This is a genomic window from Balneicella halophila (assembly GCF_003096835.1).
In the GTDB taxonomy this organism is placed as follows: domain Bacteria; phylum Bacteroidota; class Bacteroidia; order Bacteroidales; family Balneicellaceae; genus Balneicella; species Balneicella halophila.
The window spans coordinates 57672-115342 of the sequence record NZ_QENZ01000004.1 but is presented as its reverse complement, the minus strand read 5'-3'; the positions used below and the strand labels follow the sequence as shown (position 1 = coordinate 115342).

At 34.3% G+C, this 57671-nt stretch carries 60 protein-coding genes, 2 tRNA genes and 3 pseudogenes (2 of these 65 cut by a window edge); 20 read left to right on the top strand and 45 right to left on the bottom strand.

Features of this window, described 5'->3' with window-relative positions:
- Both C7377_RS05475 and dusB read right to left on the bottom strand, forming a co-directional pair.
- Positions 1 to 872, bottom strand: partial view of a ComEC/Rec2 family competence protein gene (locus C7377_RS05475; protein ID WP_116496343.1) — the start only. Its footprint begins 1186 nt before the window's first position; the window shows 872 of its 2058 coding nt (coding positions 1-872); it begins with the start codon at positions 870 to 872; the stop codon falls past the left edge of the window.
- A gap of 46 nt (positions 873 to 918) precedes the next feature.
- Entirely contained in the window at positions 919 to 1899 is a 981-nt protein-coding gene (gene dusB, locus C7377_RS05470; protein WP_116496342.1) for a tRNA dihydrouridine synthase DusB, read from the bottom strand.
- A 69-nt stretch (positions 1900 to 1968) separates the two neighbouring features.
- Here dusB and C7377_RS05465 point away from each other — a divergent pair, with 69 nt between their 5' ends.
- The gene (locus C7377_RS05465) at positions 1969 to 3198 is read left to right on the top strand and encodes a M16 family metallopeptidase (RefSeq protein ID WP_116496341.1); all 1230 of its coding nucleotides are present in this window, start codon (positions 1969 to 1971) and stop codon (positions 3196 to 3198) included.
- A gap of 4 nt (positions 3199 to 3202) precedes the next feature.
- Positions 3203 to 3610, top strand: coding sequence for a tetratricopeptide repeat protein (locus tag C7377_RS05460; RefSeq protein ID WP_165806858.1), 408 nt, complete (start codon positions 3203 to 3205; stop codon positions 3608 to 3610).
- Between the two features lie 2 nt (positions 3611 to 3612).
- On the opposite strand, the gene C7377_RS05455 is transcribed toward C7377_RS05460, so the two are convergent.
- Genes C7377_RS05455 through C7377_RS05430 form a run of 6 tightly spaced genes read right to left on the bottom strand, consistent with a single transcriptional unit; the run spans position 3613 to position 8546 of the window.
- A complete protein-coding gene (locus C7377_RS05455; RefSeq protein WP_116496339.1) occupies positions 3613 to 4632 on the bottom strand; it encodes a phosphotransferase enzyme family protein in 1020 nt (339 codons plus the stop codon).
- A 7-nt stretch (positions 4633 to 4639) separates the two neighbouring features.
- Positions 4640 to 5416 (bottom strand): 3'(2'),5'-bisphosphate nucleotidase CysQ, encoded by a 777-nt coding sequence (cysQ, locus tag C7377_RS05450; protein ID WP_116496338.1) that lies wholly within the window; start codon positions 5414 to 5416, stop codon positions 4640 to 4642.
- Complete coding sequence (locus tag C7377_RS05445) at positions 5413 to 6264, bottom strand: aminotransferase class IV (protein WP_116496337.1); 852 nt, start codon at positions 6262 to 6264, stop codon at positions 5413 to 5415. The genes cysQ and C7377_RS05445 overlap by 4 nt, the downstream gene beginning before the upstream one ends.
- Complete coding sequence (locus C7377_RS05440) at positions 6254 to 6751, bottom strand: D-glycero-alpha-D-manno-heptose-1,7-bisphosphate 7-phosphatase (RefSeq protein WP_116496336.1); 498 nt, start codon at positions 6749 to 6751, stop codon at positions 6254 to 6256. The genes C7377_RS05445 and C7377_RS05440 overlap by 11 nt, the downstream gene beginning before the upstream one ends.
- Positions 6752 to 6764: 13 nt before the next feature.
- Positions 6765 to 7769 (bottom strand): DNA polymerase III subunit delta, encoded by a 1005-nt coding sequence (holA, locus tag C7377_RS05435; RefSeq protein ID WP_116496335.1) that lies wholly within the window; start codon positions 7767 to 7769, stop codon positions 6765 to 6767.
- A gap of 3 nt (positions 7770 to 7772) precedes the next feature.
- Entirely contained in the window at positions 7773 to 8546 is a 774-nt protein-coding gene (locus C7377_RS05430) for an AMP nucleosidase (protein ID WP_116496334.1), read from the bottom strand.
- Positions 8547 to 8633: 87 nt separating this feature from the next.
- Between C7377_RS05430 and C7377_RS05425 the strand changes: the two genes are divergently transcribed.
- Positions 8634 to 9092 carry a type I restriction enzyme HsdR N-terminal domain-containing protein gene (locus C7377_RS05425; RefSeq protein ID WP_116496333.1) on the top strand — a complete coding sequence of 153 codons (459 nt, stop codon included), beginning with the start codon at positions 8634 to 8636 and terminating at the stop codon, positions 9090 to 9092.
- A gap of 136 nt (positions 9093 to 9228) precedes the next feature.
- On the opposite strand, the gene C7377_RS05420 is transcribed toward C7377_RS05425, so the two are convergent.
- The 7 genes from C7377_RS05420 to holB all read right to left on the bottom strand — a co-directional run bounded on the left by C7377_RS05420 (position 9229) and on the right by holB (position 14749).
- Positions 9229 to 9651, bottom strand: coding sequence for a DUF5606 family protein (locus tag C7377_RS05420; RefSeq protein ID WP_116496332.1), 423 nt, complete (start codon positions 9649 to 9651; stop codon positions 9229 to 9231).
- Positions 9652 to 9668: 17 nt separating this feature from the next.
- Positions 9669 to 10253, bottom strand: coding sequence for a dephospho-CoA kinase (coaE, locus tag C7377_RS05415; RefSeq protein WP_116496331.1), 585 nt, complete (start codon positions 10251 to 10253; stop codon positions 9669 to 9671).
- Positions 10254 to 10255: 2 nt separating this feature from the next.
- Positions 10256 to 11254 (bottom strand): CdaR family protein, encoded by a 999-nt coding sequence (locus tag C7377_RS05410; RefSeq protein ID WP_116496330.1) that lies wholly within the window; start codon positions 11252 to 11254, stop codon positions 10256 to 10258.
- Between the two features lie 63 nt (positions 11255 to 11317).
- Complete coding sequence (yajC, locus tag C7377_RS05405) at positions 11318 to 11611, bottom strand: preprotein translocase subunit YajC (RefSeq protein ID WP_116496329.1); 294 nt, start codon at positions 11609 to 11611, stop codon at positions 11318 to 11320.
- A 14-nt stretch (positions 11612 to 11625) separates the two neighbouring features.
- Positions 11626 to 12561, bottom strand: coding sequence for a transcription antitermination factor NusB (nusB, locus tag C7377_RS05400; protein ID WP_116496328.1), 936 nt, complete (start codon positions 12559 to 12561; stop codon positions 11626 to 11628).
- Positions 12562 to 12629: 68 nt separating this feature from the next.
- Positions 12630 to 13616 (bottom strand): CorA family divalent cation transporter, encoded by a 987-nt coding sequence (locus C7377_RS05395; RefSeq protein ID WP_116496327.1) that lies wholly within the window; start codon positions 13614 to 13616, stop codon positions 12630 to 12632.
- Between the two features lie 11 nt (positions 13617 to 13627).
- Entirely contained in the window at positions 13628 to 14749 is a 1122-nt protein-coding gene (holB, locus tag C7377_RS05390) for a DNA polymerase III subunit delta' (protein ID WP_133241465.1), read from the bottom strand.
- A 132-nt stretch (positions 14750 to 14881) separates the two neighbouring features.
- Here holB and C7377_RS05385 point away from each other — a divergent pair, with 132 nt between their 5' ends.
- Positions 14882 to 16069 (top strand): phosphoglycerate kinase, encoded by a 1188-nt coding sequence (locus tag C7377_RS05385; RefSeq protein WP_116496325.1) that lies wholly within the window; start codon positions 14882 to 14884, stop codon positions 16067 to 16069.
- Positions 16070 to 16246: 177 nt separating this feature from the next.
- A complete protein-coding gene (locus C7377_RS05380; RefSeq protein WP_116496324.1) occupies positions 16247 to 16444 on the top strand; it encodes a hypothetical protein in 198 nt (65 codons plus the stop codon).
- 53 nt (positions 16445 to 16497) lie between these two features.
- On the opposite strand, the pseudogene C7377_RS09785 reads toward C7377_RS05380, so the two are convergent.
- From C7377_RS09785 to lhgO, 25 genes and pseudogenes are all read right to left on the bottom strand, one after another.
- Positions 16498 to 17277, bottom strand: a pseudogene (locus C7377_RS09785) (MFS transporter); the annotation flags it as partial.
- 558 nt (positions 17278 to 17835) lie between these two features.
- Positions 17836 to 18372 (bottom strand): annotated as a pseudogene (locus C7377_RS09780) (MFS transporter); the annotation flags it as partial.
- A gap of 10 nt (positions 18373 to 18382) precedes the next feature.
- Positions 18383 to 19699 carry a SpoIID/LytB domain-containing protein gene (locus tag C7377_RS05370; RefSeq protein ID WP_116496322.1) on the bottom strand — a complete coding sequence of 439 codons (1317 nt, stop codon included), beginning with the start codon at positions 19697 to 19699 and terminating at the stop codon, positions 18383 to 18385.
- Positions 19696 to 20628, bottom strand: coding sequence for a DUF4922 domain-containing protein (locus tag C7377_RS05365; protein ID WP_116496321.1), 933 nt, complete (start codon positions 20626 to 20628; stop codon positions 19696 to 19698). The genes C7377_RS05370 and C7377_RS05365 overlap by 4 nt, the downstream gene beginning before the upstream one ends.
- A complete protein-coding gene (locus C7377_RS05360; protein ID WP_116496320.1) occupies positions 20618 to 21481 on the bottom strand; it encodes an N-acetylmuramoyl-L-alanine amidase-like domain-containing protein in 864 nt (287 codons plus the stop codon). Before C7377_RS05360 ends, C7377_RS05365 begins: the two co-directional genes overlap by 11 nt.
- Positions 21482 to 21523: 42 nt before the next feature.
- Entirely contained in the window at positions 21524 to 22534 is a 1011-nt protein-coding gene (locus tag C7377_RS05355; protein WP_116496319.1) for an alanine racemase, read from the bottom strand.
- A 10-nt stretch (positions 22535 to 22544) separates the two neighbouring features.
- Positions 22545 to 23873 (bottom strand): UDP-glucose dehydrogenase family protein, encoded by a 1329-nt coding sequence (locus C7377_RS05350; RefSeq protein ID WP_116496318.1) that lies wholly within the window; start codon positions 23871 to 23873, stop codon positions 22545 to 22547.
- Between the two features lie 5 nt (positions 23874 to 23878).
- On the bottom strand, positions 23879 to 24847 hold the full coding sequence (locus C7377_RS05345; RefSeq protein WP_116496317.1) for a GDP-mannose 4,6-dehydratase: 969 nt from the start codon (positions 24845 to 24847) through the stop codon (positions 23879 to 23881).
- A 42-nt stretch (positions 24848 to 24889) separates the two neighbouring features.
- Complete coding sequence (gene rfbB, locus C7377_RS05340; RefSeq protein ID WP_116496316.1) at positions 24890 to 25912, bottom strand: dTDP-glucose 4,6-dehydratase; 1023 nt, start codon at positions 25910 to 25912, stop codon at positions 24890 to 24892.
- Positions 25909 to 26766 (bottom strand): dTDP-4-dehydrorhamnose reductase, encoded by an 858-nt coding sequence (rfbD, locus tag C7377_RS05335; RefSeq protein ID WP_116496315.1) that lies wholly within the window; start codon positions 26764 to 26766, stop codon positions 25909 to 25911. The genes rfbB and rfbD overlap by 4 nt, the downstream gene beginning before the upstream one ends.
- A 12-nt stretch (positions 26767 to 26778) precedes the next feature.
- Complete coding sequence (gene rfbC / locus C7377_RS05330; RefSeq protein ID WP_116496314.1) at positions 26779 to 27321, bottom strand: dTDP-4-dehydrorhamnose 3,5-epimerase; 543 nt, start codon at positions 27319 to 27321, stop codon at positions 26779 to 26781.
- Between the two features lie 33 nt (positions 27322 to 27354).
- A complete protein-coding gene (gene rfbA / locus C7377_RS05325; RefSeq protein ID WP_116496313.1) occupies positions 27355 to 28224 on the bottom strand; it encodes a glucose-1-phosphate thymidylyltransferase RfbA in 870 nt (289 codons plus the stop codon).
- Positions 28225 to 28228: 4 nt separating this feature from the next.
- On the bottom strand, positions 28229 to 29977 hold the full coding sequence (locus tag C7377_RS05320; protein ID WP_207778431.1) for a polysaccharide biosynthesis protein: 1749 nt from the start codon (positions 29975 to 29977) through the stop codon (positions 28229 to 28231).
- Between the two features lie 243 nt (positions 29978 to 30220).
- Positions 30221 to 30772, bottom strand: a complete 552-nt coding sequence (locus tag C7377_RS05315) for a sugar transferase (RefSeq protein WP_116496311.1) — start codon at positions 30770 to 30772, stop codon at positions 30221 to 30223.
- A gap of 5 nt (positions 30773 to 30777) precedes the next feature.
- Positions 30778 to 31719: an NAD-dependent epimerase/dehydratase family protein gene (locus C7377_RS05310; RefSeq protein ID WP_116496310.1), complete on the bottom strand. Its 942-nt coding sequence runs from the start codon at positions 31717 to 31719 to the stop codon at positions 30778 to 30780.
- A gap of 74 nt (positions 31720 to 31793) precedes the next feature.
- The gene (locus C7377_RS05305) at positions 31794 to 32552 is read right to left on the bottom strand and encodes a glycosyltransferase family 2 protein (RefSeq protein ID WP_116496309.1); all 759 of its coding nucleotides are present in this window, start codon (positions 32550 to 32552) and stop codon (positions 31794 to 31796) included.
- A 54-nt stretch (positions 32553 to 32606) separates the two neighbouring features.
- A complete protein-coding gene (locus C7377_RS05300; protein ID WP_165806857.1) occupies positions 32607 to 33383 on the bottom strand; it encodes a glycosyltransferase family 2 protein in 777 nt (258 codons plus the stop codon).
- Positions 33384 to 33412: 29 nt separating this feature from the next.
- On the bottom strand, positions 33413 to 34474 hold the full coding sequence (locus tag C7377_RS05295) for an EpsG family protein (RefSeq protein WP_116496307.1): 1062 nt from the start codon (positions 34472 to 34474) through the stop codon (positions 33413 to 33415).
- A 34-nt stretch (positions 34475 to 34508) separates the two neighbouring features.
- Positions 34509 to 35366, bottom strand: coding sequence for a glycosyltransferase family 2 protein (locus tag C7377_RS05290; protein ID WP_116496306.1), 858 nt, complete (start codon positions 35364 to 35366; stop codon positions 34509 to 34511).
- A complete protein-coding gene (locus C7377_RS05285; protein WP_116496305.1) occupies positions 35367 to 36476 on the bottom strand; it encodes a polysaccharide pyruvyl transferase family protein in 1110 nt (369 codons plus the stop codon).
- A complete protein-coding gene (locus tag C7377_RS05280) occupies positions 36473 to 37513 on the bottom strand; it encodes a nitroreductase family protein (protein WP_116496304.1) in 1041 nt (346 codons plus the stop codon). Before C7377_RS05280 ends, C7377_RS05285 begins: the two co-directional genes overlap by 4 nt.
- Positions 37513 to 38787, bottom strand: coding sequence for a flippase (locus tag C7377_RS05275; protein WP_116496303.1), 1275 nt, complete (start codon positions 38785 to 38787; stop codon positions 37513 to 37515). Before C7377_RS05275 ends, C7377_RS05280 begins: the two co-directional genes overlap by 1 nt.
- 2 nt (positions 38788 to 38789) lie before the next feature.
- Entirely contained in the window at positions 38790 to 39965 is a 1176-nt protein-coding gene (locus tag C7377_RS05270) for a nucleotide sugar dehydrogenase (RefSeq protein WP_116496302.1), read from the bottom strand.
- A 28-nt stretch (positions 39966 to 39993) separates the two neighbouring features.
- Positions 39994 to 41085 (bottom strand): Wzz/FepE/Etk N-terminal domain-containing protein, encoded by a 1092-nt coding sequence (locus C7377_RS05265; protein ID WP_116496301.1) that lies wholly within the window; start codon positions 41083 to 41085, stop codon positions 39994 to 39996.
- Positions 41086 to 41093: 8 nt separating this feature from the next.
- Entirely contained in the window at positions 41094 to 42293 is a 1200-nt protein-coding gene (gene lhgO / locus C7377_RS05260) for an L-2-hydroxyglutarate oxidase (protein WP_116496300.1), read from the bottom strand.
- Positions 42294 to 42491: 198 nt separating this feature from the next.
- Between lhgO and C7377_RS05255 the strand changes: the two genes are divergently transcribed.
- Entirely contained in the window at positions 42492 to 42728 is a 237-nt protein-coding gene (locus C7377_RS05255) for a Sec-independent protein translocase subunit TatA/TatB (protein WP_116496299.1), read from the top strand.
- On the top strand, positions 42728 to 43666 hold the full coding sequence (locus tag C7377_RS05250; protein ID WP_116496298.1) for a calcium/sodium antiporter: 939 nt from the start codon (positions 42728 to 42730) through the stop codon (positions 43664 to 43666). Before C7377_RS05255 ends, C7377_RS05250 begins: the two co-directional genes overlap by 1 nt.
- 5 nt (positions 43667 to 43671) lie before the next feature.
- Here C7377_RS05250 and glmS read toward each other — a convergent pair whose 3' ends face one another.
- Positions 43672 to 45519: a glutamine--fructose-6-phosphate transaminase (isomerizing) gene (gene glmS, locus C7377_RS05245; RefSeq protein ID WP_116496297.1), complete on the bottom strand. Its 1848-nt coding sequence runs from the start codon at positions 45517 to 45519 to the stop codon at positions 43672 to 43674.
- 5 nt (positions 45520 to 45524) lie between these two features.
- Positions 45525 to 47525 (bottom strand): DUF4954 family protein, encoded by a 2001-nt coding sequence (locus tag C7377_RS05240; RefSeq protein ID WP_116496296.1) that lies wholly within the window; start codon positions 47523 to 47525, stop codon positions 45525 to 45527.
- Between the two features lie 231 nt (positions 47526 to 47756).
- Here C7377_RS05240 and lipA point away from each other — a divergent pair, with 231 nt between their 5' ends.
- From lipA to C7377_RS05220, 4 genes are read left to right on the top strand one after another with little or no spacing between them, the layout of a single operon-like run.
- Positions 47757 to 48635, top strand: a complete 879-nt coding sequence (lipA, locus tag C7377_RS05235) for a lipoyl synthase (RefSeq protein ID WP_116496295.1) — start codon at positions 47757 to 47759, stop codon at positions 48633 to 48635.
- The gene (gene lipB / locus C7377_RS05230; protein WP_116496294.1) at positions 48616 to 49293 is read left to right on the top strand and encodes a lipoyl(octanoyl) transferase LipB; all 678 of its coding nucleotides are present in this window, start codon (positions 48616 to 48618) and stop codon (positions 49291 to 49293) included. Before lipA ends, lipB begins: the two co-directional genes overlap by 20 nt.
- Positions 49286 to 50986: a single-stranded-DNA-specific exonuclease RecJ gene (gene recJ, locus C7377_RS05225; RefSeq protein ID WP_116496293.1), complete on the top strand. Its 1701-nt coding sequence runs from the start codon at positions 49286 to 49288 to the stop codon at positions 50984 to 50986. Before lipB ends, recJ begins: the two co-directional genes overlap by 8 nt.
- Positions 50983 to 51537, top strand: coding sequence for a 1-acyl-sn-glycerol-3-phosphate acyltransferase (locus tag C7377_RS05220; protein ID WP_116496635.1), 555 nt, complete (start codon positions 50983 to 50985; stop codon positions 51535 to 51537). The genes recJ and C7377_RS05220 overlap by 4 nt, the downstream gene beginning before the upstream one ends.
- A 117-nt stretch (positions 51538 to 51654) precedes the next feature.
- On the opposite strand, the gene rpsT is transcribed toward C7377_RS05220, so the two are convergent.
- From rpsT to C7377_RS05205, 3 genes are all read right to left on the bottom strand, one after another.
- Positions 51655 to 51912, bottom strand: a complete 258-nt coding sequence (rpsT, locus tag C7377_RS05215; protein ID WP_116496292.1) for a 30S ribosomal protein S20 — start codon at positions 51910 to 51912, stop codon at positions 51655 to 51657.
- A 39-nt stretch (positions 51913 to 51951) separates the two neighbouring features.
- Positions 51952 to 52023 (bottom strand) — tRNA-Glu (locus tag C7377_RS05210).
- A gap of 27 nt (positions 52024 to 52050) precedes the next feature.
- Positions 52051 to 52122, bottom strand: a tRNA-Glu gene (locus C7377_RS05205).
- A gap of 201 nt (positions 52123 to 52323) precedes the next feature.
- On the opposite strand from C7377_RS05205, the gene C7377_RS05200 reads away from it, so the two are divergent.
- The 9 genes and pseudogenes from C7377_RS05200 to C7377_RS05170 all read left to right on the top strand — a co-directional run.
- Positions 52324 to 53616, top strand: a complete 1293-nt coding sequence (locus C7377_RS05200) for an acetyl-CoA hydrolase/transferase family protein (RefSeq protein ID WP_116496291.1) — start codon at positions 52324 to 52326, stop codon at positions 53614 to 53616.
- A 99-nt stretch (positions 53617 to 53715) separates the two neighbouring features.
- Positions 53716 to 54141 carry a Holliday junction resolvase RuvX gene (ruvX, locus tag C7377_RS05195; protein ID WP_116496290.1) on the top strand — a complete coding sequence of 142 codons (426 nt, stop codon included), beginning with the start codon at positions 53716 to 53718 and terminating at the stop codon, positions 54139 to 54141.
- Entirely contained in the window at positions 54138 to 54692 is a 555-nt protein-coding gene (gene def, locus C7377_RS05190; RefSeq protein ID WP_116496289.1) for a peptide deformylase, read from the top strand. Before ruvX ends, def begins: the two co-directional genes overlap by 4 nt.
- Positions 54693 to 54706: 14 nt before the next feature.
- Positions 54707 to 55309, top strand: coding sequence for a YqgE/AlgH family protein (locus tag C7377_RS05185; protein ID WP_116496288.1), 603 nt, complete (start codon positions 54707 to 54709; stop codon positions 55307 to 55309).
- Positions 55310 to 55311: 2 nt separating this feature from the next.
- Positions 55312 to 56031, top strand: a complete 720-nt coding sequence (locus C7377_RS05180) for a sulfite exporter TauE/SafE family protein (protein WP_116496287.1) — start codon at positions 55312 to 55314, stop codon at positions 56029 to 56031.
- 229 nt (positions 56032 to 56260) lie between these two features.
- Positions 56261 to 56833, top strand: a complete 573-nt coding sequence (locus tag C7377_RS09550; protein WP_207778430.1) for a Fic family protein — start codon at positions 56261 to 56263, stop codon at positions 56831 to 56833.
- A 9-nt stretch (positions 56834 to 56842) separates the two neighbouring features.
- Positions 56843 to 57049, top strand: a pseudogene (locus C7377_RS09840) (Fic family protein); the annotation flags it as partial.
- 30 nt (positions 57050 to 57079) lie between these two features.
- A complete protein-coding gene (locus C7377_RS09540) occupies positions 57080 to 57301 on the top strand; it encodes a helix-turn-helix transcriptional regulator (RefSeq protein WP_207778429.1) in 222 nt (73 codons plus the stop codon).
- 125 nt (positions 57302 to 57426) lie between these two features.
- A protein-coding gene (locus C7377_RS05170) for a hypothetical protein (protein WP_116496286.1) crosses the window boundary here: on the top strand, positions 57427 to 57671 show its 5' portion. Its footprint extends 181 nt past the window's final position; only the first 245 of its 426 coding nucleotides appear in the window; its start codon is at positions 57427 to 57429; its stop codon lies off the right edge, out of view.

Sequence of the window (57671 nt, the reverse complement as noted above, 5' to 3'; positions counted from 1 at the left end):
CCAGTGCAGACTAAGAATATTCTTCCTCGTTTACTTCCTCTCAATGGACGCAAAACTATATTTATCAATAAAAATAGGATTCCTACATGCAGTCCCGAAACCGCCAAAACATGAATGACTCCAGAAGTCGAAAAATTACTTTGAACCTCAGTATTTAGTTCAGATTTATTTCCTAAAGTCATCGCTTGCAAAAATCCACTTGCTTCTACATCTGGAATATACTTTTCTAATATACCACTGAGATGCTCTTGTACCTCTCTTGCAAATCTGTAAATAGAAAATCTAACTATAGGATTCCACTTTATATTTTCGAATTTCCCCCTTGCAGTACAATAGATTTGTCGTCGTTGTAAAAAATTTGCGTAATTAAAAGCATAAGGATTAGAATTATCATGCAGCAAAGAGAAATTAAGCTCACCAATAATTGTATCTCCATAGTTCCATGATCTCACTACGCTATCTTTCGGAAGATAGACAATACTCTTAAAATTTGTAGATTGAATCTCATCTCCATTTTCCAGCATAAAAACTCGAATGGGAAATGAAAGATTAAATTTTGATTCTTTAGCACCATCTAGTATTATTGCTTTAATATAATGTGTTTTTAGATTTTTGGGAGGTGCATAACTTTCTTCACTATGGTGAACTAAAAAAATGCCTAAAATTACTAGAAATAAAAAAATTAACTTTCCACTTCCTCTGCTCTTTAAAGAAGGGAGTTTGATAAAAATAAAATTCAATAAAAAGACACAGCCTAGTAATAAAAGCAAATAACTGCTTTGGATACTAACATAATTACCCAGGAGAATTCCTAAAATAAGCGGTAAAATTAATCGAATCCCTGGGTTAGATTGGAGAAATCGATAAAGCATTAACTGTAAAGTATGCTCTAAAGCTAACTAAATTTAATGAGACTATTTAATTATTCCCGTACTTTTCACTCATTTGTTGCCAGACATCTTCTAGTTCCTCCATTGTATCGGCTTGCAACATCATGATTCTAAGGTCTCTAAAATGAGGCAATCCCTTGAACATAGCTGCCATGTGACGACGCATATGTAAGATACCTCTCTTTTCATCCAGCCACTTCATTGCAGACTTTACTTGCATCCTAAGAATATTCAGTTGTTCATCAAAACTAACGGGTTCTGGCTCACTGCCATCTTTTAGATAATTCTTAATATCTCTAAAAATCCAAGGTTTTCCAATTGCTCCTCTTCCCACCATAATGGCATCAACACCGTAGGTATCAAAACGTTCTTTAGCGACAATATGATTTGTAATGTCTCCATTACCAATAATAGGAATATGCATTCGTGGATTATTCTTTACTGCTCCGATATACTCCCAATCGGCCTCTCCTTTATACATTTGACAACGAGTACGTCCATGAATCGTAAGTGCCTGAATCCCTACATCTTGCAATTGCTCAGCTATCGTCACAATATCCCGACTATCTTCATCCCAGCCAATACGAGTTTTCACCGTGACTGGTAGATCTACTGCCTTAACAATAGCTTCCGTCATTTTCAACATTGCGGGTATATCTTTCAACATGCCTGAGCCCGCACCTTTGGTTGCAATTTTTTTTACAGGACAACCAAAATTTATATCTATAAAATTAGGATTAGCTTCTTCAGCAATTTTAGCTGCTCCTACCATTGCATCAATATCTTTTCCATAAATCTGTATCGCGATAGGCCGCTCTTCATCTAAAACCTCCATTTTTTTGAAAGTTTTCTCTACCGACCGTACCAAAGCATCAGATGATACAAACTCTGTATAAAGTAAATCTGCTCCAAAATGCCTGCACAACAAGCGGAATGGTCGAGTTGAGACATCCTCCATAGGTGCTAAGAGTACAGGGCATTCTCCCAAGTCTAAATTTCCTATTTTCATGTTGCAAAGGTAAAAAAAATGTAGGAGTTCATTGAATTTTGTACCTTTGTCAGTTCTTAAAAACGAGAAATGGAAGAAGAAGTACAAATACATCGATTGAAAAATGGGCTACGCATTGCTCACTTAGAGAGCAAAAGTGCTGTTGCTTATTGTGGTGTATTTATAAATGCCGGGGCGAGAGATGAGATGAATAATGAATGGGGAGTTGCCCACTTTACTGAGCACATGATGTTCAAAGGAACAACAAACCGTAGAGCAAGACATATCATTAATCGACTTGAAAGTGTGGGTGGAGAGTTAAATGCTTACACTACTAAAGAAGAAACTTGTGTACATGCAACTTTTCTTACCGAATATTATGAACGTACTATAGAGCTTTTCAGCGATGTATTACTTCGCTCCGTTTTTCCAGTCCCTGAAATTAATAAAGAACGTGAAATTATTATTGATGAGATAAACTCTTATCTAGATACTCCATCTGAACTTATCTTCGATGATTTTGAAGAATTTATTATAGGGAGCAACTCGCTGGGTAGAAACACCTTAGGAAGTCCTGAAAGCGTAAGAGATACTACACAAGAAGATATTAAAAGATTTGTACATCGTAATTACACACCTAAGGAAATGGTGATAAGCTCTGTCGGTAATATTCCATTTCAGAAACTTTGTAAATGGGCTGAGAAATATTTTGGAGACTGGAATCATTCTTCAAATTACAAACGTGTCCCTATAATACTAACAGAGAAGTTACCTAAAAAGGATTTTGTAAACAGAAACACCTATCAAACACATTGCGTCGTTGGAGGATTGGCGTATAATTTGAAAGAGAAAAAACGACTTCCTTTTAGCTTAGTCTGCAATTTTCTTGGAGGACCTGCAATGAACTCAAAACTCAATATGGTTTTGCGTGAAAAATATGGATACGCTTACCATACAGAAGCCAGCTATACCCCCTATTCAGACATGGGAATCTTTGGGATTTATTTTGGTACAGACAATGGAAATTACACAAAATGCATCAACCTAATAAATAGAGAGCTAAAAGCATTATGTACAAAAAGGTTAACTCCTGCGGCCTTGAAAAAAGTGCAGCAACAGCTCATTGGACAAACAATGATAAGTGCTGCCGGAGAAGAAGCACAAATGTTCAGCATTGGCAAAAGCTTACTGGTATATAACAAAGTAACTACCATGAAAGAGATATACCGTAAAATTGAGCGAATTACATCTTCGCACGTTCTTGAAGTTGCAAATGAAACGCTGTCACCAGATAAACTTTCTGTTCTCCTCTACAAATAACCAAATGTCAACACTCAAACAAATAGAAGAACTCACAGAAAAAGGTGAAACTTATATTAAAAAGCAACAATACATTGAGGCTATAAACTATTGGGAACAGGCATTAAAGATTATCCCTTCATCAGAAAATTTCAATGATAACAAAACATGGCTAGAAATCTCAATTGGCGATGCTTATTTCTTTCTGGGAAATTATAATAAAGCCTTAGACTTCTTCTTAAAGCCAGAAGTAAACGATAGTGACAACCCTTTTATACTTTTACGACTTGGTCAACTCTATTTCGAAATTGAAAAACATGATAAAGCTTTAGAATATCTTCTTAAAGCCTATATAACTGAAGGCTTTGAGATATTTAATGACGAAGAATCTAAATATCTGGAGTTCCTACAAGAACACTTCGAGTTGGAATAAATTTAGATATATTGATACATTTCCTTTAATAGCTTAAACTGACAGTGTGCTCGGTCATAGTTGTGCATCGGATAGTTTATTTTATAGTATTCATCACCATTTAAATAGTCAGCTAAGAAACGAATAGCCATTATATACGTCATTAATTTCCCAGAAACGTCTAACCACTTAATTTCCTTCTCAGTTAGAAACTGTTTTGCGATAGACAAATAGCCTTTTTTGTAAGATTGATAAAGTTTATAATTAAACTGTACCTTATCTAAATCCTTCTCATCATCAACAGCTGTATTGCACATTGTTCGAACCACATCACCGAAATCATAATGGATATACCCAGGCATTACTGTATCTAAATCTACTAAACAATAAGGACTGTCATCCTCAGTAAATAAAATATTGTTCAACTTGGTATCATTATGAGTAATTCTTATAGGAATATCGTCTTCATCATAAAATCTCAAGAAATCATGCTGTAAACTCTTACTATATGCAACCAAATTCTCAACTGTATGTAAACGTTTTGCTTTATTATCACCAATAGCCTCTTCAAGCTGAACTATACGTGCATCCAGATTATGAAACTCAGGAATTACCTCAATAAAATCTTTAGGATCTAAATCAGAAAGATCTATTTGGAAATCTGCAATAGCACGACCTGTTGCTTCTGCTATTTCATGAGACAATGTTGTTTCGTATGATTTTGTCCCTTTCTCAAAGTGCATCAATCGCCAATAAGTGCCATCAGCTGTTTTTGTGAAGTATTTTCCTTTAAGAGTTTTCAGAAAATTCAATGTAGGCTTTCCCTTAGATGCTATATGAGCTGTGGCTTTTTGAATATTATCCATCATACCTTCTACGTTAGTAAAAACCTTATGATTTATTCTTTGCATCAAATAACAATCTCCATTTTCAAAATAAATTTTATAGCTATCATTGATATGTCCATTGCCATATTCACTCACACTGCTAACAAGTGGATTAGCAAAAAATTCTTTAAGAATATTTTCAAATGTATTTTTCATATTTCGGCTACTTAGCTTTAGCTATAAAAAAAGGAGCTTCAAGAGTCTCAGAATTAAAGTTGATTTCTTGCTTAGTCTCAGTCTCAGCATTGGTGACCTTCCCCCCTGATGCTAAAACAATAGCTACGCCTGCAGCAATATCCCATTCTTTCAAATGCACAAAACGAGGATAAATATCTGCAGTGCCCTCAGCAATCATACATAATTTTAAAGAACTGCCTCGGGAAACTATCTCTACTTCTTGTGGAATTTCTTTGATATATTGCTCCGTAGTTGCATCTTTAAAAGATCTTGAACCGACAACAATGCACTTATCGTTTCTGTTTTTTATCAAAGGAAGTTGAAGTTTTATTTCTTCGGCAGTTCCTTTATGCTGTGTCTTTATTGCTTTTTCCCCAACTTCTCCATAATATAATTCTCCCGTAACAGGTACATAAATAACTCCAATCGTGGGTTTATTATTTTCAATCAAAGCAATATTGACGGTAAACTCTCCGTTCTTTTTCACAAACTCTTTTGTACCATCTAGCGGATCAACTAACCAAAACTGTTGCCATTCTTTTCTCTCAGAATAATCTTTAATCTTTCCCTCTTCACTAATTACAGGAATAGCTGTTTTTGCTAATTCCGTAGTAATGATTTCGTGTGCGGCCTTATCAGCTCTAGTTATCGGCGTATCATCCTCTTTAAGTTCCGTTTGAAAATCATCTTCTTTATAGATTTCCAAAATTCGCTTGCCTGCCACTATTGCCGTTTCTATGGCTATTTCCATTAAGCTTTTCATGATATTAATTTTTCATTCAATAAAGCAACAATTTTCTTTGTTTGTATACTCATATAGCGTTTTTCTCTAAATGCTAGCACCCTACGAATGCCGACTACTGCGTTTGTCAAGAAAACTTCTTCAGCTTCTTCAAGAATATCCAAGGGAAAAGAAACTTCCTCTACACGCAATCCTAACTCGCCAACTTCACTTATTACAGTATCTCGCATGATTCCAGCCACACAGCCACTGGTCAAATCTGGAGTTAGTAATATACTTCCCTTTAGTGCAAAGATATTATAGGCCGTTGCTTCCACAACATCTTGGTTTGGTGATAAAAAAAGTACCTCGTCTAAGTTATTATTTTGTTTGTAAATACTCCCTTTTACCGAAAGAATAGACTGTGCCGTTTTATATCTTCCTGCTTTGGCAGGATATTTTATCTCATCAGTATAAACATCTATCTTCCATCCGTCCTCATTCAAAACAAATTCTTGTACGGGGAAATAATCTACTTCTAAAAGATACGATGCAAGATTACTTTCTGGTGTATATAGTCCTTTTCCACTTCGAAAAACTGTTAAGCGTGCACGAGCACCTTGAAAGAGTCTATTTTTGTTGCACAATCGTTCTATTTGTTTAGCAAGTCTGCGTTGAGTAAATTCCTTTGGTAACTCCATTTGCCAATATTTTACCGCCTGCTGTAATCTGGCAAAGTGTTTATCCAATAAAGGTGCAACTTTTGAGGTAATAAAAATACTTTCAAAAATTGCATCTCCAAAACGAAAAGCACGGTTCGTAATGTCTATTTGCTTATCATCACAATAAAAATATTCACCATTCAGACAATATTGAGGTTTAATCTTCATCTTCTACTATCTTTTTGCAAATTTCAACTATTGAATTATTCTTTTTTATTTTAAAGGCTCTAATACCTGCTCTTTTTGCAGCCTCAATATCTCTATCACTATCACCTATCATAAAGCATTGCTTCGCGTCCAGATCAAAATCTGTAATAGCCTGATTTATCATATATGGGGAGGGTTTTCTACAATCGCATGATTGAACTGTATCATGATGTGGGCAATAATAAATCCCGTCAATACTGATTCCCCCTAATTTTAGTTGTCTTTTCATCTCCTCATGAACTTTTTCTACATCCGCTTCCGAATAAATACCTTTAGCCACACCTCCTTGGTTGGTTACAACGATTAAAAGATAGTGGTGCTTCTTCAGAATTTTTAATCCTGCTATCACTCCTTCGTTTAAGACAAAATCCTCCGCACGATAGATATAATAATGTCCCTCGTCTGAATTCAATGTGCCATCTCTATCTAAAAACACAGCTTTTCTCATAGACGGGAACGAATTAGGTAAATAAAATCTTAAATATAAGTTCTTGTAAGAGTTCTCCGTTTGAAGTGGAGGTGTTATCAACACCTTTTGACTTCAAATCATACTCTCTCAATAAAGTAATAGTATCAGCCACTTGCTTTTTTGAAAAATTCTTACTTGCAGCTATATAATCTTTTAGGAAATATGGATGAACACCTAATGCTTTGGCTATTGCAGATTCTCCTTTCCCTTTTGAAATATGTTGATACAGGAAAATCTTAGCAAAAAAACTATATAGTACAGAGACCGTAACTACAAAAGGATTGTCTTTAGGGTTTGCATCAAAATAGCGAGCAATTCGAATGGCTTTAGTGATATCTCTTTTCCCAACTGCATTCTGCAACTCAAAGTTATTGAAGTCTTTAGAGATTCCTATGTTTTCTTCAATATGGGAAGCAGTTATCTCAGTACCTTTGGGAAGTACTAACTGTAATTTCTGAAGTTCATTATTAACTTTTGCTAAATCCGAGCCCAAATATTCTACTAAAAGATGACCAGCCTTTGGATTAATGCTGTACCCATCTTCTTTTAGTCTAGCAACAACCCAAGGAAACACTTTATTATCATACAGTCGTTTAGACTCAAATAATATATGAGATTTACTTAGTTTTTTCGCTAAGGATTTTCGTTTATCGATTGTTTTTCCTCTGTAACATATTACTAGAATTGTTGTTTCCAGAGGATTGTCAGCATAGAGCGCTAATTCTTCAATATTTCTAATCTCTTGTGCCTCCTTCACAATCAATACTTGATAGGGGGCCATCATCGGATAACGTTTGGCTACAGTAATAACTTCGCCTATCTCAACATCTTTCCCATAGAGTACCGTTTGATTAAATGCCTTCTCTTCCTCACTAAGAACTCCATGTTCTATTGCATCAGATATCTTGTCAATATAATAACCCTCATTGCCCATAAGAAAATAAATGGGTCGATAATTTCCTTGTTTTATATCATTATATATTTGATCGAAAGTCATAATTTAAAATCGTAAATGACGTACTGCATAATTACTGCTCTTAATATTCTGTAAAGTTTCTATGCCTATTTTGATGTGATTCGCAACATACTTACTAGTGACTTCTGTGTCGCTTTTAGCTGTTTTTACACCTTCAGAAATCATGGGTTTGTCAGAAACTAACAGCACCGCTCCACAGGGAATATCATTAACAAAACCAACTGTAAATAGCGTTGCTGTTTCCATATCAATTGCCATGGCATGTGTCTTTCCTAAGTATTTTTTGAATCGTTCATCATATTCCCACACTCGTTTGTTGGTGGTAAATACAGTGCCTGTCCAGTACTGTTTTTCATGTAAATCAATGACTTCTGCTACTTTTCTTTGTAGATTAAACGACGGTAGCGCAGGTACTTCAGCGGGCAGATAATCATGGGAGGTTCCTTCACTACGAATAGCTGCAATCGGTAAGATATAATCTCCCAACATATTATGTTCTTTCAATCCACCGCATTTCCCAAGAAATAAGACGGCTTTGGGAGTAACTGCACTTAGTAAATCCATCACAGTTGCAGCATTAGGACTCCCCATTCCGAAATTGATAATCATTATACCTTCAGCCTTAGCACTCTGCATCGCCCTATCATCACCAACCACGGGAACATCATACCATTCTGCGAACAGATGCACATAATTCTCAAAATTGGTCAGTAAAATATAATCTTCAAAATCATCTAAATCTCTACCCGTATATCTCGGCAACCAATCCTCTACAATATCACGTTTTGTTTTCCACATAAAAAATAGTACTTTACCCAAACTTTAAATGAATGAACTGTAAAAATACAGAAAACTAAAGATTATATCCCTCTTTTAGTATAAAATATGACACCATTACAACTTCCTACCTATCCGTTTCGACTAAAAAAAGAGGACAATATTATCAAGATTTTTGATATTATTAGGAAGAAGTTTATCGTTTTGCAACCTGAGGAGTGGGTACGTCAACATTGGGTTCATTATTTGATTCAAGAAAAAGAAATTCCTGCCTCGCTTCTTGCTGTAGAAATTAGTGTGAATACGAAATTACTCAAACAACGTAGTGATATCGTCGCTTTTGACAACAATGGCAAACCACTTCTGATTGTAGAGTGCAAAGCCCCAAGCATTAAACTCTCACAAAGCGCCTTTGACCAAATTGCTCGCTATAATATGAAGCTAAAAGTTCCGTATTTAGTGGTGAGTAACGGATTACAACATTTCTGTTGTAAAATAGATTACGAAAAGAAAAGTTATGATTTCATAAAAAACATACCTGAATTTAGTTTCCTGAAAGCTCATTAACCTTAATTAACAGCTTTTTTATCAACTTAACATAATGTGGGTATATATTTGTACCATTGAAAGTAGTTAAGCAAATTTTTTCATAGTAGTTTTAATTAATAAAGAGAGGGCAGTCTATATTCATAGACTGCTTTTCTTATTTATCTACTGCTTCGTCTTCCGCTTTTTTCTCCTCTGTTTCTAGAGGTAAATAATCATGTTCCAGTAAAATATTATACCAACCATAGATTTTTTTCATATCTGAAGCATAAACGCGATCCTGGTCATAATCAGGAAGGACTTCTTCGAAAAACTCACTCAATTCTTTAGGCTTACTTTTTACAATCGTACATTTTCCCCCATTCAACTTTTCATAAATAGATTGCATCACCTCGCTAAGTTGTACCTCTGTAGTATTGGTATAAATAGCAATATCTTGCAGAGCACTCACTTGTGAAGCTCCAAATACAGGAAAGCGTTTTCCTCCTTCTAATGCTTCCACAATAATTGAATTACTTGCTGATGAAACTAGTTTGTACAATCCCGGTTTGCCAGAAATGGCTATAATATCTTTCAACATATTTCTTTAATAAATAGTTATACTTTCTCTTTAAAAACCTTGTCTAAGGCTATAATTTGGGGCAAAAGTAAATCATCTTTACCATTTTTCAATATATAGTCAGATTTTTCTTTTCGTATTTCGTCATTGACTTGGGCTTTCATACGTGCCTCAATTTTCTCGACTGTAGTATTATCTCTCTCTTGCAACCTAGCAATGCGTTCTTCCATTGGACTAATAACACTTACCAGATAATCAAAATCAATATAAAGCCCTGTTTCAAACAAAATAGCTGACTCTTCTATTACATAAGGAGCATCTTGTTGCTGTGCCCAATTATGAAAATCTTTTCTAACAACGGGATGTACCAGTCCGTTCACTTTTTCAAGAGCTTTTTCGTCGTTAAAAACTATTTTTGCAAGCGCTTTTCTGTCTAGTTGTTGAGCTTTATAGATCTGATCTCCAAAAGTTTCTTGAATTTTCTTACGTAATAACTCATCCGTATGCATTAATTCTTTTGCTCGTGCATCTGCAAAATAGATAGGTGCACCAAGCATTTCAAACACCCTAGCTGCCGTAGTTTTACCACTACCAATACCGCCTGTAAGTCCTATCTTTAACATTATTATTCGTAAGTGATGGTATAATTTACATAACGCGGGCTCATATAGACTTTTGTTATTCCTTCGGGTAAATGAATAGCTTGAACCTCTATTTTCGTTGCCAAATCATTTATTGTATTGTAATCAACAACCAACAAGAAGTCATCTTCTTGAATGTTTTGTTTTGCTTTCTCATAAGTTCTGTACTTGAGCTTCACCTCATTTGGCTGAATGACTACATTTACATTTTTAGGAAAGTTTATTGCTTTTACAGGAATTATTATCTCTTCATCAATATATTCATTAATTTCATACTGAACGGTAGTATGTTCAGTCATTAACTCGACCTCAGGATTTGGAGATACTAGCTTTACTTTTTTCTTAAATGATGAAGATAATTTATCAATAAGAAGAGATTCTGTATAAATGGTCTTAAGTGTATCTAACAATGCTATGGGAGCACGTACCTCAACGCTATCTGGATTCACAAATCCTTCATCAGATAACATATAGCCAGATTTCATCTCTATTTTCACTGCGGATGTTATCGGCACTTTCTTTAGTCCCATAGGTACTATTTCAAAATCAACATCTTCTGGGTATACACTGTTGATGATAATTCCAGAACCTAATTGCTCCTCAAATTGATTTCGAATTGCTGAAATGCTCAGCTCGTAGCTGAGATTTTCTTTGTTGTTTGTTCTGCGCTTTCTCAGACTGCTCACATCTACTTTGTAATCATAAAAGATGGATTTCAATTGCATCCGCATTAATGAGAAACCATAACCACTAACGTTTAGCGTAAGATCTTTCGTCGTTTTCTCTTGTGGTTCTGTATCTAAAGGGAAATTATGGTATTTCACATCTACGTGTACATTGGCAGTATATTCTTTCCCTAAAGAATGTAAAAACCAAAAAATGGTAGCTACTCCCACAAAGAACAAATACAATAGTACGTTTTTATTCTGTGATAGCTCTATGCCACGTTCCTTAATTCTATTCCAAACTTCCTTAAAATCCATTGAATATAAAAAACAACTGCACCATAGTTAATACCACAGTGCAATGTTGTTATATTTTCGTTATTAACGAACTTGTGCTACGCTATTCACGTCTTTTACTAATGATAATTTAGCAACTCGCAATTTTGTCTTTTCATCAGTAACGATAGTCACTGCATCATCCTGAATATCAGTAACTCTACCTAATATACCACCGGTAGTTACTACATGGTCGCCTTTTTTCAATTGACTTCTAAATTTTTTCAATTCTTTCTGTCTTTTAAACTGTGGCAGAATGATGAAAAATATAAATACGGCTAACATCGCTATAAGGAAAAACATATTTCCCATTCCACCTCCTGCTTGTAATGCAATCATAATTGTTTGTTTTTTTAATTATTTCCTATTAAACCAGCTCCCTTTTTTAAAGAGGCAGCATCTTTTTCTTTGGCTATTTTATCTAAAATACCGTTGATAAAGATACTACTATTTTCAGTACTATAATATTTTGAAATTTCTACATACTCATTCAAAGTAACTTTTACTGGTATTGTTTCAAAGTGCAACAATTCAGTCATTCCCATACTTAAAAGGATCTTGTCTATCAAAGCAATACGCTCATACTCCCAATTTGAGGCTATTTTTTCTATTAAGATTTTGGCTTCATCCTGCAATCGAACCGTTTTCAAGAATAGATTCTTCGCAAAAGCTTCATCATCAGCATTTTTGTATAAATCAGGAATAAAGAATTCATTTTTAGTAATGTCTGCCTTTTTTATAGCTTGTTCTAGCAGAGGAAGCACTACCCAAAGGTCATCATTCCAATAGAGATTTTGTTCCTCTATGATGTCTTCAAGATTTACTTTCTTGGCAAAAAATTTAGAAAACATCGTAAAGATAAGCCGTTGATCCTTGGCTTCTGACTGCTCGGAGGCATTTAAATAATCTTGAAAAAACGGCATTTTCAGTAGTTGATTGTACAAATTTATAAGTATATCTTCTTGTCCTGCCCAAGTGATTTTTTCATTTTTACAATACGTGTGTAGTGACTTAGAATCTTGTAGAAATTTTAAAAAGCTATTATTTACGAATTTCTCTATAGATGTATCGTCTTCCCTATTTGTATGAGTATGCTGTTTGTTCTCTAACTTCTGTTCTGCAATATCTCGCAATTCAATTGGCAACAGAAGCAACTTTACATAGAGTTCTTTAGTTTGCTTTATACTTTTATCTAACTCCTTCAATGCTAGGTCGATGTTATTTTCCTTAGTGAAGTAAGCATAAGTTATCTGTAAAACTTTTATGCGTAGCAGATGTCTATTTATCATTAGTCAAAGAACTTTTTAAATATTAAAATATACTGCAAAGATACTACTTTAAACAATTTTGAGCTGTACTAAAACCACTTCTTTTTCTTAAAATACCAAAACAATACTGCTGCAATCAAAAACATTACTCCCAATACGACAAAATATCCATAATGAGTTTCCAGTTCTGGCATATACTTAAAGTTCATCCCATAAATACTTGCAATGAAGGTAATTGGGATAAACAAGACGGAAAATATCGTCAATGTCTTCATTACTTGATTGAGCCTATCACTATGCATATTAAAGACTAAATTGAGATTGCTTTCCAACTGTTGTACATCAAAATCTATAGTATCCATCATAGATGATGCTTGCTCCTTCAGCTCTGTAAAGAAATGGGATTCGTCTTGAACAATAGTGGCTTTTTCAATTTTCATAATAGCTTCTTTCAAACTACTTATGGCTTTTTTCAAAACAAATAGCTTTTGTTTACTGGTTTCTGTAGCTATCACAAAATCTTGAGAAGGAGTAATATTGTTGATACTTCGTATTTGTTTGCTATTTTCACTTAAATAATTGTATGACTCCGCATAATTATCAATAATAGCCTCAATAATTAGAAACAATAAATAGTTTGCTTTTTTCTTTCTTGCAATCCCTTGTTTGTTTTTTATACGTTCGCGGATATTTTCAAAATAATCACCTACGTATTCTTGTAAACTCCATATAAAATGTCCTTTGACGATGAATAGCATCTGTTCCGACTCAAAGTCATCTCTTTTAAAGTTCATAATTTTGAGAGCTAAAAACATACTGTCATTAAGCTCAATCATTTTATTACGATGTTCATCATCTAAAGTCATCCTAAGAATAAAATCATCAATATTATTCCTTTGTCCTACTCGTTTAATTTCTTCATCAAAGTCTAGTCCATAAGTATTTAGCCATAGCACACTATCGCCTTGTTCACCCAAATTTATCGATTCAATACTCGAAAATTCTGTCCTGCCAAATTCGTTAAAATTGTATTTAATTAGACTGGTATTCTTTAAAAATCGTTGAGATGTATCCATGAGTTGTGTGCTTATTTTGTTTTCAACCTTCTAGTAACCTGTATTCCCAAGTCCATAAAAACAATTTTGGGGTTACCATTAGCACTAATATCTGAATAAGCTTTGGAGAAATCCTCGTAAAGCGCTTCCACATTTTTAGCATTGATAAAAGGGGCAAACTTAGTAGAAAACTGTTCTTCCTTAGGAGTAATTTTATACAGGTTCTGGATCCTTAGATTGTACATAAAATTTTCACGAATCAACCTACTACAGTAATCTAAAAATTGCTTTTGTTTTTCTCGTCCAAGTTTTGCCATCCTTTCTGTCCACTCATAGATCCCAGGAACATTTACGGCATAGGTTAAGCGCATGATATTTTTAAACTCTTCAAAATTAAATTGCAATTCATCTCTCTCTTCGACTAACCGGAGAGCATTGGTCAAACTCCCATCTGCTAATGGGAGTATTTCATCTATTATACTTTTCTCTACTCCTCTACCAGTTAAATACTCTGTAAGTTTATCATTGCTTATCGGTGATATATTTAAGTTCTGACATCTTGAATAAACGGTTGGTAAAATATCTTCTGGGCTTTCTGTAAGCAAAAAGAAAATTGTGCCTTTAGGTGGCTCTTCAATTATCTTCAGCAACTTATTTGCACAGCTATGATTCATCTTTTCAGCTTGCCATATAATAACTATTTTATATTTTCCTTCATAGGATTTATGACTTAATTTTCGAAGAATCTCATTGCTTTCTTTTTCATAAATAACCCCCTGCTTGTTCTCTAAACCTATCTGTTTATACCAATTATTAAGACTTACATAGCGATTTTCTAAAACAAATTCTCGCCATGGTTCTATAAAATCATCACAAACAGGAGTTTTATTACCAACTTTTACTATCGGAAAAACAAAATGCAAATCAGGATGAATGAGTTTCTGGTATTTAATACAAGAAGGGCAACTGCCACAAGCATCATTTGTAGTTGGTGACTCACAATTTATGTACTGTGCTACAGCAAGCGCAAGAGCCATTTTTCCGACGCCTTCTTTTCCAGAAAATAGCCTTGCATGGCTCAATCTTCCATGCTGAATCTCATCTAACAATTGAGATTTCAGTTTCTCTTGACCTACTACTTTTGCAAATGTCATAATGTCTTTCTTATTATCTTTCAAAAATAGGAAAAAGCGAGCAATTCTTACTAATTTCTCAGAGATTGTCAAGCAGGATTTATATCTTTGTAATAAGACTATAGAATTATTTTTCACTAAAAATAACAAGTTATGCAAAGCATTGATAAATATGATTTTTCAGGAAAGAAAGCGATTGTACGTGTGGACTTTAATGTTCCATTAGATGACAATTTTAAAATTACTGATGATACTCGCATCCGTGCAGCTATCCCAACAATTAAAAAAATATTAAAAGACTCAGGAGCTGTTATCTTAATGTCTCATTTAGGTCGACCTAAAGGTGCAGAAGATAAATATTCACTAAAACACATCCTTCCAAGGCTGTCTGAGTTAATAGGCAAAGAAGTGCAGTTTGCAGAAGATTGCGTTGGGGAAAAAGCAAAAGCAAAAACGAAGAGTCTAAAACCGGGAGAGGTATTACTTCTAGAAAACTTACGCTTTCATGATGAGGAAAAGAAAGGAGACGAAGATTTTGCTAAGCAATTAGCTTCATTGGCTGACGTCTATGTAAATGATGCCTTTGGAACAGCACATAGAGCTCACGCATCAACAGCCGTCATTGCACAATATTTCCCAAATGATAAAATGTTTGGCTACGTTATCGAAGATGAACTTAAAAGCGTAGATAAAGTAATCAATGACGCTAAATCACCTTTTACCGCTATTATGGGTGGCTCAAAAGTTTCATCAAAGATTACGATTATCAAAAATCTTTTAGGCAAAGTTGATAATCTTATCATTGGTGGAGGAATGACGTATACTTTTGTAAAAGCTAATGGTGGCAATATTGGAGATTCTATCCATGAAGATGAATATCTTGATTTAGCTAACGATCTTATAAAGCAAGCGAAAGAAAAAGGGACAACAATCTATCTCGCCACTGATAGTGTTATCGCAGATGATTTCTCAAATAATGCTAACACTAAGGTTGTAGATGTAAATAACATACTTGATGGCTGGCAAGGTCTTGATATCGGACCGGAAAGCACTGCTAAGTTCAAAGAGGTGGTTGCCAATTCTAAAACCATATTATGGAACGGTCCAGTTGGTGTTTTTGAAATGGAATCTTTCGAGAATGGCACCAAAGCTATTGCTGAAGCTATCGTTGAGGCAACAGAAAAAGGAGCTTTTTCCTTAATCGGGGGAGGAGATTCTGTTGCTGCTATAAATAAGTATAATTTAGCAAATGATGTTTCTTATGTATCTACAGGTGGTGGAGCTTTATTAGAATATATTGAAGGAAAAGACTTACCTGGGATAAAAGCCATTAGAGAGTAAAATCTACGATAACATATTGCTATAAAAGAGTTTGTGGTATTTTATCTAAGAAACACATGCACACGATTGCATACTTTTAAGTTTTTTTCACTCTTTTTATTGCGTTGTTTTAAATATAATAATTACATTTGTCTTCTATTAGCTTAATATAAAAAACAAAAAGAGAGGATATTAAAAATGGTTAACAACGAACAGCAGCAGAGAGATCTAGAAAGAATTGTTGAGAAGTTAAAAATTCTTGATGACAAAAAGAAAAAAGTTGCAAGAACTATAGGTATTACCGATGTTTACCTATCATATATCTTAAATGGTCGAAGACCACTTACAGATAAAATGAAGGTAAAATTATTCGATTACTTAGACCTAGAAGATTAAGCAACCGTTTTCTTTATTTTGCTAAAAGAGACTACTTCCTGTAGTCTCTTTTTTTATTTATCCTTTTTTCCAAAATCAGGATCAACCTTTAAAAATGGTATAACTAGAAAGGTCGGAATAGCACAAAGTATGACTAAAATAAAGAAATGCTGATAGCCTATTAATTCCTGAATCCATCCTGCAACCATACCAGGCAACATCATTCCTAGTGCCATAAATCCTGTACATATAGCATAGTGAGCCGTTTTGTGCTTCCCTTCAGAAAAATAAATCATATACATCATATATGCCGTAAAACCAAATCCGTAACCAAATTGCTCAAGGGCTACAGCTGTATTAATTAGAATCATACTTTCGGGCATATAAGTAGATAGATAAAGATAAGCTAAGTTTGGTAAGGTAATAGCAAGCACCATTGGCCATAACCAATATTTCAGTCCCTTTTTATTTACGGCTATACCACCTAAAATCCCTCCTACAGTCAACGAAATAACTCCTACTGTTCCATACACAAACCCAACCTCTCCTGTAGTTAATCCTAAACCTCCAAACTCTTTAATATCCAATAGAAATGGTGAAGACAGCTTTACCAATAGCGCTTCTCCAAGTCTATATAACAGCATAAAAAGTATGGCTATAAAAATTCCTCTCTTTTTAAAGAATGAAACAAATGTAATTCCAAATTCATGTAAAATATCACTTGGTGAGTTAGCTGCGCTTCCATGATCACTTGCTGGACGAGGCAATACGAATCGATGGTAAACAAATATCAAGATAAAAAAACCAGCCATAATGAAAAACGTGATACTCCAAGCTAAGGGGATATTTCCTGATATTCCTTTAAATGAAGCCGAGGTTACACCTTCCAGCTTTGGGTCTAACTGAACTAAAATATAAGCTGGCACATTCCAATTCATACTATTAAACACCAACCTTTCACCTGATCCAATAGATATACTTTTATCTCCTTTAGCAAAACCAGTATTCAATACAATTTCTTTATCTTCTTCAGGTTGTTTATTTAATCTAACAGCTACTAATTTCGCATTCCCGACCTTATCATCAGTTGTCTTGGTTATAACCTCTTTTTTCACTCCAAAATTCTTTACAATGGCATTAGCCAACGGAGTTGATATATTGTGAGACCACCACGTTTCTCCCCCATCCAATCTATTTTTTTTAAGCTTTTCAGTCTCAGATAGTGCAATAAATCCGTTTTTAGTATTATGTTCTCTTGCAAATTCTTTTAAAGAACTTAAGGAGTCTGTAGAGATTTTATTCGTATTAATCGTTACATTTTTCGGATAGACAACAAATGTGAGCTCATCAATATTCGATAAATCCTCAGGAATGTTCTCGAAATTATAATCTACCTGCTCTGTCGGTGAGGTTGTAACATTGACATACATAGGGTCAGAACCAGTCATGATTTCTAAAGCACCAGCTAAAATGATTAACAAGCCTTGACCGGTAATCATTGCCAAGCGGTAAAAAGTGCTGCGGATACCTACAAAGAAAGACTGCTGAGAATCATCCAAAGCCAACATATAGAAACCATCTGCAGCTATATCATGGGTAGCAGAACTAAACGCCAACAACCAAAAAAATGCTAATGAAGCTTTAAAATAAAAAGGAGTTGGCAAAGTAAGTGCAATCCCTGCCAAACCCGCTCCAATAAATAATTGCATGAGGACAATCCACCACCGTTTTGTTTTTAAAATATCAACAAAAGGACTCCAAAATGGCTTTATAACCCACGGCAAGTACAACCAACTGGTGTACAGCGCAATATCTGTATTAGAAAGCCCAAAACGTTTATACATAATCACCGATACGGTCATCACAATCACATAGGGAATACCCTCAGCAAAATAAAGTGTTGGTATCCATACCCATGGATTTTTTGATGTTTTAGTTTGTTGCTTCATGCTCATTACTTTAATAATATAGATTCTTTATTTCAATATTTTTGAAATAATGTTTTAGTATTTCAGTATAATTATAACCTTTCGCCCCCATCACTGCAGCTCCTATTTGACATAATCCAACACCATGACCCCATCCTGCTCCGTAAAGAATAAAATCAGTTCCGTCTCGTTCTATGACTAAAGCAGAACTAAACAAATGGGAGTCGGATAATGTTTTACGGATTTCCAATTCCTTGCCGATAATTTTAATGTGATTTTCACCTACAATCTTCAGTTTTTTCAATCTGCCTGAGTAACTCCGTTCTACCGGAATCAACTCTAAAATTTTACCATAATCTATACCTGAGCGTTTTTTTATTAATTCTGATAATTCTGCTTGAGTATATCGCACTTCCCAACGATAAAAGTTTTGGGTTTCTTGATCATAATCATTCAACACCTCAGCTAGAATCTTAGGATTTTTAGTGTTACAGAATGCGTCTGGAGCACCCTTAATAAAGTTTATAGCTTGTTTTTCTTCCGTTAAATCCATTCCGTCTAATGACTCATCTTCAGCATCAAACAATGGCACTAAATAGTCCTTGGGCTCTGGTTCCCAAACCTCTTCAAAACTCTCCACTACCCCTCCGCAACATTTAGAGAATCGTGCATCGCACACCTCATCATCATACCAAAGCACCTGACCGCGAGTAGCTTGCACAGCTTTTACAGCCTCTTTTGTACCCACACGTGTTATTCCTTGATACCGTTGGCAATGATCATCTGCACATACGTCAAAATTTTTATGGTCTTCTCTGTCATACCATTTAATCAATTCCTCATCAGTTTCATAGGTAGATTGATAGGATTCATCCAAATCTTTCTGTTTCATAACTTGTGCTAACAACCAACTTCGAGATATCACTGCATGTGCTTTGAGTAGTGCTTCAGAAGCAGTTGCACTCATCTCAGATGAAATAACACTTTCGAGATAATCTTCTAGAGATACAATATTGATAGCTGTACAAAAACCACCTTCTTTGATCAACTTTAAATCACCTTTAAACTTCTGATTCTCCTTTCGTTCCCAATGAAAGTCAACACCAATAACTACATCAAAAATTTCGATATAGGCATCGTCGCTTTGTGCAATAAAAGATAAATCTTCAGGAGTATTGTATGAATTATCACCTATTTCTAGTTGCAAATGATCGTTATTTAATTTTACAATCCCTTCTGCATTTTGATAATTATTTTGATCAAAGGTGTAATCCCCGTGTAAATGAAAACGAATTTCGGGTGCAGTAACAATTCCTACACTTATTCTTGGTACTTTTTTTACAATCATAAGGTTCTCAGTTCTTCTTTTAATTTTTTAAAGTCTTCCGTATTCAAAGTCAATTGTTCAAATATATCACTCAACAATGACTCATTTATTTTCTTAAAATCTTCCTTTCGAGGTACTGCAAGCAATCCCCCAAAATCAACCGATGCCGGACTTAACAATACTTGTTTATCTCCCTCCTCAAAGTACTGACTTGGTCGGTGTTTTTCCCTTGGAAAGAGTATTATTTGCCATTCCCCATCATATTTTGCTAATACGTTGAGCATTGGCTCATCTTCGTCGGTCTGAAAATCTGAAAAAGCATTTAAAATATTGATTAGTAAATTAATTAGTTGCTTTTTAGCTGTTCCTTTAAGGATGAAAGCGTTTACATAACCCTCAAAAGCCTCAAGTTTTATAAATTCTTTTTGATACACTACTTCAGCCTGTACTCTCTCCAATATACTCCAGATAGGAAATTGTTCTGAAAGTCCGGCTTGAAAATGCATATGATCTGGGGCAGAAGCTCCACACTTTGGACCATTATAAAAAACAGTATATTCTTTAGATAATTGAGTGGATATCTTCAACATATCTTCAATAAAAGGGAGCAACCGCTGTGGAATATGTTTTCGATTTACAATCGTAAAATGTTTGCGTAATATCGGAAATGGATTGACCAACAGAGCAAAATTTTCCGAAAGATCAATGCCTCGTTGTTTTTCTGGCAAATTTTTGTGGCAAAGGAAACAAGGACGTTCAGCCAGTGTTTTCTTATCCACTTTTGCCGAAGAGGAGATAATACGAGCTGGATTAAATTGCAATGTTAATGTAGCCCCATCAACTTGTATCTCTTTGAGTGTAACCTTTTTCAAGGTTGCATAATTTTGTTTTGCTAATGACCAGTCTTCCAACTGCGAATCAAACAATTCATTAATATCTTTATTCATCATCTTTTCTTAATCTTAATACTGTGACACCAGAAATATTGGAACGATGAGTTACATAATCTACTAAATCCTTTTCAGAAATAACTACTTTTTGAGCTTTGCTTGATGCATGTAACAAATGCAAGCGATTATCTACCCAAATTGCAAATCCTAAATGGACATAATCCAACCCCTTTATAGTTGTTGCCAATGCAATAACATCACCATCCTTTATTGCATCAATATGCATATCAAGTGTGGTTTTCGGCACAACATAATATGTTTGCTTACTAAGATTCTTTTCTATTTCTAGTATCTTATTATAATTCTTATCATCTTTTAGTAAAGCTGGGTAAGACTGCCGGTGTGTTGACATAAAATCTATTGGCTTAGTTACGCTAACTCCACCTAATTTTTGAGTGATATCTTCAATCAAACCTTTGTCTTGATTTACTTGCACCCATTCCGAAAAATAATGCAACCGAGACGAATAACCGAGTGGTTTTCCTGATCGATAACGAAATTCCGTTAATTTTTGAACAAAAGAATCTTCAGTTAAGCTGTCAAGCGAAGCTAAAACGAGTACATTTTCTACAAAAGTTGTGCAGTCAAAAGCTTCAAAGTTAATAACAGGATAAAAATCATCTCCAACTTCCAAGGTGGATGCTTTGTAGGGAACGTCAATAAATGATTTTGCACATTCTATAACATCCTCGGCAGGCTCTAATTTGCTAAAAAACAGGCTATCTTTAGCATACCAATGTGGCATGACCTTATGTTCCGATTGTTCAAAATCTGCTTGAGTCTTTTTTGTATTTCCTTGGCATGAACAAATAAAAAGAGTAGCTATAGTTACGCAGAATAATATTTTCTTCATAACCTGTAAAGATAACAAAAAAGAGAAATAAGCAAAGGTTTGCTATATCAATATCCGTTCTATCTCGGCATTAAGTGAAGTAAGGATTTCATAGACTATGGTATCATGCACCTTAGCTAATTGTCTTGCATTACTAAAAATACAGATAGTATCATCATCACCCTCAACGGAAAGACTGTCCATTGAGACACGCCCCAAAATAGGACGACCATCTGCAATGGTTGCATGCTTACGTTCATTCAGACGCAAAAATCCATCTCCATAACCAATGTCATAGTTTGAAACGATAAAATTATCTCTGGGAACGATATAGGCTTTACTGCCATAGCCAATACTTTCACCTCCGCTTATGGTACGTGTGGCAATCCTACGAGCATACAAAGCCATTACCGGCAATAAATTTTGTTGCTCTCCTGGGTACTCGCTATATCCATAGAGTCCAAGTCCTATTCTGTTCGCATCATACATCTTTGAATCTACTATAGAAGTTGCAGCTGTATTGGCACAGTGCACTCGGTAAGGTTCATTCCATAGCTTGCGAGCCTCTTTAAGTGTATCTTCAAAAACTTGTTGCTGTAAAAGCATTTTGGTTTTATCTTCATCAGCTGTGGCAAAGTGCGTAAGGATTCCCTTTAGCTTTAATTTTCTCTTTGAAATGATCGCTAAAGCTTCTTCTAACTCCCCCGGCATAATTCCATCTCTGTGCATTCCTGTATCAATGGATAACTCTATCGCATTGCCTTCAGGAATTTGAAATAATGCTTCAAATGAATTTATTGCAGTATGAATTTTTTCTGGTAATGGGACATTGGGTTTCTCTACAAGAATTAAAATGTTTTGATACCAGTCCGACACTTTATTCGCTTCTGCTAAACAACGTACAAAACAGGATTTAGCACCAGCTTCACTTAATACTTTACCAACCAACTCAATACCATGCCCATAGGCATTGTCTTTTAAGCCAACAATCACTTTATCCTGTCCACCAGAGAGTCGAGAAAAATACTTGAAATTATGTTTTAAGGCATTGGTGTCTATTGTAATGTATCCCATAAGAAATTCTCTAAGCTTTCACCTCTTTTCTTCCTATACTATAATAAGTGTACCCAAACTCATTCATAATAGCAGGTTCATATAAATTGCGACCATCAAAGATAAGTTTGTTCTTCAATCGCTTTTCAATATACGTAAATTTCGGGACTCTAAATTCATCCCATTCCGTAATAACCACAAGAGCATCAGCACCTTCCAAAGCTTCGTATTGCCCTTTTGCATAGTCCACTTTATTTCCAATTCTCTTTCTGCATTCATCCATAGCAACTGGGTCATAAACTACAACTTCAGCACCAGCTTTGGTCAGCAAATCAATTAAAACTAAGGATGATGCCTCACGCATATCGTCCGTATTTGCTTTGAATGCTAAACCCCACAAAGCAATTTTTATACCTTCTAAATTTCCATTAAAATGTTCTTTAATCTTATAAAATAAAACTTGCTTTTGTTTATAGTTTACATCTTCAACCGCTTTCAAAACTTCCAAAGAGATCCCAAATTCATCGGCTGTCCTTACCAATGCCTTGACATCCTTGGGAAAACACGATCCACCATACCCTGCTCCCGGAAATAGAAATTTACTTCCTATTCTGGAGTCCGAACCAATACCTTTACGCACATTATCCACATTGGCGCCCACTTCCTCACAAAGATTGGCAATTTCATTCATAAAAGATATACGTGTAGCCAACATGGCGTTGGCTGCATATTTAGTCATTTCTGCAGAGAAAATATCCATAAAAAGCACGGGATGGTTAGACTCAATAAATGGACGATACAGACGTTTCAACACTTTCTTAGCACGTTCGCTATCTGTTCCGACAATGACTCTCTCGGGTTGTAAAAAATCTTGGACGGCATTACCTTCTCTAAGAAATTCTGGATTGGAGGCAACATCAAAATCAACCTTTACATCTCTACTATTCAAACTTTTTTGAACGACTTCACTCACTTTCTTCGATGTACCGATAGGCACAGTGGATTTTGTGACAATGACGATATAATCATTTATGCTCTTCCCTATTTCTTCTGCTACAGCGAGAACGTATTGTAAATCCGCACTGCCATCCTCGTTAGGAGGTGTACCAACTGCAATAAATACTGCATCTGCACCTTTTAAACTATCCTTTAAGCTTGTTGTGAAGGACAGCCTGTTTTGTGAGGTATTCTTTCTCACCAGCTCTTCTAAACCTGGCTCATAAATAGGAATAATACCTTCATTTAATTTTTGAATCTTCTCTTTATCAATATCTACGCAAGTAACTGTAACTCCTACGTTTGCTAAACATGTACCTGTAACTAAACCTACATATCCTGTACCTACAACTGCAATTCTCATCTTTATTATTCTCTATTTTTAAACCAATCTACAAATTTTTCTATTCCTTCCTTGAAATCTGTCTTCGGACTATAACCTATTAATTCTTTTGCCTTCGAAATATCAGCATAAGTCTGACAAACATCACCGGGTTGCATAGGCAATTTATTTATTTTTGCTTTTTTATTGAGAGCCTTTTCAATAGTTGCTACCATTTCTTGCAAAGAAATCGTCTCACTCTCTCCAAGGTTCAGTATCTCATAAACATCCTTGTTCCTCTCAATATGAGTTAAAGCCTTTAAAATGCCATCTACGATATCGTCAATATATGTGTAATCTCTGCAAGTGGAACCATCACCATAGAAAGGTATTGATTCTCCGTTAGCAATCATTTTCGTAAACTTATGAATTGCCAAATCGGGACGTTGTCGCTCGCCATAGACCGTAAAAAACCGAAGTAAAGCCATATCAATATTATACAAATGATGATAAGTGTGAGCTATTACTTCTCCTGCCTTTTTTGTGGCAGCATAGGGAGAAATCGCTTTATCTACATTATCTGTTTCAGCAAAAGGAACTTTTTTGTTATTGCCATAAACAGAAGAAGATGAAGCAAAAATAAACTTCTTCACTCCGAATTCTTTCATCAACTCTAAAATATTCATCGTTCCCGAGATGTTAACTTCGTTATACAAACTTGGTTTTGCAATGGAAGGACGCACACCTGCCATAGCGGCAAGATGAATGACTCCTTTGACTTTATGCTGTTGAAATACATTTCTTAAAGCAGTGACATCTCTAATATCTTCCTCCGCTAAGATGAAATTTTCATTCTTAATACTCTCTGCAATATTCTTTCTTTTAATATTTGGAGAATAAAAGTCGCAAAAGTTATCAATACCAACGACCTTATTGTTTTGTGCTAACAAAGCTTCCGTCAAATGCGAACCAATAAATCCTGCACATCCCGTTAATATATATACTTCTTCTTGCATTCTATATCTTTTTTTAAAAGCTCTTGCAAAAGTAGCTCTTTTCTACTGTTTCACAACATACTTTTTCAAATACCAATGAAGTGTTTTTTCTATTCCTGTTTCAAAATTCTCTTCTGCCTTCCAGCCTAATTCTTCTTCAATTTTTGTAGCATCAATAGCGTAACGCCAATCGTGTCCTGCTCTGTCTTCTACAAACGTAATTTGCTGTGCATAAGAGTCTCCGTTCTCTTTCGGATATTTCTCATCAAGGAGCTGGCAAATGTATTTTACTATGGACAAGTTCGTGCGCTCATTCTTGCCTCCAATATTATAGGTTTCGCCAGATTTTCCTTTATGAAAGACGAGATCTATTCCTTTGCAATGATCTAAAACATACAACCAATCTCTAATATTTTGACCGTTGCCGTAGATAGGGATGGGTTCTCCCTCTATCGCTTTTCGAATAATTACAGGGATGAGCTTTTCTTGGTGCTGTTTAGGCCCGTAATTATTAGAACAATTTGAAGTGGTTACGTTCATTCCATACGTATGAAAGTAGGCTCTTACCAAAAAATCTGACGACGCTTTAGCTGCACTGTACGGAGAATTAGGTGCATAAGGTGTCGTTTCTGTGAACAAGCCATCATCTCCTAAACTTCCATAGACTTCATCAGTAGAAATATGATGAAATCTGCAAGTTTCGTAACCTTCTTTAAATACAAAGGGTTTTAACATCCAATGGTTTTTAGCAACATCAAGCAAAGTAAACGTTCCATTGATATTTGTTTGAATAAATACTTCTGGCCCCTCTATAGAATTATCAACATGAGATTCTGCTGCAAAGTGGATTACACCACGTATATCAAATTCTGTAAAAATTCGAAGTACTAATTCTCTGTTGCAAATATCTCCTTGTATGAAGGTATAATTAGCGTTGTTTTCTACTTCTGCAAGGTTTTTCAAGTCTCCTGCATAAGTCAGTTTATCTAAATTTACAATATGGTAATTCGGATATTTTTGAAGAAAATAAGGAATAAAATTACTCCCTATAAATCCGGCACCTCCTGTTACTAAAATTGCTTTCATTTGTTCATATTTTTCATACATTCTTCCAAAGAGTCCTGCCAATTCCTGATAATAATTCCTCTTGTTTCTTGAATTTTATGAGTATCAAGCACTGAATATTTAGGTCGCTTCGCCAAAGTGGGATATTCTGTTGTTGGAATAGGCTGTAACTCACAATGCGAATTGCTCAAATTTACTATCCTTTGAGCAAATTCATACCAACTACAGCACCCTTGATTCGCAAAATGATAAATTTCATTTTTTTGAGGAAAGTTTTCAAGAAACCATAAAATACATCTTGCTAAATCATCCGTGTAGGTTGGACTTCCCCATTGGTCATCAACGACCTTCAGTTGGTCTTTCTCTAAGACTAAGCGCAAAATCGTCTTCACAAAATTATTTCCAAATTCAGAAAACAGCCATGATGTTCGCAAGATAACACTCGAGACTTTAGACTGAACAACAAGTTGCTCTGCTTCATACTTTGTCTTTCCATAAAAATTCACAGGAGTGCATTTGTCATCTTCTTTTTTCGGTGTTTTCTCCTTCCCGTCAAAAACATAGTCTGTACTTAGCTGAATAAACCGTATTGAGTATTTCTCGCAAACGCTAAGCAAATTCTCTACGCCAATTACATTGACATCGTAGGCATCGGCCTTTTCCTTCTCAGCTATATCTACTTGCGTATAAGCAGCAGTATTCACAATAAGATCTGGCAACTGCCCAGCTATATAACTATCGACATTAGCTTTACTTGTAATGTCAAGAGTCTTTCTATTTAGAAACCGAAAATTTAGATTCTTATAATCCTCTGAAAGTTTCTGAAGACTATTTCCTAATTGTCCATCAGCTCCCGTAACAACAACTTTCTTCATTACTGCATTTGATTAAAACAAGGGAACTTTATCAATAGAAATACCATTCTTATCCTTTTCTGATAATATGAAATCCTCATCGGACAAACCCCAATCGATATTTAGATTATCATCATTGTAGCAAATCGTTACTTCAGATTCTTTATGGTAATAATTATCAACTTTATATACCACAATTGCCCAATCACTTAACACAACGAATCCATGAGCAAATCCTCTTGGGATAAATAATTGTTTTTTATTCTCTCCTGATAACTTCTCGGCAATATATTTTCCAAAAGTCAGAGAACTTTTTCGTAAATCAACAGCTACATCATAGACCTCTCCTAAAACACAACGTACCAGTTTCGCTTGAGCATAAGGTTCCTGCTGATAATGCAAACCCCTGAGTACTCCTTTTTTGGAGAAAGATTCATTTTCTTGAATAAAAGTAGTATTTGTTTCTTTGTGAATAATTTCTTCACGGAAAGTCTCTGCAAAATATCCTCTATTATCTGTAAAAACAGTGGGGATAAATATTTTAACGCCTTCAATACTTGTGTTTACTATTTTCATAGAGTAAAAATAGTCAATTTAGAAGAAATAATATTAAATTATCGATAAAAGATAACGACCATAATCGCTATGTGAGATAGGTTTTGCTAATTCCTTAAGTTTCTTAACATCAATATAATCTTTTTTATAAGCTATTTCCTCAATGCAACCTATCTTTAAACCTGTACGCTTTTCAATGGTCTCAACAAACTGTCCTGCTTCCAATAAAGACTCATGTGTCCCTGTATCTAACCATGCAAATCCTCTTCCCATTAACTCTACCTTTAATTGCTCATTATGCAAAAATTCTTGATTTACGGTCGTGATTTCCAACTCGCCACGTGAGGAGGGTTTTATCTTTTTTGCAATCTCTACCACATTATTAGGATAAAAATACAAACCTACAACAGCAAAGTTCGATTTTGGATTCTTTGGCTTTTCTTCTATTGAGGTTACGTTGCCGTGCTCATCAAAACCAGCGACACCGTAGCGCGAGGGATTACTTACATTATAGCCAAATATTACTCCTTTGCTTTCTTCCTTCACTGTTTCCTCTGCCGAAAGCAATAATTCTGTAAGTCCATAACCATAGAAAATATTATCACCCAAAACTAAACACACATCATCACTTCCTATAAAATCTTCTCCAATAATAAATGCTTGTGCTATCCCCTCTGGTTTAGGTTGTTCTGCATAGCTAAATTCAAGTCCTAACTGAGTTCCTGTTCCTAACATTCTTTGAAAAAGAGGTAAATCTTGTGAAGTCGAAATAATTAATATTTCTCTAATACCTGCCATCATGAGTACCGAAATCGGATAATAAATCATCGGTTTATCATAAATAGGCAATAATTGTTTTGAGACTCCTGCGGTTAAGGGATACAAACGTGTGCCGGATCCACCAGCAAGAACAATTCCTTTCATTAAGCTATACTTCTTTTTTGTCTAAGATACTGAATTCGGAATTATTTGAGATAAATTCAGGCAAAATCTTTTTCATCTCACCCACAATTTCCATTCTGTCCATACCATTGTTGATATTACATAGCTTTCTTATATCTCTTTGTGTTTGTTGGTGATCCACTTCACGAATTTTTGCAATCTTAATTCTATCATGGTATGTTGGCAATGTATTTTCCTCATTAGATAACACCTCTTCATAAATTTTCTCTCCAGGGCGTAACCCAATAATTTTTATGTCAATATCTTCTGGATACCTTAAGCCAGATAATTTAATCATTTTCACTGCAAGATCAAATATCTTGACAGACTTCCCCATATCAAAAACAAAAATTTCGCCTCCATGCCCCATAGCGCCTGCTTCTAACACCAAACGACAAGCTTCTGGTATGGTCATAAAAAAACGAGTAATATCTTTATGAGTAACAGTAAGAGGCCCTCCTTCTTTTATTTGTGCCTTGAACGTAGGAATTACAGAACCATTAGAACCCAAAACATTTCCAAACCGGGTCGTTATAAATTTTGTTTTGCTTTCATCCTTAAGTGCACTGACATATAATTCTGCAAGTCGCTTAGTTGCGCCCATTACATTAGTTGGGTTTACAGCCTTATCAGTAGAAACCATCACAAATTTTCCTACCCCATATTTTATGGCTAAATCAGCCATTATTTGAGTTCCACAAACATTCGTTTTTACGGCTTCATATGGGTTTTCTTCCATGAAAGGGACATGCTTATAAGCTGATGCATGGAAAACAATATCAGGGGGAAATCTTGAGTATAACAAATCCATTCTCTTCGCATTTCTCGTATCGCTCACTATACATTCAATATCTCTAAGCCCTTTACCTGCAAAATATTGTTGCAGATTAAACAAAGCTGACTCTCCCATATCTAATAAAACGATTTTTTTGTATTCGTAACGAGAGATTTGCTTCGCTATTTCACTTCCAATAGAGCCTGCAGCTCCAGTAATTAAAATGGTTTTATTCCTGAATTCTTTTTCTAATGTAGGATTTTCGATTTGAATGGCTTCACGTCCTAATAAATCTTCTATATTTATTTGTTTAATTTGCTTTGCCTCTAACACACCATTCATCCAATGTTCAATTGGCGGTACAATTTTCACCTTTATACCTAACTCAGAACATTTATCTGTTATTTCTAGCATTCTTTCAGAAGAAATTTTCTGTACAGATATGATTATCTCTTTCAAATTCTTGCACCGTACAAAGTCTTTAGTCAAAGAACTTGTGGGATATATTGGAACTCCGTTGATTTTATTGCCTACCTTTCTGTTATCATCATCAATAAAACCTATCACTTTACTGTCTCCCTCCTTTCCATCTTTAAAAACTGATGAGGTTAAAATCCCCGCATCACCAGCTCCGTAAATCATCACATTGTGTGATGTTCCTAAGGTTCCTGTCATTTTATGATAAATGTATTTAAAGATGTATCTAGCAAAAGAAAGAAAAACAACATTTAATAAAAAATGAATTAACAAAATAGATAAACTGAGATTAAGGACATCGATGTGAACAATATATCTGCTGATATAAGTAATTATAAGAAGAATAAATGTAATTAATAAAGATGATTTGAGAACATTCTCAACATCTTTTGTACCAACGTGCCTAACGATCCCTTTATGGAGCTTTACTATTAGAAATGCGATAATAGAAATAATAGCTATGATAGGAACCTGCTTCATCATCTTCGTAAAATCGAAGTCTAATGAGAGGTTATTCCTAATGAAATAAGCAAAAACAAATGCATTAACAGATATATGCGTATCTATTAACAACACTATCCAGCGTGGAACGTTTCGGCTTATTACACCTTTAAATAAATGCAAGTCCATTGGCTATTAAAAATCAGTGAGAAAACAATATTACCTTAACGTTAACAAACTTTGTGCCTTTTTAACAATTTTCTTGTAAATGTAGGAATAATCTAATTAATATTTAACACGATCACCTTGTCCCCTTCCAGTAACAGTAGCAAAAATGTATTTAAAATAATCTTTAACACTATATCGCTCTATCATTTTTGCATCCGTGATAGCCAACTTTTTAGGTGTTGACATATCAATTTCATTAATTTGGGATAAGCCTGTTATACCAGGCAAAACAGTATATACCCCTCTTTTATCCCTTTCTTCAATTAATTCTAATTGATTGTAGAGATTTGGTCTGGGTCCCACTAAACTCATATCACCCTTCAGCACATTAACCAATTGGGGTAATTCATCTAATTTCGTTCTTCGTAAAAATGCTCCAAATTTTGTAATCGATGACTTGCTGGCTAGATGAGATGCTACAGATTGAGTATCAATACTCATCGTTCTAAATTTTATTAATTTAAATGCCTTTTTATACTTTCCCATACGTTCCTGTACAAAAATTGGTGAGCCTGTATCAAATAAACCTAAGATAAATAGAATCAATAAAAGTAGAGATAAAAACAATAACCCAAAGAATGAAAATATAAAATCAAAAGTACGTATCATAATCTCTACTTATTAAAACTTTCAAATGTTTTGGCAAATCCCTCTTGTGCTCTTATAGGCATTTCTACAATACCCAACTCCCGCTTCACCTTTTTATTGGAGACTATATAGTTTTCTGTTAATTTGTGTAATCTATCTTTTGTTAACGGCAAATGTAATATACTTCCTATTGTTGCCAATGCATTGATAGAAAACTTAGGCAATCTCAAAATATGAGCAGATTTATCTAATGATTGTGCTATAAGCTCAATAAGTTCATTCGTGGAAAGAGTCTCATCATCACATACATTATAGATACCACTTTTAAGACCTTCTCTTTTGACAAACTCACCCACAACATACGAGATATTCTCAATACTACAAAAAGAGCGTTTATTTTCATAAGCTCCCAATGGCCAGGGAACACCTTTATTTACTACTTTATACAGCAAGTTTAAATTTCCTTTATTCCCTTCACCGTAAATCATACAAGGGCGCATAATATAAACTTGCTTTCCTGATTTTTCATCAATAGAAAGCTTTTCTAAAATGTATTCTTCTGCCTTAACCTTTGATTCTCCATAAGGTCCTACAGGATTAGGAATAACTTCTTCTGTCAGCACCTCTCCATTAACGCTATCAGCCACAGCCTTTACTGAACTAAAAAAAATGAATTTTTTACTGTCTGACTGCAAGAAATAATCAAAGATTTTCTTTGTTAATTCTGTATTTATATCAAAATAATCTTGTGCTAAACTCTTATTCTTAGTATCGTGTGCTTTACCTGCGAGATGCACAATCGAATCTACCTTCGGAATGTCTTTCAAATCATCCCATGAAAAGATTTGAGACACTCCGTCTTTAGACTTTTGATTTATATCTAAGCCATATAATGTATGTTGTTCCCTCCAATCTCGAGTAAAGTTAGAGCCTACAAAACCTTGTATGCCTGTGATGAGGATTTTCATTATCTATTTTCTAAAAAAATTAAAATTATTTCCATTTTATACTCTTGTTCTTTTATTATTTGCACATATCTTTTTTATTTAAAATATTTTAGAGTTCCTTTAATTATATAATAAAAGAAATAATAAAAACTTTGTACAAAATTAACATCTCCATATTCTTTTAATACTCTAAAATAGTATTGTGCGGCTTTTAATTTGTTACTAGAAATTGAGTTTGATCGAACTCGATAAAATGCTAGTGGCTCATCAACAATTCCTTTAGAGCATTTTATTTTTTTATGTATTTCAAGCCATAGTGCATAATCTTGTCTTTTCCTTATTGAAGGCATAAACATCTTTCCTAATTTATCAATATCATAAACTGCAGTGAGACAACCAATAGAACATGTTTTTAACAAATCTTTAAAAGAAATACATTCAGGAGGGTAAAATATTGCTCCTTTTTTACCTTCTTTATTCATTTTCTGATAAGCACCATAGGTAAAAGCTAAAGCATTTCTCTCCATAAATTCTATTTGTTTGGTTAACTTATCAGGTTTCCAAACATCATCACTATCACAAAAAGCAATATATCTTCCCCTTGCTTTCTCAATAGAATTATTTCGAGCAATTCCTGCACCTAAATTTTTTTTTAACTGGAAAAACTTTATTCTGCTATCGTTCTCTTGATAATTCCGTACAATTTCTTTGGTGTTATCACTAGAGCAATCATCTGTAATCAGAAGTTCCCAATTTCGATATGTTTGATTGATAATAGCCTCAATAGTTTCTGATATATACATCTCAGAATTATACGATGGTGTTATAATTGACACTTTACTATTTTCTTTCATTTTACATTCAATAAAAAAACAACCTACAAAACTCTATTTACTAACAGAAACTATTTATTTTTTCTCTATTTTGCTATAATCCCAAAATCCTTTCCATATTAACCTGAAAGAATAAAATAATGATATTTTTTCTTTTTTTATTACTTCCTTTTTTTTAAGAACAAAAAGCCAAGCTATAATAAGTCCTGAGAGTCCAAACATTCTATAAAAAACAGCACCTCTTGTATATACACCTTTTTCATTTAGCACTCCCCCTGTCTCTTCATATGGGTGAACGACTAGCTTTAATGGCTCATAAAGCATCCTAGCCTTCTGATTTAATAAGTCTAAAAAAAATATATTTTCTTCACAAGCTTGAAAATTAGTGCCAAGTCCAAATAACTCATCAAATTTTACTCCTGTCTTCCTTAAAAAATCTAACCTAAATGCACATTCAATGGAAGATATTTTCATTATTGAACGAAAGTTATGATAAAAACCAACCTCACTATACTTCTTAAAAGGTTTCCCGTTTACATAAGAGGCTTGAAATGTTAAAACATCAATTTCTTTTTCAAAACCTTTTGTTATACTCTTAATAACATTCGTTTCATACACAACATCGTCATCAGTTAAGACACAAATTTCACCCATCGCATTTTTCAACGCCAAGTTTCTACTTTTAGACAAACCTTTATCTAATACAGATATAACTCTTGTATTTCTAAAATCGCAATCTTTAACTTCTTCTAATGCTATATTAGTACATTGATTAATAACAAGTACTGCAAAATCTTCTGCTTGTACATTCTTAAACATCTCATGAATAAAAGAGAAATCTTTTCTATTCATTGTTGATATTAGGAATTCAATATACATATCTAAAAATTTAATCTAAAATTATTCAGAAAATCACCCCTTGATGAAAACTGAGCAAAATACAATGTCGAGAAATAATAGAAAGAACAAATCAATACTATAAACAACAAATATATTATCTTTACTTCTTTAGATGAAATTCCCTTATAAATTTGATAAGCCCAAACATAATAAAATGGAATGAGATAATAACTTATTCTCACAAACTTTTCACCAAAAGGCAACAATGCACTATACATAAAAAGAGAAATAAAAACCATATTCTTAGAATAAGATAATAGTGTATTTATTTTTTTCTTATTCACAAAAAATGTTTCAACAAAAAGAATAGAAAGAGAAACTAATAGTAAACTATAATATATTTTTACACCTGCAACCTCTCCATCGCTGTAGAATAGAAAATAATGTGCATAAAATCCTATTTTGATAATTAAAAAAGAAATTAATTCCGTAGAAAGCAACCCCGCAATTATTAATAAAACATACACCCAAAATTTAAAATTTCTCTGTATAAAGTAACGTATAAAATAAAATAGAACGTATACAATTGATGAATAATGAAACAGAGTTGCTAATAAAGAAACAAGAATAAATCTTTTAGATTTCCCTCTAAACAAATAAGAAAAGGCAACAAATAAAATACCTGTAGCAACGAATTGTCTGACAAAACCAAAAGAGCTAAGAAAAGACAAAGTAAACAATGTAAACATATATATAGTAAATGCACTATATGAATCAAATCTCTTCAACCCAATTACAATTGAATACATGTAAAGAAAAGACGTAGATAAAAAAAACAAAAAAGAAACATCAAAATACTTAGACACAACCATTAAAAGCCTACTTAACGGTTCAATACGTTGTAACTCATAATCCATCCCTTCTAAGACTAAATGCTCATAAATGAAAAAATCAATACCCGCACCATACCTAAAACCTGAAAATAGAATTAATATACAAATAAATATTCCCAAAATCTTCCTATTCTTCAAACCTATAGACAGAAAGATAAAGAATATTAAAGTGAAATATAAACCTATATACCAGCCATTTAGCCACTCCATAAACTCTAGCAATGTTGAGTAATAAAAACAACAACTAATTATTCAATGTCTTTATATATTGTTTTATAAAACGAAATTTAAAGAAAAAATCAAAATCTAACCTAAACAAAACGGACAAAACTTCTTTAAAATTCATTTTATATCCTACTCCATAATTACATTTATGATTTTCCAAATATAAACGTTGATACTTGTCTAGCTGGAAACTACTTTTAATTATATCTTCAGCAATGAGCAATTTATCTTTCCTTTTCATAGATATTCTTTCGTGTGCATGGGATATATCTACAACATAACTATAGTTATTGATTCCTTGTGCTATACCTCCCCCGGACAAAATATCTAACCAACATTTAAAATCTTGCCACATTGGTAATCTTTCATCAAAACCTCTCTCTCTCAGCACCTCAGTTTCAATAAACACCTGACTACCAACATCATTTACCTTTAGAAGGCTATCAAAATCCATCTTTTTTTTTCGTAAACCTCTTTTCGTAAAATGAGATTCCCCTATTTTTAGAGTATATGAACTATATAAAAAGACTGTTTCTTTTTCTTTTTCAGTCCAAAAATGAACAAAATCACTTATCCTATTGGGTAAAAAATAATCATCATCATCTAATCCTGTAATAAAATCACCGGTAGCATTTTCTATTGCTATATTTCTAGATGCACAAGCGCCTGAATTTTGTTTTTTTACAAAAAATTTTAAGTTAGCCACTTCCTTTGATTTCTCTTCTAAAAAACTCTCTGTTCCATCTGTAGAATTATCATCAACAACAATAATCTCAATATTAGAATAGTCTTGACCAATGACAGAATTAATTGCTCTTTCAAGTAATCCTTTACGATTATAGGTTGGAATATAGACTGTTACTTTAGGCTGATCCATTTATAACATACTTTTTATTAATTCCCAAATTGACATACTCTCGTCATTCAATTCATTAGATTTCATAGTAAGTTTACCAACTATCTTTTTTCTTTTTTCATTATCAAGTATAAAACTCAACTTTTCAATTAAAACATCATCATTGATATCCAAGTCATCAATCAAACCATCATTAAAATTATAATCATGATACAAGGCTTTATACTTATGAGACCAACTAGTTCCTATGGTTACCACTCCTTGTGATAAGCCACTAACAATACCATGAAAACGACTTGAAATAACCCCCTTACTACTTCCTATCGCGCTTTTTATAAACAAAGTATCTCCTCCTCTTATAATCTTTAAGTTGCCCCATTTTTTTGATAACTGTTCACATAAAGCCAAGTCTCCTTTCCCTTCATGATTTAAGAGTATAATTTTTTCCTCTTTTTCGGATAAAATCTCTATAACCCTATCTAGCAATTTTAAGTATAAATCTCCATCCGACTTATCCAACATTCTACAATTAGGTATAACCACTACGGCATTCTTGACTTCCTCTATATTCTTTTCTACCTTTAGCAGATTAGTAAAATCTTTTGCCAAATAAAGCTTATCCTTAGGAGCTATATTCTCTATATTTTTTAAAGATATTTCATCTCTCGCAAAAATCAAAGTAGCATTTTCAAAAACCTTTTTCATTTTTTCGCGACTCTGACGTCCTTCAAACTTACCAAAAGCTTGAGGTAAAAATATTAGTTTCTGATCATATCTCTTAGTATTATTCGAAACAGTTAATATCTTCTTTATATTGTCATCATTCCATGGAGTTCCATAAGCAAATCCAGAAGCATCAAAAACAACATCTATATCCTTATTTAGAATAATTCCCAACATATTCAATAGTTTTTGGGGCAATAATCCTAAAAACCAATCAAATTGGACACCGAACTTCACTATTCCTGATTTCTGATAAATTCCAAGCCTAGCCCTTTTTTCATAAGGAGCAGAGTTTAAATTAAACTCCATAACATAAGTATGCTCATCTCCCATTACTTGCATAATAGTCCTAAGCATTAATTCTGCTCCTTTATTCTCAAAGCCTGCATTTTTTATTTCTACTATCATATTATTTCTAACATTTCGTTATTTCCTTTTTTAGCAGAAAATGGAATACTTCCAGTCTTATCAGCATAACCAAAAGCAACTAAAAGTACAACTCTTTCACTTTTTTCCAAATTTAAAAGCTTAGAAATCGCCTTATCTCTTTTATATTCCTCAGGCCAATTTAAGATACAAGAAGATATACCTTTAGTTTGAAAAAATAATAACATCTGCATTACAGCTAAAGAAGAATCAATGTAAATTATATGTCTATCTTTTTCAAACTCATAATTTTTTAAATCACCTACAACACAAATTAAATTCGGGATATTTTCCAAAAAACCACTAGTACCTGGCGCTAACCCTCCTACTCGTAAAATTAAGTCTCTATTATTAGTACTTATAAAGCGAAAAGGCTGTCTATTACAAGCACTTGGTGCTGTCTTAGCAACTTCTATCGCATCTTCTATATCCTGTTTCTCTACTACTTTATTTATATACCACCGAACCGAAGAGCGCACTTGACATAATTCTAACAGTTCTTGTGGACTAACAGAAATATCTTTATCTTTGTAAAGATAAGGATTCTTACAATTTACCCACATATCTTCTGTGGCATCTTTTAACCTTACGGTAAGATACTTAGATTTTAATTTATCTATTTCTTTTCCGGAACACACTCTAAAAAATTCATCTAAAACAGAAGTTGACCACTTTACCTCTTCATTATTAAACTTTTTAACAATATACTTATAATCATCTAAAACAGTATTCATATAGCCTAACGCAAAAGTCTCCCTTCGTGGTCGCATTATCAAACCTTTTTCTATACGATGAATATTTCGTCTAAAACGCCCTTGATTAAAATTTGATACTTTATTTAAGTAAATTCCATTAGTTACATTATATAATTCTGAACTTATTTTACTATTAAAAAAGTAGTACACCTTTGCTAATATAGGAGAAAAAGAAACTATTCTATACTTAAATATACTCAAGCTATTAAGTTTTCTTTTCACAAACTCTTTTGTATCTCTACTAATATATTTGTATATAAACATTACAATATTTTTTTAAAATAATATAAATTCCTAAAATTATATGAACTCAACATTACATAAAAGAAAGATCTTGTTTCTTTAAATATAACTAACAACATAAAACCTGCTATAAAGTAAGAAAAAAAGGTAGCTACAGCAGCACCTTTTACTCCCATACTACCAATTAAAAAATAATTTAACAAAACATTAACTATACATCCTACTCCTTGTGTTATTAGAGAAAATTTTGTCATTTTCAAAATCACAATATGTTTACTAAAAGGAACTCTCATAAATATAAATAAAGCAGCCCATATATGAATATTGAGAATCTCTGATGAAAATATATATTTCTTACCATAAATAAACTCTATCAAATCTCTTGAAAAAATATTAACACAAATAGCAACAATAAATGCACTCCAAAACAGAAATGTAGTTATTCCTCTCATGTAAGAATAGTAATTCTTTTTATTTACAGCAAAAGTTTTTACTAATTTTGGCATTAAAACAACCAACAAAGCATCTGGAAAGAAATACCAATATTCTGTTAAATTACTAGATATAGCATAAATACCAACCGCTTCTTTATTAATCATACTCTCTAACATTACTTGGTCTATCTTCAAATATAAAACAGCAAAAATAGTTCCTGCAAAAACTAAAAAACAATCTTTAAAAAGGTTAACTAAATCCCTAAAAGTAGGTAATTTAAGAATCTTCTTTATTTCAACTTTTGGAATAAAGCGAGAAAAAAACAATATAAACATTGATAAGTTAAGCAACACGTATGAAAAACTGACAAAATAAAAACGAAGGCTAGATAATGCAAGAAGTATACGAGATGAAGATCCTATTAATGAAGATGTTAATTTAACCTGTGCATTAATTCTATTTTCATTCAATGATTCAAAATAATACTGAATAACCTCTGATACTTTAAACAAAATAGATAGAGATAAAATAAAACACATCAACCTAACAACTCCCTCTTTTATAAACATATAGGCATACAAATTAAAAAAGACAAAACCTAAAACACAGCCTATAATCTTCAAACTAAAAATCAAACTAAGAGAGTAGTTTTTGTTTTTTGACACAGACAACTCTCTTACAGATACAGCGGGGAGTCCCATGTGACTAAACACATTAAAAACAGCTAATAGAGACAACGCAAAAGAATAGGCTCCAAATTCTGCAACCGAAAAATTTCTTGCAACCAATACTGAACTGATAAAAGAAAACAATACAACCCCGACCTTTTCAAGGAATATCCAACCTAAATTTTTTATCACAACTAATTGTCTCCAAACACATCTCTTGTGTAAATTTTCTCTTGTACATCGGCTAACTCATCTGTATTACGATTGGTAATAATAACATCACACAATTGCTTAAAGTCTTCTACATTTCGTATATTTTTTGAATTAAAAAAACTTTCATCTTTTAGCTCTGGTTCATAGACAACAACTTCTATCCCTTTTGCTTTGATTCGCTTCATAATACCTTGAATAGAAGATGAACGAAAATTATCTGAACCTGATTTCATCACCAAACGATAAACACCAACTGTAATAGGCTTTTTATCTAAAATATCATTAGCAATCACATCCTTTCTCGTTCTATTTGCATCTACAATTGCATTAATTAAATTATTAGGTACACTTTCAAAATTCGCTCTTAATTGTTTAGTATCTTTAGGTAAACAATATCCCCCGTACCCAAAAGAAGGATTATTATAATAATTACCTATTCTGGGGTCTAAGCAAACCCCCTCAATGATTTGTTTCGTATTTAACCCAAAATTCATTGCATATGAATCCAATTCGTTAAAGTATGCCACTCGCATTGCCAAGTATGTATTTGAAAATAGTTTTATAGCTTCTGCTTCTGTGGAATCAGTCAATAATACATCAATGTTTTCTTTTATTGCACCTTCCACAAGTAAATTAGCAAATTCTTTCGCCCGGTCACTTTGCTCCCCAACAATAATTCTAGAAGGGTATAAATTATCATACAACGCTTTACCTTCACGCAAAAATTCAGGAGAAAAAACAACATTATCAATTCCTAATTTTTTCTTTATTTTTTGAGTAAAACCTACAGGAACTGTAGATTTTATAACCATAACGCAGTTAGGATTATAGTCCTTAATATCTTTTATTACAGACTCCACCGAACTCGTATTAAAATAATTTGTTTTAATATCATAATCTGTTGGTGTCGAAATAATCACAAAATCTGCATTCTTATAAGCTTTTTCTTTATCTAATGTAGCCACAAAGTTTAACTCTGGCTTTTTAATATACTCTTGTATTTCTGTATCGTGAGCAATAGGAGAAACTCGTTGATTTAACCTTTTGACTCTACTACCATCAACATCCAATGCAATAACATTATTATGCTGTGCTAACAACAGACCATTTGATAATCCAACATAACCTACGCCTACAATTGTTATATTCTTATTCATAATTCTTTTCTATCAAATTGATTAACTTTCATCTCTTCTCTAGTTTCGAATAAAAGCTTTTCCCAACCACTAGACCTATGCCAACAACAATCCCTAGAAACAACCATATCGCTAATATTAACAATTTTCTTGGCTTAGATTTTTCAACAGGCACACTTACTGGTTCTATAATCGTAAATACAGGAGTATTTTCCTTCACCTTTATTTTTTGTTGCTCTATTTGCTTGGCTAACTCAGAATAAACTCCATACGCTAAGTTATAGTCTGATTGCAATCTTTTTTCTGTTGTGGCTGCCTGTGCAGAAATAACATTTTTATTTTGATCCTGAAAACGAGCAAGGTTTAATGCAGCTTTCCTAAACTCTTTCTCCTTGTCTTCATATCTTTTTTCAATAAAATTCAACTCATCTATAGCTTTCTTACTTTTAAAATCTATAATATAGTTTTGTAATAACTGTTGTGCTCTTGTTGCTAATTGTGCGGCAGGAACAGCCTCAGGCATTCTGGCTTCTAACTTGACGAATCCTTCTTTATCATTGACCTCTATAGTTACGGCATTTTTCAAGATTTTGTGCAATGATTGTTCTTCTTGAGACAAGTAAATTAATCCTGCACTATCTTGCTCTATAACTGCTGAATTATTGTCACCTCTAATACCATTGATTATCACTCCTGGCAAACCTATGGTATATTTTTTAAGCCAACCTAATGCTCCTGGACTATGAATCTCCGTATAGTATTTTGAAAAAGTTATTTGCTCTTCAACATCAGAAACCTTAAGAGGTGTTTTAATCAATTCTTTTTTAAATGGAATGCTTTGAATAATTTTAGGGTAAAGAGAAGGGGGGATAAGTTCAGTAGAACCTCCTACATTTAAGTCAAAACCGGCCATAGCCGCTAAACCTCCCAGATTTCCTCCAGCTCCTTTACTTGAGGAAGAGGGAACCATCACAGTACTCGCTGTATATTCTTTCGGTGAAAAAATAGCAATAAACAATCCTATTAAGCCAAAAATTAAAACAAACTTAAATATTGTTCTACGACCTGCCCAAAAAGTTTGTACTAAAGCTATTAAATCAATCTCATCTTCTTCTCTTATTTGATGTTGTTCTTCGACCATTGTTATTTTTAAAATTTATCTAAAACCCTTTCTGCAATCGTCTTTCCAATACTCAATGATGATGTTGCGGCAGGTGATGGCGCATTACACACATTTACTGTATGGGTATCTTCAAAGATAAGAAAATCATCAATAAGATTGCCGTCTTTATCACAAGCTTGCGCACGCACTCCTGCATTTCCCTTTATCAAATCCTTTTTTTGAATTTCAGGAATTAATTTTTGCAATGCCTCAGTGAAAGCCTGCTTAGAATAGGAACGATAAAGCTCATATGCACCCATTTTCCAATATTTCCTAGCCACCTTTTGAAACCCAGAGAAACCTAATGTTTCAAAAAATTCTTCAAAATTAATTGTCTTATTGTCATAGCCTTCTCTTGCATAAGCTAATACGGCATTGGGTCCTGCCTCAACTCCACCATCAATCATACGAGTAAAATGCACGCCCAGAAATGGAAACTTTGGATTAGGCACCGGATAGATTAGATTCTTCACCAAATGTTTTTTATTGGGTATGATATGATAATATTCTCCACGGAAAGGCAATATTTTGATTCCTAATTTCCCCATTGCCATCTCTGCAACCTTATCAGAATAAAGTCCTGCACAATTTACTAATATTCTCGCTTTATAGCTCCCTTTATTCGTAATGACTACCGTTCCGTCAGTTTCGTCCTTAGCCCCATTAACTTTTTCGGAAAACTTAATACTTCCTCCTTTAGCTTTAATAAGCTCTAGATACTTTTCGCAAACAACTTTGTAGTCAATTATGCCTGTTTGTGGTACCAAAATGGCTTTTACTCCGCTACAGTGAGGTTCTATTTCACTTAATTCTTCGCTATCAATAACTTTAAGTCCTTCTAGTCCGTTTTCTAAACCTCTGTTATAAATATTTTCTAAAGATGGAATTTCACTAGCATCCGATGCTACAATCACTTTCCCACAAAGCTCATAAGGAATTGAATGAGTTTCACAAAAATCAATCAACTGGGAGTATCCTTCTTTACAATTCTTTGCCTTTAAACTTCCTGGCTTGTAGTAAATGCCGGAATGGATAACACCACTGTTATGCCCCGTTTGGTGAGTGGCTACTTCATTCTCTTTCTCAATAATCAGAACGTTTAAGTCTTCATTCTTTTCTTTTAAACGAAGTGCTGTTGCTAAACCTACAATTCCTGCTCCAATAACAATAATATCATATTGCTCCATGATAATCCTTAAAATTCTAAATTAATTGTCAAAAGTACTAAAAGTTATCTGGTTATTACCGTAATATAACCATAAAAACAAACAAATTATAGCATCTGACTATTTAAATGAAATTTAAAGTCTAGTTTTTCATTTTATATGTTTAAATATTATCACTTATCTTTGGCACTTTAACTAGTAAGTACTTATTCAATAACAATGATACTTTTATTTGGCATCGGAGGTTTTGAAATTCTACTCATCTTTCTTGTGGCGCTCTTGCTTTTTGGCTCTAAGCAATTGCCGGAGATTGCACGTACCTTAGGTAAAGGCTGGGGTGAAATAAAACGAACAACTAGCGAATTAAGGGAAGAGTTTAAGAACCAAGCAAATGCCGTAGAAAAAGAGAGTAAAAACATCACTGACGAACTTAACAAAACTGAAAAAGAATCTTAATGAACTACTTATTTCTCATTATAGGACTCACAATCCTTGTTTTTTCTGGAAATTTACTTGTAAAGGGAGGCGTTCAAATTGCAAATCATCTCAGAATACCAAAGCTCGTTGTCGGACTTACAATTGTCTCGATTGGAACTTCAGCGCCAGAACTCTTTGTAAGCTTAGGTGCTGCGCTAAACGGAAGTCCTGACTTGAGTGTCGGAAATGTTATTGGTTCAAATATTGCAAATATAGGATTGATTTTAGGCATCACTACCTTAATTCTTCCTATGCCTATATCTCCAGAATCTTCTAAGATTAACTATCCTTTTATGATGGGAGTTTCACTGTTGCTCTGGATACTGGCTTTAGACTTAAAACTCTCACTCTGGGATGGGTTTATTTTTGTCGTGCTTTTGGTAGGCTATATTACATTCCTAATCCTAAGAGCCAAAAAGAAAAAGAACATTCATGAAATTATAGAACAAGCCTCCCTCCCTATTTGGAGAGCAATATTATATGTTTTGATAGCCACTTTTGGTTTGTATTATGGTGCAGAACTACTGGTTTCTTCTGCTCAAAGTATTGCACTGTCTTTTGGAGTAAGTGAAAGAGTTATTGGTTTGACGGTTTTAGCATTTGGAACTTCTGTACCCGAGTTAGCAACTTCTATAATCGCTGCTTTCAAAAAGCAAATGGATATTTCTGTGGGAAATATTTTAGGTTCTAACATTTTCAACATTCTTAGTGTTTTAGGGATAACGAGTATCGTCACACCAATCAATGTGAATGACAGTATTCTTAATTTTGATATTTTCTTTATGATAGGAATCTCAGTCTTGCTTTTTTTGACTATCATTCCACTCTCTAAAGCATATATCAATAGGTTTGAAGGTTTCCTATTGCTTAGCTTCTACATTGTCTATGTAGGTTTGCTATTTATACAGCCAATTTAAGAACTCTATTCTACAGTAACTGACTTAGCTAAATTTCTTGGCTGATCAACATTACACCCCTTCATTACAGCTATATGATAAGAAAATAAATGTAGTGGAATGGCAACCAATATCGGCTGTAACAACTCATCAACTTTCGGTACTGTCAATACATAATCAGCCATTGCTGCTAATTCGGTATCACCCTCGTTTACGACAGCGACAATTGTTCCTTTTCTTGCCTTAACCTCTTGGGCATTAGAAACTATTTTTTCATAAAAGGCTTCATTAGTACCTACAATCAAGGTTGGCAAAGACTCATCAATCATAGCTATAGGTCCATGTTTCATTTCTGCTGCAGGATAACCCTCAGCGTGAATGTAGGATATCTCTTTTAACTTCAAGGCTCCCTCCAGGGCAATAGGAAAATTGATTCCTCTACCGAGATATAAGAAACTATTGACATCTAGAAACTCTTTAGCAATCTTTTCAATAGCTTTATCGGTTTGTAGCGTTTTTTCAACTAATTCTGGAATATGACGCAGTTCGGTTATGAGTGCAACAGCACGATTATCATCTAAAATGTTATTCTCCACACCCATTGCGATTGCAAGCATTGTTAAAACAGCCACTTGTGCAGTGAAAGCCTTAGTTGAAGCAACACCAATTTCTACGCCCGCATAGGTATACGCTGTAAAATCACATTCTCTTGCCATAGATGATCCATACACATTGCACACTGCAAACGTAGTTGCACCTTGCTCTTTAGAATAACGCAATGCTGCCAAAGTATCTGCAGTTTCTCCTGATTGAGAAATGGCTAAAACAATGTCATCTTCTCTAACTATCGGATTACGGTAACGAAATTCTGAGGCATATTCAACTTCTACCGGAACTCTCGCCAGTTCCTCTATTAAATATTCTCCAATAAGTCCAGAGTGCCAAGAAGTTCCGCATGCAACTATAATTATTCTCCTTGCTTTACTTAGTTGCTTTTTCAACTCCTCTAAGCCTTCAAAATAAATTCTATCATCATTATCGCTCAAGTGACTGAATATAGTATTGGCTATTGTATTCGGTTGTTCAAAGATTTCCTTAAGCATAAAATGTTCATATTCTCCTTTAGTAACCATATTCATATCCAAGTCAATATGCTTTATCTTATAATTTTTAACTTTCCCATAAATATCTTTAACTTCAACCTTTTTACCTCTTTCTAAAACAGCTACTTCATTATCATTGAGGTAAATTAAATCTTGAGTGTATTCAACAATTGGTATCGCATCAGACGCCACGAAAAATTCCTTGTTCTCTACTCCTAATCCAATAGCTAACGGACTGCCTTTGCGTGCCACAATCATCTTTTCAGGCTCAGATTTAGACAATACTGCTAAAGCATAAGCACCATGCACTTGTTGGAGAGCTTTATTCACTGCCAATTCTAAAGAAACCTTGCCTTGTTTGCGTTCACTTTCGATGAGGTTTACAATAACTTCCGTATCTGTCTCGCTTCTGAACTTATATCCAGCATCAAGCAGACGACGCTTAATCATCATATAATTTTCGATAATACCATTATGAACTACTGCTATATCTTTTGAAAATGAATAATGAGGATGTGCATTGTCTGTAGTCGCTTCACCATGAGTTGCCCAGCGTGTATGAGCCACACCGAGTGTTTGACGATGCTCAGTATCAGGAACAACCACTTCTAAATCAGCAACTTTCCCTACCTGTTTATAAACTTCAAGCTCATTATCAGCAAGTAAAGCTATACCCGCACTGTCGTATCCTCGGTATTCCAACCTGCGTAAACCTTCAATTAAAATTGGGTACGCTTTGCGATTACCAATATATCCTACAATCCCACACATATTTTTTATTTACTTTCTTTTTCTATCAATTCTTTCATTTGATCTATCACTCTATTACCTAAGTGTGTCTTTCTTTTGATATGCTCTAATATCTCTTGTACATTGCTATTAGTATCAAAATCTCCGCGTACACTTTCAAAATCTAAACGACGCTCTTCCTCGTCACCATCCACACCAAAGCCAACTTGAGTGGACAAAGAAAACTCTTTTTTAGCGTCATCGTACAACGTCTTATCCAATCCCACAACTGATTCTTTCCAATACTCTACTAATTTTATAAAGTCTTCGGGAGTCAGACTTTCAACCTTTCTTCCTTCTAGTTTTTCAAATAAATCTGCAACCCAAGTCCATTCCATTTCATAATATTTTGAATGGATATTTGCAAAATATTCTTGTAGACTGTTCAAACATGGTATCTTATCATTTTCTATATCATCCAATAGTTGGTCTAGTACTTCCAAAGGACAAATTAATCCGCCTACATCAACCCACTTACCTTTTCCTAAAGGTTCATCAGGTTTTAATACCTTTTGTAAATCTTTGGTGGAATTGATCTCTTTTTGATATATTCTGCTAATTAAAGAGTTCCCTAGAAATTTATAAATCCCAACTCGGTAAAGTTCCATTCCTCTCAATAAAGCAGGTCGCCTTATTTTTAAACCTTGATAAGTATATTCATCTACGTTGTGACCAGATACTCTTTCTAGTTCTTTAAGGATTTGCAAGCCCTCGTACATCTTATTTATGGTAAAAGGGCTTAACAGGTTAAAGTTAATACAATCATTGCGATAATTTTCATGACGTCGATCTCTTTTTGGCCATTTCTGTGCATCACGTACAGTTCCAACACTTCGTAGATTGACCCCAGGGGCTAATACACTTTCATCATTATTTTCTATGAGATAAGAAAATGGTAAATCAGACGAATCGGTATTGTGATAATGACGCCCCATGACCAAAGTAAAAGCACCTACCTTTGCAGGCCACAAGAGGTAAGAGTTACTTGTAGTTTTAGCTCCTCTTTCTAAGATACCCTGATGGATAGGACCTAATTTATACATATGGTTGCTTTGGTTGGAACCACTGCCTGCATTCATAAATGAGAACATTCCTGCAATCAATAGAGTTGATTTATGATGGGTAACTGTAAATGGTCCTGCAAATATAGCAGATGCCTCTCCATTAAACCCTTGAGAATTAGCAAAAAATACAGAATTTTCGGCTGAATAATGCTTGTCTAACACACAACCCTGTCCCACGAAACATTTTGAAATAAGTGTGGCATTATCAACTAAAGAATCACTAGAAATAATAAAATCTTTAGCCATCACTTCATTCCCGATATATATTGGTGCTTCCTTATAGGAATTAATACTGCCATTCTCTAAGCTAGAAGCTCCATCAATACGAGCATATTCTCCGATACAAACATTTTTAAGCTTACGTACATTACATATTACCACATGATCACCCACAGTTCCTTGGTCTGATTTTATTGAATGTGCATGTGCACTAATCATAGACGTTAAATACTCAATCATTTGTGTACGATGTCGATACATACTTAAGATATACGCCATCTGTGCGCTCAAATAATCAAATATAGGAAATGCTCGCCCGCCACCTTCATTTATGCATTCTACAATTACACCATTCCCAAAACAGCTTTCACCCTCTGTAGCCATGATATCGATATTCTCAATAACAACATCATCTCCGACTACATAATTAGCGATATAATTTTTTATATTTTTTATAAATGGTCTGTCGCCTATTTTACAATTATGCAAATGAGCATAGGAAATACCGTTGGGTCTAATCACATTACCATAGGAGCGATTTTCTCCAGAGATTTCTCCTATTTTATTTTTCCCTGAGAAATGGACATGACGTATATTGTTTAACGCAGTCTTTGAGGTAATTAGAACATCTCCCCAATTTTCAGCTGAGCAACCTTGGCTTTCTAATTTGAGAATCTCTTGTTCTGTAAGCTGTTGATACTTCATTCATTAAAAAATTTACACAAATGTAAGTAAAAACTATAAAAGAAATAAAACTTTAAAATAAGAAAGAGCCGTAGGAAAAGTTATAAATACACAAACACGCACTTGTGCATTTGTTTAAAAAATGGAGATATTCGCTATTTTTTGTATCTTTACGAACTGAAATTAAAGCATAATTCATTTACACAAAACTTATAAAAGTGCTTTTGAATTATGATAAATAACAAAATAAAAATGAACACACGCAAAAAGCCTGATTGGCTTAAAATACAACTCCCCAAAGGAGATGATTATGCACATATAAATAAGATTGTTACCAAACATAAGCTTCATACAATTTGCTCCAGCGGGAAATGCCCAAATGCCGGTGAATGCTGGGGAAATGGAACAGCTACCTTTATGATATTAGGTAATATTTGTACCAGAGCTTGTAAATTTTGTAACGTCCCTACCGGGAGGCCCTTACCGCCTGATGCTAAAGAAGCAAAAAGACTAGCACGTTCCATTCAGTTGATGCAATTAAAACATGCCGTTGTCACTTCGGTGGACAGAGATGATTTAAAAGATGGTGGTGCCTCGTTCTGGGCAGATACTATCAAAGAAATTAAACGAACAAATCCTCATACAACATTAGAAGTATTGATTCCAGACTTTGACGGGAGAACGGAATTGGTTGATGTTGTTATTGCAGAGAAACCAGAAATCATATCGCACAACATGGAGACTGTTCGTCGATTGACGAGACAGGTACGCAGTCGTGCTCAATATGACACTAGTCTTAAGGTGCTTCGTCATATTTCTCAATCTGAATGTGTTGCCAAATCAGGGATTATGCTTGGCTTAGGCGAAACAAGAGATGAAGTCATTGAAACGATGAAAGACTTGGTTGATGCTCACGTAGAAGTGCTGACTATTGGTCAATACCTACAGCCAACAATAAAGCACTTGCCCGTATCTGAGTACGTGACTCCTGAACAGTTCGACGAGTACAAAGAAATAGGTCAATCCTTAGGAATTCCAATTGTAGAAAGCGGTCCGTTGGTACGTTCTTCTTATCATGCAGAAAGACACGTAAACAAAAAAAAGTTGAGCTATGCCAAACGTGCACTTTAGAGACTGGGGACTAATCCCTTACGAAGAAGGTTGGAAAAAACAACAGCAGTATTACGATAAAGTACTCCAAGCAAAGAGACAAGATAAAGCATGCAATTATCTTGTTTTTTGTGAGCACCCACATGTTTATACTTTAGGGAAAAGCGGTGATGAGCACAATCTGTTAATGAATCATATCCAACTTTCTGCTAAGGATGCAACTTTCTATAAGGTTGACAGAGGCGGAGATATCACGTACCATGGACCAGGTCAAATAGTTGGTTATCCTATTATCAACTTAGCGATTTGGAAATTCGGTGTGAAGGAATACATACACAGATTGGAAGAAAGCATCATACAAACATTGCAAAATTATGATATCAAAGCAGAAAGATTGAACGATGCTACAGGAGTGTGGTTGGATGTTGGCACCCCAATGGAAAGGAAAATTTGTGCGATGGGTGTGAAAGTAAGCAGACATATTACCATGCACGGCTTTGCATTCAATATAAACACAGATTTGAAATATTTTGATTATATTAACCCTTGTGGATTTAAAGATAAAGGTGTTACATCATTAGCTCAAGAACTAGGTAAAGATATTGATATTAAGCTAGTAAAACAAAAACTACTCAGTCACATAGCATCTCAATTTAAAATGCAATTGCAATATGAATAAAACTTGGATTTTAAATAAATGCACTAAGGTTGATAAAGTTGAAGAACTCCAAAAATTATTGGGGATAGACGAAGTATTGTGTAGAATCCTAGTTGACAGAGGCATTGATGATTTTGATAAGGCAAAACGATTTTTCCGTCCCAGTCTTGATGAACTACATGATCCATTTTTAATGAAAGATATGGATAAGGCTATAGAACGTTTACAAAAAGCGCTTATAAACAATGAAAAAATTCTTATCTATGGTGATTATGATGTAGATGGCACAACTTCCGTTGCATTACTTTATAACTTTTTATCTGACTATAGCAATAATTTAGGTTTTTATGTTCCAGATAGGTATAATGAGGGTTATGGAATTTCAATAAATGGCGTGAATTATGCTGCCGAAAACGACTACTCCTTAGTAATTGCGATTGATTGTGGCATAAAAGCAGTCGAGCGGATGCAGTTAGCCAAACAATTGAATGTTGACTTCATCATATGTGACCACCACACGCCTGATGAGCAACTGCCCGAAGCTGTAGCTATTTTAGACCCACTACGCACAGATTGCAACTATCCTTTTAAGCATCTTTCTGGTTGCGGTGTGGGATTCAAGTTCCTTCAAGCTTTTTGTCAGAGTCAAAACATACCACAAGATCGTCTTTTCACTATGCTAGATCTTGTTGCAGTGAGTATCGCCTCAGACATTGTATCTGTAACCGACGAAAATAGAGTCTTGGCATATTATGGATTGAAGCAATTAAAAGAAAACCCCTGCTTAGGATTGCAAAAACTGAAAGAATTAGGTGGAATAAAGGGAAATGTAACACTAAGTGACGTGGTTTTTAAAATTGGTCCTAGAATCAATGCTTCAGGAAGAATGAAAACCGCTGATGCCTCAGTGGAACTACTGATAACCCAAGACAGCACTCTTGCAGATGCTATTGCTGAAGATATACAAAAACTCAATAATCAACGTAAAGATTTAGATCAAACGATAACAGAGCAAGCAATCACTCAGGCATCAGAAAATAAAGCAAAAAAAGGGTTGGTGCTTTACAACCCCAGCTGGAGTAAAGGGATAGTTGGTATAGTTGCTTCACGTATCGTGGAAAAATTTTACAAACCCACAATAATCCTCACAGAAGAGAATAACAAAATCTCAGGATCTGCTCGTTCGATCGAAGGTTTCGATCTCTATGATGCTATCGCCCAATGTGAAGATTTATTGGATAATTTTGGAGGTCATAAGTATGCAGCCGGACTTACATTAAAAAAGGGTAAGCTTCAGGAATTCACGGAACGTTTTGAGCAAATAGTAAGTGAAACTTTAGCTCAGAAAGAATTGGTACCTAAGGTATATATTGATGCAGACTTGAGTTTGTCAAAAATCACTACCCAATTTTATAAAATTCTTAAGCAATTTGAACCCTTTGGTCCGGATAATATGTCACCCGTTTTTGTGACTAAAAACGTAGTGGATTATGGAATGTCTCGCAGGGTAGGAAAAGGCAAAAAACACCTTCGCCTTACGCTAGCTGATTATGACAATTTTTCTCATATTAAAAATGGAATCGCATTTTCTATGGGAGATTTGTATGAAACAATAAGCAAAGGAAATCCTTTCGATATTTGTTACACGTTACAAGAGAACAATTACTCTGGAAGAAAAGAAATTCAACTACACATAAAAGATATAAAAGTATGACTGCGTGGATTGCAAAACTGTTTCTGAAGCTCAACGGCTGGAAGTTCGATAAAAAAATGCCAGAAGTAAAAAAGGCAGTAATACTGTCAGTTCCACATACCTCAAATTGGGATTTTGTATGGGGCAAATTGTCTTTTCTCGCCTACCATATTGATACCTATATTTTTTTGAAAAAAGAACTATTCTTTTTCCCTTTGAATTTGATCTTTAGAGCTCTTAACGTGCTACCTATCGACCGGACAGAACCGGCTGAAATGATAAAACGCGTCGTAAGAGAATTTGATGATAATGAACGTTTTTATCTCTGCATTACTCCAGAAGGGACACGAAGTCGCCGAGAGAAATGGCCTAGAGGTTTCTACTACATCGCTGCAAAAGCTAAAGTTCCCATTTATTTAGGACGTATAGATTATAAGAAAAAAGAATTATCATTGGGTGAGCTTTTCTACCCAACAGGAAATATTGAAAAAGACGTACGATATATAAAATCAACATACCGAGACATTACAGCAAAACATCCTGAGAAGTTCAGCCTAGGGGCTGATGCTTAAAATCACTCACTTTATATTACAACTATTTCGCTTGATTTATTGAAACAAGAAAAGAGCGTTCCGATAAAGGAACACTCTTCTGTAAGATATAGTTGAAAACTACTTGTCAGCCTAAAATTAAGCCTCCAAATGGTTAACGTGCTTTGCCAATTTAGATTTTAAGTTAGCTGCTTTACTCTTATGAATAATATTCTTTTTTGCTAACTTGTCAAGCATAGCTGCCACAGTAGGTAGCATAGTTTCAGCCTCCTTCTTATCAGACAACTCACGAAGTGCTTTTACAGCATTACGTGTTGTTCTTGAATAATATCTATTGTGCACTCTTCTCTTTTCAGATTGTCTAATGCGCTTCTTTGATGATAAATGATTTGCCATAATTTCTTATCAATTCTCTAATTCAATTCTCTAATTTAGTACTCCGTACGGGAATCGAACCCGTGTTACCAGAATGAAAATCTGGCGTCCTAACCCCTAGACGAACGGAGCAATTTTAAACACTCAAAAACTATCTAGTACTCCGTACGGGAATCGAACCCGTGTTACCAGAATGAAAATCTGGCGTCCTAACCCCTAGACGAACGGAGCAATCTTATTTTGCGAGTGCAAATATACGATTATTTTTGAAAATAAAAAGAATGCAAAAAATTTTATCTTGTTTCTTAACATATAGGACTCCTATTTTTAGGTGTTGTAAAACAATCTGTTTTATACATCTACATAAACTATTGCAACTATTTTTGTAGGGAATATAAAAGTATAACATTAGCTTAATAAATCTATATAAATATGAAATTCACAAGCGCTAGTGATGCCGTAAAGGTTATCAAAACAGGAGATAGAGTACACCTAAGTAGTGTTGCTGTTACACCTCACATCCTTATAAAAGCGATGGAGGAACGCGGAAGACGTAAAGAATTCAAAAATGTAAAAGTACAGCACATTCACATTGAAAAAACAGTAGAGTTCGCAAACCCTGAGTTTGAAGGCATTTTTGTATCGGAACAATTTTTCGTGGGTGCTAACTTGCGTAAACAAACTCAAGCCGGCTATGCAGACTACATTCCCGTTTTTCTTAGTGAAACTCAAAAACTGATCCGAGAAGGATATTTAAAAGTTGATGTTGCAATGATTATGGTTTCACCTCCTGATAAGCATGGCTTTGTTTCTTTAGGAACCTCTGTAGATGCTACTTTAGCAGCTATCGAGAGTGCTGATACTGTTATCGCGGCAGTGAACCCAAACGTTCCACGCGCCTGGGGAGATGCTATGATTCCTGCTAGAGATATTGATATTTTTGTTGAAGATGACAGTCCGCTATTCACACATGACATGGCACCGCTAACTGATACGGATATTACGATTGGTAAAAATGTAGCAGAACTGATCGAAGATGGAGCTTGCTTACAAATGGGAATCGGAGGTATTCCTAATGCGGTATTGGCACAATTAGGAAACCATAAAGATCTTGGAGTACATACTGAAATGTTTGCAGACGGTATCTTACCTTTGGTTGAAAAAGGTGTGGTGAATGGTAAACGCAAACAGATAGACAAAGGTAAAATGGTGGCATCATTTTTAATGGGTTCACAAAAATTGTATGATTTTATCGATGATAACCCAATGGTAGCTATGATGGACGTAAAACATACGAACAGCGTAGATGTTGTTTGCTTAAATGATAAACTTACGGCTATCAATTCTGCTTTGGCTATCGACCTTACCGGACAAGTAGCCGCCGACTCTATTGGAACGAAGTTTTACTCAGGTGTCGGTGGTCAAATAGATTTTATTAGAGGTGCAGGTCAATCTAAAGGAGGAAAACCAATTATTGCTATGCCTTCTGTGACTAATAAAGGCGTCTCTAAAATATCTCCCGTGCTATTGACAGGATCAGGCGTGGTAACTACTAGAGCTAATATGCACTGGTTTGTCACTGAATTTGGTGCTGTAAACTTATATGGAAGAACTTTACAAGATCGTGCTAAATTAATTATTAGCGTTGCACATCCTGACCACCAAGAAGAATTAGACAAAGCAGCATTTGAGCGCTTTGGAAGTCATTTTCATTTTCAAGGATAACCATTTCCGTTAAATAAACTTCAAAAAAATCCTTTATCAACAATTGATAGAGGATTTTCTTTTTACGCTATTATCGCTACCTTTGCCACATATAGAATTATGGGAAGAATACTCGCAATAGATTATGGACGCAAGCGTTCAGGAATAGCTGTAACGGACAATTTAAAACTTATTGCCAATGGGCTATGCACGGTAAAAAGTGCTGAACTAATCGCTTTTTTAGAAGATTATTTAAAAAAAGAAAAAGTTGACACCGTAGTTATTGGTTATCCGAAGACGTTACAGAATACAGCTTCAGAATCTCTGCGATACATCAACCCGTTTATCAAACAATTAACAAAGAAATTTCCTGATTTGCATATTGTCCAATATGATGAACGCTTTACTTCAAAGATGGCTTTCCAAACCATGATAGATTCCGGGATTGGAAAAATGAAGCGACAAAACAAAGCGCTTGTGGACAAAATAAGTGCTACAATTATTTTACAAAGCTATATGGAAAATCTAAGAAATAAAATATTATGATATTACCAATATATATATATGGACATCCGGTTTTACGAAAAATGTGTGACCCTATAACTCAAGATTATCCTGAGTTGGATTCCCTTATCAAGAATATGTTTGAAACTATGTATCATGCCAACGGCGTTGGATTAGCAGCTCCTCAAGTCGGCAAACCTATTCGTTTATTTGTAGTTGATGCTTCTCCTTTCGCTGAAGAAGAACCAGAGTTGGGAGGATTTAAGAAAGTATTTATAAATGCTCAAATCACTGACCGAACTGGAGAGGAGTGGTCTATGGATGAGGGGTGCCTTAGTATTCCTGGATTAACTGCACCTGTAGTTAGAGAAGATGAGATTACCATTACTTACCGTGATGAGAATTGGGAGGAACACACTGACACCTTCAAAGGTTATGCTGCCAGAATTATTCAACATGAATATGACCATATAGAAGGAGTTTTATTTCCTGAGCGTTGTGCTCCACTGCGCCGTCGCATGCTCAACAATAAACTGAAAAAGATTTCTAAAGGGGTGTTTGAAAAGAATTACAAATACGTTCTGGGAAAATAAAAGAGGTTTCTTTTATGGAGAATCAAAATCAAAAATTCGAGTTTTTATTCACTCCAAAGCGTAATAAAATAGCACCTGCAATCGGCAGAGTTCTGATTGCTGAACCGCTATTGCAGGGCAAATTCTTCACTCGCTCTGTCATTCTTTTGACTGAACACAACCACAATGGCAGTATGGGCTTAGTGCTCAACAAGCCTCTGATTCTCAACGTAAGTGAAGCTGTGGATTTGCTTCCGACTTGCCACAGTCCCATTTACCTAGGCGGTCCTGTTCATAAAGATCATTTATTTTATATTCACACTTTAGGAAATAAAATTCCACAGAGTTATCCTTTAAGCAATGATCTTTTTTGGGGCGGTGATCTGAACACTTTGCAAGAATTACTCGAAAATGGTGAAATTAACTCTCATCAGGTGCGATTTTTTACAGGAGCTTCAGGCTGGAGTTTGGGGCAATTAGAAGATGAACTTGCAGAAAATTCATGGGTTGTTTCCATGCTTTCTACTGATACTATTATGAATACCGAGAGTGAAAAACTCTGGGAGACCGCTGTCTCAGAATTAGGCAGGCGATATAGTCATTGGATTCATTTCCCGGAATCACTTATTCTTAATTAGCTATGGAATATCTCGCTATCGTGATTATCGTCCTGATTGCGGCATTTGTAAAAGGTGTTACAGGATTCGGGTTTGCTTTGGTGTCTCTTCCATTGCTTATGTTTTGGTTTCCTGCCAAAGAACTTATTCCTGTATTGATGTTTTGCAATCTCTTTGCCTCCATACTTATCGTGTTGCAAAAGAAAGAATACAAACTCATTGACAAAAAAGGACAAAGTCTTATTATCTACGGAGCTATTTTCACTATACTCGGAGTAGCCACACTTAATTACATCCCTGACAAAGCTCTAACAGCCGTTATAGCCATCTTTTTCATTATAATGTCTATTTTCTCATTGATAAAAAATAAACGCATTCGTTTCTATAATATCGGTATTTATAAAACAGCAGGTGCTATTTGTGGCTTTTTGACAGGATGTATCTCTGTAAGTGGCCCCCCTTTGGCATTATTTTTAAATCAAGTAAACGTGAGCAACAAGCAGTTTCGAGAAATTTTTGCATGGTTTAGTATTACTACCGCTACAGTAGCCCTTACCGGTTATTACTTTGCAGAACTACTAACGTGGCAAACCCTCAAACTATCTGCCATTTCTATTCCGTTATTATTTGTAGGCTCTTATGTAGGCAAAAGACTGAACCAAAGAATACCTCAACATTTATTTGAAAAACTCATTCTTGGAATCTGTATTTTTTCGTCTATTGCTTTACTAATGAAACTTTAGTAAAGCCCTAAACTCTTCTTGCCAGGTAAGAGTTTTAGTAATCCTCTTGAGTTCCTTCAATGAATTCAGATAGACAAGAAATAATAGAATTGAATAAAACAGTTGAAATTTAGCGATCAGCTCATTATCGTATAATAAGAGCTCATATCGTATCACTTTCTATCAAATATTTATCGAATAAAAACGCATCATATCGTATCATATCGATTTTTTATTTGTATTTTTTTTTATGGTAAATAAGGTACATACATTTAGCCTACATATTGATTGGGACATAATTCGATTGATAAGTCAAATTGATAGATTTGATGCCTCTTGGACTTCAATCGAAAAAAAGGAAAAGCAGAGTCTAAAGCAACTGAAAACAATTGCAACTGTTCGTAGTGTGGGTGCTTCAACAAGGATTGAAGGCTCAAAAATGTCTAATAAGGAAGTTGAAGTATTGCTTGAAGAGATTGATATTAAAAAAATAGATGACCGAGACTCACAAGAAGTAGTTGGATATTTTGAAGTATTAGATTTAATTTCTGATTCATTTGAGGACATACCAATTACTGAAAATAGCTTAAAGAATTTACACAATATTTTATTAAAATACAGTCAAAAAGATGACTGGCACAAAGGAGATTATAAGCAACACTGTAACGCTGTGGAAGAAAAATTACCCGATGGCACAAGACAGAGAATATTTCAAACAACAGAAGCGGGATTTCCAACACAAGATGCCATGAGCCAATTAATGAATTGGTATGTAAATGACAAAGAAACCCACCCTTTAGTGAAATGTGCATTGTTTGCCTAAAAATTTGTTAGTATTCATCCATTCCAAGATGGTAACGGAAGGTTGAGCAGATTGCTTTACACTCTACTTCTTCTAAAAAATGAATATAAATGGATTCAATATGTCAGTTTAGAACACGAAATAGAGCACAAAAAGAGGGAATATTATCGAGTTTTAAGAAGTTGCCAGGCACAGAGACCCAATGAAAATGTGACAGAATGGGTTCAATTCTTTTAAAACGCACTTGTAAGCATTCAAACACAATTAATGTCAAAACTTGAAAATGTGGGTATTAAAACAAAATTATCACCACGTGAAAAATCAATTTTAACGTTCATTGAGAATAATGCAGGTTGCAAATCCGGAGATATAGCCAAAAGACTTGGAATTCCGAACCCGACAGTGAAAAGAATTCTGCCTGAATTGATAAAACAAAACTTAATCGAGAAATTTGGAACAGGACCAGGAACTAATTATTCGATAAAATGAAAACACCAAATTCATTATTAAAAATAATCATAGCTACCTGTATTTTTTTCTTCTATTGCTTTATATGAGCTGATTATAATTATTGCTAACAATAGTACATAAAAGATAACATATATTTCTAAAACATGAATTTTCAAAACATTAAATACGAAGTAGCTAAAGAACGAAAAGAAAAACCTAAACTTAAAATACTAATATATTGGGCAATTTTGTCTTTTTTAGGGATTATATTGATTAAGTCTTATATTAGACCTCAACCCCCTCACCTTTCTGAAACTTTAGATTTTTTGCAAGAAACATTGCCAAACTTTTTTGCAGGTGCAATTTTTTATGTGCTAGGATTTATATATTTCAAAGGTCTTTTTAGAAG

Bases quoted from the DNA above. Each gene is read 5' to 3' on its own strand.
- dusB (WP_116496342.1), bottom strand. From the start codon at position 1,899: ATGAAAATAGGAAATTTAGACTTGGGAGAATGCCCTGTACTCTTAGCA.
- C7377_RS05465 (WP_116496341.1), top strand. From the start codon at position 1,969: ATGGAAGAAGAAGTACAAATACATCGATTGAAAAATGGGCTACGCATT.
- C7377_RS05460 (WP_165806858.1), top strand. From the start codon at position 3,203: ATGTCAACACTCAAACAAATAGAAGAACTCACAGAAAAAGGTGAAACT.
- C7377_RS05455 (WP_116496339.1), bottom strand. From the start codon at position 4,632: ATGAAAAATACATTTGAAAATATTCTTAAAGAATTTTTTGCTAATCCA.
- cysQ (WP_116496338.1), bottom strand. From the start codon at position 5,416: ATGAAAAGCTTAATGGAAATAGCCATAGAAACGGCAATAGTGGCAGGC.
- C7377_RS05445 (WP_116496337.1), bottom strand. From the start codon at position 6,264: ATGAAGATTAAACCTCAATATTGTCTGAATGGTGAATATTTTTATTGT.
- C7377_RS05440 (WP_116496336.1), bottom strand. From the start codon at position 6,751: ATGAGAAAAGCTGTGTTTTTAGATAGAGATGGCACATTGAATTCAGAC.
- holA (WP_116496335.1), bottom strand. From the start codon at position 7,769: ATGACTTTCGATCAAATATATAATGATATAAAACAAGGAAATTATCGA.
- C7377_RS05430 (WP_116496334.1), bottom strand. From the start codon at position 8,546: ATGTGGAAAACAAAACGTGATATTGTAGAGGATTGGTTGCCGAGATAT.
- C7377_RS05425 (WP_116496333.1), top strand. From the start codon at position 8,634: ATGACACCATTACAACTTCCTACCTATCCGTTTCGACTAAAAAAAGAG.
- C7377_RS05420 (WP_116496332.1), bottom strand. From the start codon at position 9,651: ATGTTGAAAGATATTATAGCCATTTCTGGCAAACCGGGATTGTACAAA.
- coaE (WP_116496331.1), bottom strand. From the start codon at position 10,253: ATGTTAAAGATAGGACTTACAGGCGGTATTGGTAGTGGTAAAACTACG.
- C7377_RS05410 (WP_116496330.1), bottom strand. From the start codon at position 11,254: ATGGATTTTAAGGAAGTTTGGAATAGAATTAAGGAACGTGGCATAGAG.
- yajC (WP_116496329.1), bottom strand. From the start codon at position 11,611: ATGATTGCATTACAAGCAGGAGGTGGAATGGGAAATATGTTTTTCCTT.
- nusB (WP_116496328.1), bottom strand. From the start codon at position 12,561: ATGATAAATAGACATCTGCTACGCATAAAAGTTTTACAGATAACTTAT.
- C7377_RS05395 (WP_116496327.1), bottom strand. From the start codon at position 13,616: ATGGATACATCTCAACGATTTTTAAAGAATACCAGTCTAATTAAATAC.
- holB (WP_133241465.1), bottom strand. From the start codon at position 14,749: ATGACATTTGCAAAAGTAGTAGGTCAAGAGAAACTGAAATCTCAATTG.
- C7377_RS05385 (WP_116496325.1), top strand. From the start codon at position 14,882: ATGCAAAGCATTGATAAATATGATTTTTCAGGAAAGAAAGCGATTGTA.
- C7377_RS05380 (WP_116496324.1), top strand. From the start codon at position 16,247: ATGGTTAACAACGAACAGCAGCAGAGAGATCTAGAAAGAATTGTTGAG.
- C7377_RS05370 (WP_116496322.1), bottom strand. From the start codon at position 19,699: ATGATTGTAAAAAAAGTACCAAGAATAAGTGTAGGAATTGTTACTGCA.
- C7377_RS05365 (WP_116496321.1), bottom strand. From the start codon at position 20,628: ATGATGAATAAAGATATTAATGAATTGTTTGATTCGCAGTTGGAAGAC.
- C7377_RS05360 (WP_116496320.1), bottom strand. From the start codon at position 21,481: ATGAAGAAAATATTATTCTGCGTAACTATAGCTACTCTTTTTATTTGT.
- C7377_RS05355 (WP_116496319.1), bottom strand. From the start codon at position 22,534: ATGGGATACATTACAATAGACACCAATGCCTTAAAACATAATTTCAAG.
- C7377_RS05350 (WP_116496318.1), bottom strand. From the start codon at position 23,873: ATGAGAATTGCAGTTGTAGGTACAGGATATGTAGGTTTAGTTACAGGT.
- C7377_RS05345 (WP_116496317.1), bottom strand. From the start codon at position 24,847: ATGCAAGAAGAAGTATATATATTAACGGGATGTGCAGGATTTATTGGT.
- rfbB (WP_116496316.1), bottom strand. From the start codon at position 25,912: ATGAAAGCAATTTTAGTAACAGGAGGTGCCGGATTTATAGGGAGTAAT.
- rfbD (WP_116496315.1), bottom strand. From the start codon at position 26,766: ATGAAGAAAGTTGTTGTTACGGGAGCTGATGGACAATTAGGAAATAGT.
- rfbC (WP_116496314.1), bottom strand. From the start codon at position 27,321: ATGAAAATAGTAAACACAAGTATTGAAGGCGTTAAAATATTTATCCCC.
- rfbA (WP_116496313.1), bottom strand. From the start codon at position 28,224: ATGAAAGGAATTGTTCTTGCTGGTGGATCCGGCACACGTTTGTATCCC.
- C7377_RS05320 (WP_207778431.1), bottom strand. From the start codon at position 29,977: ATGATGAAGCAGGTTCCTATCATAGCTATTATTTCTATTATCGCATTT.
- C7377_RS05315 (WP_116496311.1), bottom strand. From the start codon at position 30,772: ATGATACGTACTTTTGATTTTATATTTTCATTCTTTGGGTTATTGTTT.
- C7377_RS05310 (WP_116496310.1), bottom strand. From the start codon at position 31,719: ATGAAAATCCTCATCACAGGCATACAAGGTTTTGTAGGCTCTAACTTT.
- C7377_RS05305 (WP_116496309.1), bottom strand. From the start codon at position 32,552: ATGAAAGAAAATAGTAAAGTGTCAATTATAACACCATCGTATAATTCT.
- C7377_RS05300 (WP_165806857.1), bottom strand. From the start codon at position 33,383: ATGAATAGAAAAGATTTCTCTTTTATTCATGAGATGTTTAAGAATGTA.
- C7377_RS05295 (WP_116496307.1), bottom strand. From the start codon at position 34,474: ATGGAGTGGCTAAATGGCTGGTATATAGGTTTATATTTCACTTTAATA.
- C7377_RS05290 (WP_116496306.1), bottom strand. From the start codon at position 35,366: ATGGATCAGCCTAAAGTAACAGTCTATATTCCAACCTATAATCGTAAA.
- C7377_RS05285 (WP_116496305.1), bottom strand. From the start codon at position 36,476: ATGATAGTAGAAATAAAAAATGCAGGCTTTGAGAATAAAGGAGCAGAA.
- C7377_RS05280 (WP_116496304.1), bottom strand. From the start codon at position 37,513: ATGTTTATATACAAATATATTAGTAGAGATACAAAAGAGTTTGTGAAA.
- C7377_RS05270 (WP_116496302.1), bottom strand. From the start codon at position 39,965: ATGAATAAGAATATAACAATTGTAGGCGTAGGTTATGTTGGATTATCA.
- C7377_RS05265 (WP_116496301.1), bottom strand. From the start codon at position 41,085: ATGGTCGAAGAACAACATCAAATAAGAGAAGAAGATGAGATTGATTTA.
- lhgO (WP_116496300.1), bottom strand. From the start codon at position 42,293: ATGGAGCAATATGATATTATTGTTATTGGAGCAGGAATTGTAGGTTTA.
- C7377_RS05255 (WP_116496299.1), top strand. From the start codon at position 42,492: ATGATACTTTTATTTGGCATCGGAGGTTTTGAAATTCTACTCATCTTT.
- C7377_RS05250 (WP_116496298.1), top strand. From the start codon at position 42,728: ATGAACTACTTATTTCTCATTATAGGACTCACAATCCTTGTTTTTTCT.
- glmS (WP_116496297.1), bottom strand. From the start codon at position 45,519: ATGTGTGGGATTGTAGGATATATTGGTAATCGCAAAGCGTACCCAATT.
- C7377_RS05240 (WP_116496296.1), bottom strand. From the start codon at position 47,525: ATGAAGTATCAACAGCTTACAGAACAAGAGATTCTCAAATTAGAAAGC.
- lipA (WP_116496295.1), top strand. From the start codon at position 47,757: ATGAACACACGCAAAAAGCCTGATTGGCTTAAAATACAACTCCCCAAA.
- lipB (WP_116496294.1), top strand. From the start codon at position 48,616: ATGCCAAACGTGCACTTTAGAGACTGGGGACTAATCCCTTACGAAGAA.
- recJ (WP_116496293.1), top strand. From the start codon at position 49,286: ATGAATAAAACTTGGATTTTAAATAAATGCACTAAGGTTGATAAAGTT.
- C7377_RS05220 (WP_116496635.1), top strand. From the start codon at position 50,983: ATGACTGCGTGGATTGCAAAACTGTTTCTGAAGCTCAACGGCTGGAAG.
- rpsT (WP_116496292.1), bottom strand. From the start codon at position 51,912: ATGGCAAATCATTTATCATCAAAGAAGCGCATTAGACAATCTGAAAAG.
- C7377_RS05200 (WP_116496291.1), top strand. From the start codon at position 52,324: ATGAAATTCACAAGCGCTAGTGATGCCGTAAAGGTTATCAAAACAGGA.
- ruvX (WP_116496290.1), top strand. From the start codon at position 53,716: ATGGGAAGAATACTCGCAATAGATTATGGACGCAAGCGTTCAGGAATA.
- def (WP_116496289.1), top strand. From the start codon at position 54,138: ATGATATTACCAATATATATATATGGACATCCGGTTTTACGAAAAATG.
- C7377_RS05185 (WP_116496288.1), top strand. From the start codon at position 54,707: ATGGAGAATCAAAATCAAAAATTCGAGTTTTTATTCACTCCAAAGCGT.
- C7377_RS05180 (WP_116496287.1), top strand. From the start codon at position 55,312: ATGGAATATCTCGCTATCGTGATTATCGTCCTGATTGCGGCATTTGTA.
- C7377_RS09550 (WP_207778430.1), top strand. From the start codon at position 56,261: ATGGTAAATAAGGTACATACATTTAGCCTACATATTGATTGGGACATA.
- C7377_RS09540 (WP_207778429.1), top strand. From the start codon at position 57,080: ATGTCAAAACTTGAAAATGTGGGTATTAAAACAAAATTATCACCACGT.